We start from the raw sequence: 53,930 nt of genomic DNA on the forward strand, positions 1-53,930 counted from the left end.
CACTCGGCATCCGACAGTTCATGGCGACGTATCACAGCACCATGATCCACCAGCGGTAATCATTTGAAGACACTGCCTAGGCCCTTCGTTGGCCGAAAGGGCGGACCCGCCGGACCGGGGGAGGCGTGTGCGGGAACCTGAGGAGGGTAGTCCAAGAGGGCGGCGGTGGGGGAGCCACCGCGCCTGGAACCACGAGGGGGAACCGTGGCGGCGGAAGAGGCGAACGGCGGGCGTCCCGAGGACGCGGCGCCGGGACCGAGCCTGGAGAAGAGAGAACGGCCGGACGCCGGACCGGGGCCCGGCCCCGACGCGACGCTGATGATGCGCCCGGCCGGCGCGGACCGGAACGGCGGCGCGGACCGGAACGGCGGCGCGGGACGGCACGGGGACGCCCCGGCGGAGCCCGCTGGGGACACCTCCCGGGACGCACCCCCCGAGGACCGGATCCCGGAGGGGTACCCGGCCGGGACGGGCGCGGTTCCGCCGCCCCCGACCGCGCCGCCGTCCTTCGGCGGCGCTTCCGGCGTCTCCGGAGGGTACGGCGGGTACGGAGACCAGGGAGGCGGCGGCGGGTACGGAGGCGGTGGCGGGTACGGCGGGGGCGGTGGCGCTCCCGGTGACGGCGGGGCCGCCGGGCGCGGGGAGGCGAGGCCCGCGCAGGCCGTGCTGACCGGGCTGCTGAACCTGTCCTGCCTCGGCCTCGGCTACGTCCTCCTGCGCCACTGGCTCGGCGCCGCCGTGTGCTGGGCCGCCACCGCCGCCCTGCTCGTGGCGGCGCTCCCGGCCGACGTGGACGGCGTGCCCGCCGGGCTCCTGATCGGGTACGGGGTCTTCCTGCTCGCCGCCGCGGCCGACGGCGCCCGCCGGGGGCTGCGGGCCCGGCTCCGCGTCGGCGAGGGCGCGCGCCGCCTGGCGCTGCCGCTGGCCGTGGTCCTGCTGGCCGTGCCCGCGGGCGGCTCGCTCGCCTACGGGGCGGCCCGCGACGAGGCGATCGAGCGCTCGCTCCTCGACCGGCTGGCCGCCGCCGACGCGCTGGTCGCCGCGCACCAGGGCCAGGCGTTCGAACCCTCGCTGGCGGACTACCGCTCGGCGCTGGCCACCTACCAGGACCTGGGCACGAAGCGCGCCGGTTCGCGGGCCGGGAAGCTGGTGCCGGACCGGCTCGACGCGTACTACCGGACGGTCTCGGCGCCGTACGCGCGCAAGAGCTACTGCGAGGCCCTCGCCCCGCTGCGGCACCTGCGCACCCTCCCCGGCACCGTCGACAAGGCCCTCCTGGCCGGGCGGCCCGGCAGCGTCGAGGAGCCGCTGGCCCAGTCGCTGTACGAGTGCGGGGCGGCGGGCCTCGGCCGGAGCGGGGGCGCCCCCGACGTCTACTTCAAGGAGCTGTCCTCGACCTTCCCCGGCTCCGCCTACACCGCGAAGATCGAACCGGCCGTCGCGGCGGCGGTCAGGACCCGGGTGGACACGCTGGGCACCGGCGGGCGCGACCACTGCGCCACCACCGAGGAACTGCGCGCGCTGCGCGAGACGGCTGCCCCCGACGCGCTGGCGCTCGACGCCGTGCGCGGCGAGGCGGACCGGGGCGTGCAGCGGGGCGTCTTCGCCTGCGGCACCCACCAGTTCGGGAACGAGCAGTTCACGAAGGCCGCCGAGACCATGGACGGGTACGTGAAGGACTACCCGGGCAGCGGGCGGGCCGACCACGCCCGCGCCATCTCGATCGCCGCGCAGATCGCCGCCCTGGACCCGGCGGCGGGCAAGAAGCTGCCGCCGGCGACCGAGCCGGGCGGCGCCCGCATGGTCATGGTGGTCAGCAACGACGCCCCGGACGCGGTCGACCTCCTCTACACCGGCCCGGTCACCGGCAGGATCACCCTCAAGGCGTGCGCCGGGTGCTCCTACTACAAGCGGTCCGACACCCTCCGGCCGGGCTTCAAGCCCTGCTCGGGCGCGTCGTCGAAGTACCCGAAGGCGACGATCGAGCTGCCGCCGGGCCAGTACCACCTGCTCCAGAAGCGGGCCGGGACCGGCTTCACGACCTCGGGCGACACCAAGTCCAGCAAGGCGACGATCCAGTCCGGCTACGACTACACCAACTGCCTCTATGTCACGTCGAGTTCACTGCTCGACCCGCTGATCCCGCTCAAGCCCCGCACCGGCGGGAACTCCTAGGCGGCGCCTTCGGAGATCACGGTCGGTGGATCACGGCGTGGTGGCGCGCCGTCATGAACCGCACCCGTGAACCTTCCCGCCCCGGACGCGATCGAGCGGTGGCCGACACATCGTCGATGTACGGCTGAGGCCTTCGGTGGCGAGTCTTGCCCGGCAGCGGCGCAGGGGGAACCGCCTCCTGCCGGCCGGCTGTCCCGGATCGCTTCCAGGACAGCCGGAGCCGCCGTCTCCCATCGAAGAGGTGCAGATCATCTTGCGGTATGTGACCGTCCCGTCGATCGCCGTCGGAATCAGCGTCGCCGCCTCGCTGACTTCCCTGACCGCCGCTCCCGCCGACGCGGCTTCGAGATCCGCTCCGGAGCGCGTGGAGTGGCAGCTCTGCCGGGATGCCGCGGCGGACTGGAATCGTGAGGACGGCCGCAGCGAATGCGCGCTCGTCCCCGTGCCGGTGGATTACGCCGAGCCCGAAGGCAGAAAGATCGACATCGCCGTGAGCAGGGTCAGGGCCACCGGAAAGCGCACGGGGGCCCTGTTCGGCAACCCCGGGGGGCCCGGTCTGGCCGGCACGCCGTCCCCGTACGGCCTGCTCGACAGCCGACTGGCGCCGATGAACGAGGAGTGGGACTTCATCGGCATCGACACCCGGGGGACGGGCTACAGCGCCCAGATCTCCTGCGACACGCCCGAATTCCGGGAGGGCGAGAGCGAGCGGGAGTCCTTCGAGCGCCAGGCGGAGGCGAAGCGCGCCTGCATCGCCAAGGACCCGGAACTGGCGCTCTCCATCAGCATGGAGAACGCCTCCCGGGACATGGACCGCGTCCGGGAGGTGCTGGGCTACCGCACGATCAACTTCTACGGAAATTCCGGCGGAACGGCGCTGGGCGCGGTCTACCGCTCCATGTTCGACAGCCGTGTCGACCGGATGTGGCTGGACTCGATCATGTCCCCGGTCGGCCAGGACGCGGCGATCACCGCGGAAGTCGCGCAGTACCACGCCGGGTACCGGCGGTTCTTCGCATGGCTGGCCGGAAAGGACGCGACGTACCACTTCGGGAACTCGCCGAAGAAGGTCGAATCCGCGATGAGGGTATTGCAGGCGAAGGTGGGACGGGACGAGTTCGCCACCTTCCTCGATCCCAACCTGGAGGCGCTGCCGGACCGGTGGGAGCGCTCCGCCGCCAAGCTGCTGGAAATACGGAACGAGGGGACGGGCAAGGCCGTTTCCCAGCGGAAGGAAAGGGAGCGGAAGTCCTTCGGTTTCGGAGAGATGGGGCGCAATTACGGTTTCACCCATGACGCCTTCATGTGCAATGCGAGCGCCGACGGCCGCACCTATGACGATCTCGTCAGGATGAGGAAGAAGCGGCAGGCGGCGTACCCGTTCGCCGCGGACTCCAGCGACCAGCCCATCGCGTACTGCGCCGGCTGGCCGGCGGGCAAGCCGTGGGACCTGAAGCCCGGCAAGAGCCGTCTACAGCTGTCCGGCCACGAGTTCGAACTCGTCACGCCGTACGCGTGGGCGAAGGCGATGCACAAGAAGATCGGCGGCTCGCTGCTGACCGTCACGGACGCGACGCACTCCACCATGAAGTCCACCGAGCTCGCCTGCGGCTCCAAGGTGGTGGACTTCTTCCGGGACGGCACGCCGGCGAAGGGCAGCTGTCCCGGCTTCCCCGCCGACGAGACCGGTCCCGCGGGCCCCGCCGGCAATCTGGCGGGGACCGTGCGGCTGATGAACTGCTCCGCTTCGCTGGTCCGCCCCCGCACCGCCCGCGACGAGGACAAGGCGCTGCTGCTCACGAACGGGCACTGCCACCCCGAGGGACGGCCGGAGCCGGGTGAAGTGATCACCGGAGAGGGCGCCCCGATCGAAGGCACCGTGCTGAGCCCGGCGGGCCGCGAACTCGGCCCGGTGACGGGACGGGTCCGCTACGCGACGATGACCGGGACCGACATCACGCTGGCCCAGCTGGATGCCACGTACGCGGACATCCGGCGGAAGTACGGCATCGAGGCGTTCCCGCTGGCTCCGGCCGGTCCTGTCGCCGGGCAGCGGATCGAGGTGGTGTCGAGTTTCCTGGAGAGCGTCTGGTCGTGCCGGGCCGAGGCCGTGGTGCCGACGCTCAAGGAGGGCGACTACACGTCGACCCGTGCGATCCGGTACGCGAAGGAATGCGACACCCAGCCCGGAAGCTCGGGTTCGGCCGTCATCGACGCCGAGACCCGGGAGCTCGTCGCGGTGAACAGCACCAGCAACCGTGACGGCGGGACGTGCGGGCCGGACAATCCCTGCGAGATCGACGAGACGGGCACCACGGTCCACCGGGGACGCGGATACGCCACCCAGACCGCGGCGATCGCCGGGTGCGTCGGCGCCGGCAACACCGTCGACCTCGAACGCCAGGAGTGCACCCTGCCCAAGCCCTGAGGGCCGCCCAGGGCCTAGAACCCGGCCACGATCCGCTCCACGGCGGCGGTCACCAGCGCGTCGCGCTCCTCCTCGGAGAAGACGTCGGGGAGCGTGAGCTGCTCCACGATCAGCCAGTTCAGGGTGAGGATGAGCAGCTTCACGGAGGTGGCGTCGCCGGGGAGGCCGGAGGACTCGTGGAAGGCGACGTTGGCTTCGACGTCGGCCCGGACCCGCTCGGTGAGGATCGCGCGGAGCGCGGGCCGGCGGGTCGCCTCCAGGCGGAGTTCGAGCAGGGCCAGGTAGCCGGTGCGGAAGGCGGAGATCCGGCCGACCAGCTCGCGCATGATCCGGACGTACGTCTCCGTGTCGCGGGGGGCGGTCCGGGTCTCCTCCATGGTCGCCTCGTCGGGCCGGAGCCGTTCGTAGACCCGTGCGCCGGCCTGGGTGAGGAGCTCGTCGCGGTTGGCGAAGTAGTTGGAGGCGGTGCCGGTGGGCACGGCGGCCTCGGCGTCCACCGCCCGGAAGGTCAGCCCCCGGGCCCCCTCGCGCGCGAGGACCTCGATCGCCGCGTCCACGAGCGCGGTCCGCCGCTCCTCGTTCCGCCGTACCATGGGAACCACTCCGTTCGTAGTACTACAACTGAACCCCTTGGGTCAGCGTACTCCGGCACGCCCCGGCGATGAGTTCCGCCCGCGCGGGAAGTCATCCCCCTGTACGCGTTCCACGGGCGCCCCCGCGCGGTGCGCCCGACCGAGGAGGAAGCCATGACCACCGGCCGCCGCACCGGGCCCCAGCTGCTCAAGGTGCAGAACTTCAACGTCTCCGCCGACGGCGTCGCCGCCGGGGAGGACCAGACCCTGGAGCGGCCCTTCGGGCACGTCGACCCCGGGGCCCTCTTCGCCTGGGCCGGGGCCACGGCCAGCTGGCCCAACCGCACCGACCCGGGCGGCAGCCGGGGCCTGGACGACTACCTCGTCCGCGACTTCTCGCACCACATCGGCGCCGAGATCATGGGCCGCAACAAGTTCGCCCCGCTGCGCGGCCCCTGGCGGGACGAGGAGTGGAAGGGCTGGTGGGGCGAGGAGCCGCCGTTCCACACCCCCGTCTTCGTCCTCACCCACCACGAGCGCCCGTCCTTCACGCTCTCCGACACGACCTTCCACTTCCTCGACGCCGACCCGGCGACCGCCCTGGCCCGCGCCAAGGAGGCCGCCGACGGCAAGGACGTCCGGCTCGGCGGCGGCGTGACGACGATCCGCGAGTTCCTCGACGCCGACCTGGTCGACAGCCTCCACGTCGCCGTCTCGCCCGTCGAACTCGGCTCCGGTCTGCGGCTCTGGGACTCGCCCGAGGAGCTGACCGACCGCTTCCACCTCGACGTGGTGCCCAGCCCCAGCGGGGTCGTCCACCACCTCTTCTGGCGCAGGTGACCGCCGGGACCGGTCAGGCGGTGCGGCGCAACACCCGCAGCGAGTCCGTCACCGAGACCTCCTCGAAGGCGCCGGACTCCAGCGCGCGCAGGTAGATCCGGTACGGCGCCTGGCCGCCGTCCGCCGGGTCGGGGAAGACGTCGTGGATGACCAGCAGGCCCCCGGGGGCGACCTTGGGGGCCCAGCCCTCGTAGTCGTTGACCGCGTGCTCGTCGGTGTGCCCGCCGTCGACGAAGACGAGCCCCAGCGCCCCGGCCCACACCCGCGCGACCTGCGGGCTGCGCCCGACGACCGCGATCACGTGCTCCTCCAGACCGGCCTTCCGCAGCGTCCGCCGGAAGGTCGGCAGCGTGTCCATGACGCCGACCTCCGGGTCCACCACCGTCGGGTCGTGGTACTCCCAGCCCGGCTGCTGCTCCTCGCTGCCCCGGTGGTGGTCCACGGTCACCGCGACCGTCCCGGCCCGCCGGGCCGCGTCCGCCAGGAGGATCGTCGAGCGCCCGCAGTACGTGCCCACCTCCAGGAGCGGCAGCCCCAGCTTCCCGGCCTCGACGGCCGCCGCGTACAGCGCCAGGCCCTCCCCGGCGGGCATGAACCCCTTCGCGGCCTCGAACGCGGCGAGGATCTCGGGGCTGGGCTCGGACATGACGATCTCCTACTGACGGGTAGTGCGCGGACCAGGCCGCCCATCGTGCCCTATGCGCCGCACCCGGACCACACCCGTGGCGGGTCTCCCGGGGCGACGGGACGCCGCCCGCCGGACGCGCCCGGCCGCCCCCGTGTCACCGCAGGTCGTGGCGGCCCAGCCAGGAGGGGCGGACCGGTATCCCGTCCTCGTCCCGCTCGGCCGGGCCCTCGGGTTCGGGCTCGGGCTCCGGTGCGGGCCCGGGGGCCGGGTCGGACGCGGCCGGCTCCTCCGGGGGCGCGGGAGGCGCGGCGGAGTCCTCCAGGAGTTCCGCGACCGTGAACCGGGTGACGTACGACTGCCAGGCGCCGTCGACGACCAGCAGGAAGCCGTCGCGCTGCCGCAGCAGCCGGCGGCGCCGGGGGCTCAGGGGGTGCGCGGGCGCGTAGTTCCGCGCCCGCTGCTCCAACTCCGCGAGCGCGGCCTCCCGGGGCCCGGTGACGTGGGCCACCACGGTGGCCTCCACGTGCTTGCGCTCCCCGGTCCCCACGGTCGTCTCGACGACCAGTCCCCACGTCGGTGCGGTCACGGAACCTCCCCCTCAGCCCTCGTCCTCGTGTCCGCCCACCGTAGTCGGCGCCCCCGGCCGGCCGGTCAGGCCCCGGTCAGCACCTCCCGCAGCCGCAGCACCCCGGCCTTCCACTCGTCGGCGCCCGACTCCTCCCAGAGTTCGAGGAGTTCGGAGTCGGCCGCGAGGATCCGGTCGAGGGCGGCCACGGCCGGCGGGCGCAGCTCCCCGGGCAGGACGCCCAGCGGCTTCTTCGGGCCGTACGAGGTGGTGACCGGCTCCCCGCCCGGGCACTGCGCGGCCAGCAGGGCCGCGGAGGCGATGGCCTCCATCGCCAGGTCCGCGTCGAGGTACTCGTCCCCGGTGCCGGTCACCTCCCGGAAGGCGGCGAGCAGGACGTCCGCCCGCTCGCCGTCGGGGGCCTCGTCCACCCGGTAGGAGAAGTCCGCGGCGGTGTCGTTGTCGAAGGGGCCGATGTCCCAGGTGCCCATGGCGGTCGTGCCTTTCACGGTCGGTGGCGCTCGGTCTTCGCCATCGTGACAGCGCCCACTGACAGCGCCCACTGACAGCGCCCACTGGCGACGTCCACCGGCGACGTCCACCGGCCACGCCCCCGGGCGGCGGGCCCGGGGGCGTGGCCGGTGCGTCGCGGGGACGGTCGTCCGGCCCGCGCGCGCGGTCAGTTGGCGTGCGCGGTGATGTCGCCGTACGCGGTGGTCGCCCGGATGCTGAGGCCGGCGCCGGTCCCCTCCGCGTTCCGCAGGGTGTTGCTGATCCGGCCGGCGGTGGTGCCGGCGTCGAGGGTCGCGGCGACCCCGCGCGCCGCGCCCACCGTGATGGAGCCGGCCTGGGTGGTCAGGACGACGAGCCCCTCGGCGGCCTCGGCGACGCGCAGGTCGCCCCGCGCGGTGGTGAGTTCGGCGGCGCCGCCCAGCCGGCCGACGGTGATGTCGCCGTCCTGGAGGGAGAGCCGGGCGCTCGCGGCCTCGTCGAGCTTGACCGGTCCCCGGGCGCTCTCGAAGGCGACGTCGCCGAGCCGTCCCACGCCCCGCAGTTCGGCGGCGGCGGCCTTCGCCTCGACGCGCGAACCGGCGGGCAGCCGGACCGTCACCTCGACGGCGCCGGCCGGGCCGAAGGCCCGCTTCCCGTTCTCGGGGGCCGCGATCCGCAGCACGCCGTCGGCGTAGGTGACGGTGGTGTCCTGCGCGGCCCGCACGTCGCGGCTCTCGGCGACGTCGGCCGGGCGGACCTCGACGGTGGTGTCGGCCCGGTCGGCGGCGATGAGGCGGAGGTGGCCGGCGGGGAGGGTGACGACGGCGGCGATCGGGGCGGCGGTGGCGAAGGTGCGCATGGTCTCTGCTCCTGTGTCGGTGTGTTCCTCGTTGTTTCTGATGATGGAAAAGCTACGTTGCTTTCCAATCTTCAGCAACACTCTTGTTGCTCAACTCCCAAGTATTAGCAGGTCAATAGAGGTAAATCGTTGCAACAAGCTCTCCTTTGATGCAACGGCATATGCCGGAACGTTGCAATGAATTGAAGGGAAAGCTATGCTCGCGGCGGTCGCGGTGACGCGAAGGGGACGAGCGAGGGGGCGGTGCGATGCCGGGAGGCAGGCTCACGCAGCAGGAACGCCAGCGGATCGCGCTGGGGCTGGCCGACGGGCTCGCGTACGCGGAGATCGCCCGGCGCCTCGAACGCCCCACCTCCACCGTCACGCGCGAGGTGACGCGCAACGGCGGCCCGGCCGCCTACCGGCCCGACCAGGCCCACCGCGCCACCGAGCACCGCGCCCGGCGCCGCCGCCCGGCCCCGGCCGGGGTGCCCGCGCGCTCCGACGGGCGCGACGCCGCGGCCGTGCGCGACTACGAGGAGTCGTTCGCCGAGGTCTTCATGCAGTCCGGGCTGCCCCGGATGACGGCCCGCGTCCTCGCCGCCCTCTACGCCACCGACACCGGCAGCCTCACCGCCGCCGAACTCGGCGAACGCCTCCAGGTCAGCGCCGGCTCCGTCTCCAAGGCCGTCGCCTTCCTGGAGGGCCAGAGCCTCATCCGCCGCGAGCGCGACGACAGCCGCCGCGAGCGCTACCTCGTCGACGACGAGCTCTGGTACCAGTCCATGATCGCCAGCGCCCGCGCCAACGAGCGGATGGTCGGCATCGCCCGCCAGGGCGTCGCCGTCCTCGGCCCCGGCACCCCGGCCGCCGAACGCCTGGAGAACGTCGCCCGCTTCATGGACTTCGTCAGCGAAGGCATCGTCCGCGCCGCCGAACAGGCCCGCGAGATCCTCCTCGCCAAACCGGCCGCGAAGGAGACCCCGGACGGCCCGTGACGGCGTACCCGAACACGCTTGTCCGGGGCGGAAGTTGACTGTGCATCAGGAACCTCTTCCCTTGAAATGGAACGTGTTCTAATCTGCCCGCCATGGGTATCGCCATCACGCACGAACAGCGGGATCTCGCCCGGTCCGTCCGCGCCTGGCTCGCCCGCGCCGCGCCGCCCGAGGAGATCCGCCGGTGGCTCGACGCGCCCGAGGTGCCCACCGGGCGGCCCGGCCACTGGGACGGGGCCGCGGCGCAGGGGCTGCTCGGGATCCACGTGCCCGAGGAGTGCGGCGGCGGGGGCGGCGGCATCGGCGACCTCGCCGTGGTCGTGGAGGAGGCCGCCCGCGCCCTCCTGCCCGGCCCCTACCTCCCCGCCGTCCTCGCCGCCGCCCTCCTGCACCGGGCCGGCGGACAGGACGCGCTCCTCGCCGACCTCGCCGGGGGCCGCCGGATCGGCGCCGTCGCACTCGGCGGAGCCCGTACCCTCACCGCCGTACGGACCGACGGCGGATACCTCCTCGACGGCACCGCGCCCCCCGTCCTCGGCGCCGCCCAGGCCGACCTGCTGCTCCTCCAGGCCGCCACCGCCGACGGCACCGCCTGGCTCGCCGTCGACGCGGCCGGGCTCGCCGTGCGGGCGCACGCCTCCGCCGACCCCACCCGGCCCACCGCCGAGGTCACCGCCGCCGCCCTGCACGTGCCGGCCGGCCGGCGCCTCGACCTCGACACCGGCCTCGTCCACGACCTCGCCGCCGTCCTCTTCGCCGCCGACGCCTGCGGCACCGCCGCCCGCGCCGTCGAGACCGCCGCCGAACACGCCCGCACCCGCGAACAGTTCGGCCGCCCCATCGGACAGTTCCAGGGCGTCAAGCACCTCTGCGCCGACATGCTCGTCCGCCTCGAACAGGCCCGCGCCCTCACCTGGGACGCCGCCCGCGCCGCCGACGCCCCCCACGAACCCGCCCGGCCCCTCGTCGCCGCCCTCGCCGCCGCCACCGCCCTCGACGCCGCCCACGGCTGCGCCAAGGACTGCGTCCAGATCCTCGGCGGCATCGGCTTCACCTGGGAGCACGACGCCCACCTGCTGCTCCGCCGCGCCCTCGTCGCCCGCCAGCTCCTCGGCACCGGCGACCGGCTCCGCCTCGACGCGCTCCGGCACGCCGCCGCAGGCGCCCGCCGCGCGCTCCGCCTCGACCTGCCGCCCGAGGCCGAGCCGTACCGCACCGCAGCCCGCGCCGCCGTCGCCCCCGCCGCCGGACTCGACCCGGCCGCCGCCCGCCGGGCCCTCGCCCCCACCGGCCACGCCGCCCCGCACCTCCCGGAGCCGTACGGCCTCGGCGCCGGCCCGCTCCACCAACTCGCCGTCCAGCGCGAACTCGACGACGCCGGCATCACCCTCTCCGGACTCGGCATCGCCACCTGGGTCGTCCCCTCCCTCCTCGCCCACGGCAGCCCCGCCCAGCAGGAGCGCCACCTCGGACCCACCCTGCGCGGCGAACAGCGCTGGTGCCAGCTCTTCTCCGAGCCGGAGGCCGGCTCCGACCTCGCCTCCCTGCGCACCCGCGCCGAACGCACCGAGGACGGCCGCTGGCGGATCACCGGCCAGAAGGTGTGGACCAGCGCCGCCCAGTGGGCCGACCACGGCATCCTCCTCGCCCGCACCGACCCCGACGCCCCCAAGCACCAGGGCCTCACCTACTTCCTCGTCGACATGAAGAACACCCCCGGCATCGACATCCGGCCGCTGAAGGAGATCACCGGGGACTCCCTCTTCAACGAGGTCTGGTTCGACGGCGCCCTCCTCCCCGCCGACGCCGTCGTCGGCGCCGTGCACGACGGCTGGCGGGTCGCCCGCAACACCCTCGGCAACGAACGCGTCCACATGGCCGACCAGGTCGTCTTCGACACCGGCCTCGAAGCGCTCATCAAGGCGTCCGCCGAGGCCGACGGCTCCGTCCGGGCCCGCACCGGCGCCCTCCTCGCCGAGGCCCACGCGCTGGCCTGCATCGGCCTGCGCACCACCCTCCTCCAGGTGTCCGGACTCGAACCCGGCGCGGGCGCCAGCGTCCGCAAACTCGTCCAGACCCTCCACCAGCAGAAGACCGCCGAACTCGTCCTCGAACTCCTCGGCCCCGACGGCGCCGTGTGCGAGGGGCCCGGCGCGGCGGCCGTCCACGGGATGCTCATGTCCCGCTGCCTGACCATCGCGGGCGGCACCACCCAGGTGCAGCTCAACGTCGTCGCCGAGCGGCTGCTCGGCCTCCCCAGGGACTGAGAGGCCACCATGAAGGCGTACATCGTCGGTGCCGGCATGACGAAGTTCGAGAAGCCCGAGACCCGCGACTGGCAGTACTGGGACATGGCCCGCGAGGCCGGCACCGCCGCCCTCGCCGACGCAGGCGTGCCGTACGAGAAGGTCGAGCAGGCCGCCGTCGGTTACTGCTTCCAGGCGTCCACCGCCGGCCAGCGCGCCGTCTACGAACTCGGCCTCACCGGCATCCCCGTCTACAACCTCAACAACAACTGCGCCACCGGCTCCACCGCCCTCATGACCGCCCGCCAGTTCGTCGAGGGCGGCATCGCCGACTGCGTCCTCGCCCTCGGCTTCGAGAAGATGAGCCGCGGCTCCCTCGGCGGCGGCGCGGGCGCCGGCGACTTCTCCACCTCACCCGTCGCCCGCCACTACGGCATCATGGCCGCCGCCCACGGCTTCGAGGCGTCCCCGCCCACCGCCCAGATCTTCGGCAACGCCGCCCGCGAGCACATGGAGCGGTACGGCACCACCGAGGCGCAGCTCGCCGCTGTCGCCGCCAAGAACCACCTGCACTCCTCCCGCAACCCCCTGGCCCAGTTCCAGGACGTGTACACCGTCGACGAGGTCCTCGCCGCCAAGCCCGTCCACCGGCCCCTCACCCGGCTCCAGTGCTCGCCCACCTCCGACGGCGCCGCCGCCGTCCTCGTCGTCTCCGAGCGCTTCGCCGCCGAGCACGGCCTGGAGGACCGGGCCGTCGAGATCGCCGGCCAGGCCATGACCACCGACACCGGCGCCTCCTTCGCCTCCGGCTCCTGCATCGACGCCGTCGGCCGCCCCATGTCCCGCGAGGCCGCCCGGCAGGCGTACGAGCGCGCCGGACTCGGCATCGAGGACGTCGACGTCATCGAGCTCCACGACTGCTTCTCCATCAACGAGCTCCTCACCTACGAGGCCCTCGGCATGTGCGAGGAGGGCGCCTCCGGCAAACTCGTCGAGTCCGGCGCCACCACCTACGGCGGCCGCTGGGTCGTCAACCCCTCCGGCGGTCTCATCTCCAAGGGCCACCCCCTCGGCGCCACCGGCCTCGCCCAGGCCGCCGAACTCGTCCGGCAGCTCCGCGGCGAGGCGGACGCCCGGCAGGTCCCCGGCGCCCGCGTCGGCCTCGCCCACAACATCGGCCTCGGCGGCGCGGCGGTCGTCACCCTCCTCCGCAGGTCGTAGGCCCACCGCCCGGGGCGGGACGGGACGAACCGCGCATGTACGGGGCGGAGACGGTCTGCGACCATGACATTCATGCCGCAGACCGACTCCGACTCCGCCGGTGTGGCGGAGCAGACCCCGTCCCCCCGCTCCATACGCGCCCCCCGCCCCTGGCTCGTCGTCCTCATCGCCTGCGCCGGGCAGTTCCTCGTCGTCCTCGACGTCTCGGTCATGAACGTGGCCCTCCCGTCCATGAAGGCCGACCTGGACCTCACCGACGCCGGCCTCCAGTGGGTCCTCAACGCCTACTCGATCGCCTTCGCCGGCTTCATGCTCCTCGGCGGGCGCGCCGCCGACCTGTACGGGCGCAAGACCATGTTCCTCGCCGGGCTCGGACTCTTCACCGCCGCCTCGGTCGTCGGCGGCATCGCCCCCGAGGGCTCCTGGCTCATCGGCGCCCGCGCCGTGCAGGGCCTCGGCGCGGCCGCGCTCTCCCCGGCCACCCTCACCCTCGTCACCTCCGCCGTCCCCACGGGCGCCGCCCGCACCCGGGCCATCGGCACCTGGACCGCCGTCGGCGCGGCCGGAGGCGCCGCCGGAGGCTTCGTCGGCGGCCTCCTCGTCGACCTCCTGAACTGGCGCTGGGTCCTCCTCGTCAACGTCCCCGTCGGCGTCCTCGTCCTCACCGCCGCCGTCCTCGGCCTGCGCGAGAGCCGCACCGCCGCCGGCCGCCGCCTCGACCTGCCCGGCGCCGTCCTCGTCACCGCCGGCCTCGCCACCCTCGCGTACGGCATCGTGCAGACCGAGGCGGCCGGCTGGGCCTCCGCCGCCACCCTGCTGCCGCTCGGCGGCGGCCTCGCCCTGCTCGCCCTCTTCGCCGCCGTCGAGACCCGCACGAAGGAACCCCTGGTCCCGCTCGGCATCTTCCGCAACCGGGCGGTCTCCGCCGCCAACGCCGGGATCATGCTCTGCGGCTTCAGCTCCTTCGGCATGTGGTTCTTCATGACCGTCTACGCCCAGAACGTCCTCGGCTACACCCCGCTCCAGGCCGGCCTCGCCCTGGTGCCCAGCTCGCTCGCCGTCCTCGTCGGCTCCAAGACCGCGCCCCGCCTGATGGCCCGCACCGGCGCCCGCGGCCTCGCCGTCACCGGCGTCCTGATCGCCGCCGCCGGCTTCGCCTGGCAGTCCACCCTGACCGCCGACGGCACCTTCCTCACCACCATCCTCGGCCCCGGCGTCCTCATGATGGGCGGCATCGGCCTGGCCACCACCCCGCTCGCCGCCCTCGCCACCTCCGCCGCCGGGCCCGGCGACGCGGGCCTCGTCTCCGGCCTGGTCAACACCTCCCGCACGATGGGCGGCGCCCTCGGCCTGGCCACCCTGACGACGGTTGCCGCGGCCGCCACCCCCGACCTGCTGTACCTCGGCCCCGAGGACGGCGTCGCCGCCTTCCTGGTGCCGGGCTACGCCATGGCCTTCCGGGTCTCCGCCGGGGTCCTGCTCACCGCCGCCGTCCTGCTGCTCGCCTGGCTGCCCCGCCCGGCCCGCCGCTGACCCGGGGCGGGCGGCGCGGCTACAGCCAGCCCTGCTGCCGGGCGGACCGCGCCGCCTCCATCCGGTTGCGGGTGCCGGTCTTCCCGATCGCGGACGACAGGTAGTTCCGCACGGTCGACTCCGACAGGTGCAGCCGGCCCGCGATGTCGGCGATGGTCGCCCCGTCCACCGCTGCCGCCAGGGCCTCCCGCTCGCGGGCCGTCAGCGGGTTCGGACCCGCGCCGAGCGCCGCCGCCGCGAGCGCCGGATCGATCACCGTCTCGCCCCGCAGCACCGCCCGGATCGCCTCGGCCAGCTCCTCCACCGGCCCGTCCTTCACCAGGAACCCGGCCGCCCCCGCCTCCATCGCCCGCCGCAGGTACCCCGGCCGCCCGAAGGTCGTCAGGATCAGCACCCGGCAGTCCGGCACCTCGTCCCGCAGCTCCGCCGCCGCGTCGAGCCCGGACCGCCCCGGCAGCTCGATGTCCAGGAGCGCCACGTCGGGCCGCGCCAGCAGCGCCCGGTCCACGATCTCGTCGCCCCGCCCCACCTGGGCGACGACCTCGATGTCCGGCTCCATCCCCAGCAACAGCGCGAGCGCCCCGCGCATCATCCCCTGGTCCTCGGCGAGGAGGACTCTCGTACATTTCGCGGGCCGGTGGTCCTGCGGCATCTCGTCCACGGGGAACAGCGTAGTTCCAGGGCCCTGTTGGAGCATGCCCGGCGAAGGCGCGCCCATGAGAAACCCCCGCCCGGTGCGAATCGGACGGGGGTTTCCCCGGTCCACGCTACGCGCCCGGCCCGGCACCCCGCAGCGCGGCACCTGCGGGAACTCGGGTACGTGTACACCGTGCCGCAGCGAGGACGCGCGGTGGCCCCGCCCGCACGCGAACGGAGCCGGTACGACTGTGCGGTCGGTCAGTGCGGCGCGGAAGTGGACGCGCGCAGATCGGCCAGGCGCCGCTGGTACATCGGTCCGGCGGCGTGAGCGCCTCTGGCCTCGCTCGGAGTGGCCTGTTCGATCAGGTGGTGGGAGACGGCCTTGAGGTGAGCGGCCCAAGCGAGCACGTGCTGCTGAGCCGGCCGCCCGCATTCCCGCGGTTCACCGGGGAGACACAGCGGGAGTTCCGGCCCGAGCTTGTTGGCCGCGTGCCGGACGTACCGAGCGATGGTGAGCCATTCGTCCTCGGTCCGCCGAACCGCGTTGCCCTCGTCCTCCCGCCCCCACGGGCCGAAGTCGTCCCCGTGATCGTCCATCTGTGCGCTCCCTCGTATGCAGCGGGCTAGGCCCTGTCCGGCGGATCTTCGCGGGCCCGCGACGCCTGGCACGCCCTCTCGCCGCACGCCCGGATCACCCGAGTACGTCCAGTACGAGGGCGACCCGGGCGCACGCCGAGAGAACGCACCAGACGCCGCGGGCTGATCCACGAAGATCCGCCGGACAGGGCCTAGGCCGGTGCGGCGATCGTAGCGGCGCCGTCCGCTTCCCTGGGGTCACAGTGCCCGACCGAGGACGCACGGCCACACGTCGCCGGTCGGACCGATGGCACATTTCTCGTGGGTGCAGTGCCCGCACAGATCGGCGACGGTCGGCGCGGCCCCGTTGCTCGCACGGCCGAACGCCCACGTCCAGTCACCACCAACCGTTCCGACGCCGAGCGCCGCAAGGTCCCGTGCGGCTTCCTGCACCCGTTGACCGGCCTGTACGGCGACGACTCCGCCGCGCAGTGGGATGCCGAGTTCCAGCGCCTTCTGGACATGGGCGCGCGTCTTCCTGTGGGATCCGCGCAGTTGCGGCACCCGGTCGTGTTCCTCGAAGGTGTCCGAGTAGTACGACGTGGCCGGCTTCACGCCGTACTCCGTGAACGTGTCCCACAATTCCGGACGAATGTGGGTCATGTTCGAGAACACCTCGATCCCGAGGATCCGCCCGTGGGCGTGCTTGATCAGCGCGGGCAGGCTCGGGTAGAGCGTCGGCTCGCCCCCGATGAACCGAACGTCCAGGGTGCCCACGTCGGCAAGCTGGTCGATGACGTTCGACCAGTCCCGCACGGTCATGGTGCCGTGCGTGCCTTTGGGCCCGCTGTCCGCGTAACAGTGATCACAGAACTCGTTGCAGAGTCCGGTGATCTCAAGCCATGCGAATAACTGATCGTTTCAGAATGAGTTGAGTCGTGGGTCTTGTGCTCGACTCGGCAACCGAGCCCAGCCCCGTGCCGGAGTCTGCCGGTCGGGGTGCCGTTCACCTGATTGGTGGTCATCCGCGTGCCGCAGACCGCAGGGATGTCGTGCAGCCGGGCACGTAGCGTCGTATCCGTTGACCGACTTCTGCCGGAAGGAAGCTGGCATGGTGCGTCGAATGGGAGCAGCCGTGGCCGCAGTGGGCATGGGACTTCTCGTGATCGCCCCCGCGCAGGCCGACAGCACGGCAACTGAGGCCACGACGTTTCGGTTCTCCGCAGGCGGGGCGGTGTGTCTCGCGACCCCGGAGAGCCCTCACTGGTCCTCGGGCGCCGCCGACCGGAGGATCCTGTTCAAGACTCGCGTGACCTGCGACAGCACATACCCGTCTGTCACTGTCAGGATCAAGGGGCGGCTCGAGCGAGGACCACTCATCGGACCGAAGCACATCGCCGCCACCTCCGACCAGACCCAGGTCATCAAGAAGGGCGCGAGCGCAACCTTCTACACCCCGCAGATCGGCGGTGCGCAGGTTTCTGAGCCGGGTTGGTACACCGGCACGGTGACCGGCCAGATCACCGCCCCGGTCCCGGGCAACATCGACGACGGTCATAGCAGGACCGTAGAAGTCCGGTAGGGCCCGCCGCCTCTACGCTCAGATCATGAAGATCCGCCGAGTCGATCCCCGTGACACGGTCTGGGAACAGGACCATGCCCGCTACCGCGTTTACTTCTGGGATGTACCCCGGCTTACGGCCCATGAGTTCGAAGTCGCCGAGGAGTCCGACGCGGACGCGGTTCTCGCCTGGACCCGCGAGCACGCGGCCCAGCACGGCTGGAACTACACCGTCTACATCGTGATCCAGGACAACGACGGTCCCGGACTCATCCGCCTCGCCGGCGTCCTCGGCGACCCCTTCACCAGCGGCGTATGACCGATTGCTTCAGGATGCGGTTCGCAGACGGCGGAGGCATACGAGACCGCAGGCCAGTTCGAGCAGACCCCGCTGGAGGTCGGCGCGTCGTTCGTAGCGGGTGCGGAGCCGTTTGAACCGGTGCAGCCAGGCGAAGGCGCGCTCGACGGCCCAGCGAACTTTGCCCAGTCCGGAGCCGTGGGCGACGCCGCGTCGGGCGATCAGGGGTTTGATGCCGCGCTTGCGCAGCAGGCGGCGGTACTTGGCGAAGTCGTAGCCCCGGTCGGCGTACAGGCGCCGGGGTTTGCGGCGGGGACGTCCCCGCAGTCCCCGGATCGGCGGGACGGCGTCCGGCAGGGGCGGGATTTCAGAGGCGGCCAGTGGCGGCCGGCGTGGGAATCGGCGGGGGCCCTTGTGGGGGGCGGGGCTCGTCATCCCCGGACTCCCAGGCGTGGCCGCCGTCGTGTTCTGCGGGAAGGGTGCAGGCGCGTCGCTGGACGGGGTCCGTGTGCGGGCTCGGCTCTTCGCACGGAAGACGCCGGACGAACCGGATCTCGTCGTCCTCTCCACCCCACTGCGCCCACAGCTCCGGGTCGGTTCCCCGGGAGTACAGGTGCGCGATGTGCGGGCCGTCGTGCTCCCCGCCCAGTTCGCACCGGCTCACGGCCTCACGGCGCGACGGGTACTCGTCCTCCGTCGCCCCGGCGGCGTGCAGGGTGCACAGCAGAGCCGGGTAGGAGAGTCGGCGTGCGACGCGGCATGTCTTCATGGTCGGTTCTCCGTAGGTGACGGGGCGGGACCCGGTGCGCGTGCGCGTGGGTCGTCTTTCGGCGGGGGAACGGTGGCGGGGGCCGCCCGGCCGGGCGGGCCTCGTACGGTCCTGTCCGGGGCCCTTGCGGCGGGGGCGGGAGTCAGTGGTCGGCGAGGGACCGGCGCCGTGGCGGGATGTGGCGTGGCGGGGGCGGGGGCTCCAGTTCGGCGGAGTGCCACAGTGGCCAGACGCTCAGGCAGTAGACGCAGTCCAGGTCGGGCACGACGAGGGACAGCGGCTCGCCGGAACGGACCAGCACCCATGCCGTGTGCCGCTCCTCCGGGTACGTCGCCCACACGCGCAGTTCGGCGGGGGCGTCGGGGGCGGGTACGGCTTCCCGGAGCGTGGTCGGCGGCGCCCACGGCGAACGTGCCGGGTCCGGGTCGAGCCGGGACGCGAGCCGTACGGCCTCGTCCTGCAGCCACCGCAGAGCGAGTACCGGCGAGAGCGTCTGGTAGCGGCCGAGCAGCCACGACGCGCTCCGGCCGGTACCCGCCACCAGTCCTTCCGCCCTGATCTCCGCCCGGTAGGCGAGGGGGCGCGCTCCTCCGCTCATGCCCGTACCTCTCCTTCCGCGCGGGGTTCAGCGGGTGACGAGCGGCGGACCGGAGACGCCCCATGCGGTGGGGCGGAGCCGGCCCGCACTTCTCACACGGGGTCCAGTCGGATCACGGCCGCGACGTCCGCGAACGCGCGGCCGAACCTGTCGTGCCGTGGGTTCAGACCGGTGTGCTGTATGCACTCGGCGTCGACGGGACCGACGTCCGCGTGCGTGCCGGACGTCCACTCGCACCCCTCGGTCAGGCAGCGCGCCGTGGCGGACGGGGAGGTCGCGGGGTCCGGCTGAATCCTGTGCAGGACGTACCCGTATGCCCAGGTCCCCGCCCCCTTCACGGGGCTACCCACGGCACGGGCCGGGTGAGGGTGCGGACCAAGACGCACTCCTCCTTGGTGAGCGGGCGCAGCATGTCCGGCGCCGCCGTCCACCCCGTGCCCCCGCCGGGGGGACGCAGGTGGCACAGCCTGCCGTCCCACGCGGTCACTCTTCCGAGACGGGATGCCCCCTCGACGGAGTCATCCGCCATGAACGTGCCGATACCAGGCACCCGCGCCGGCGTCGGGCTCGGACGAGCGTTCTGCTCGCACACGACAGCTCCTCTCCGTAGTGATTCCACTACCAGGAGCCACCAGCGTGGCCTACAGTTGACCTCCCTTCAACTGGCCCGTTCGGAAGGAAGAGTTGTGGTCAACCGTAAAGATCTGGACCCTGCGTCCAGCCCGAGGGCCGCGTACGGAGCACTTTTACGCAGGTTGCGCGAGCATAAAGGCTGGACGCAGGAAGTTCTGGCCTCGCACTCGTCATACTCCAGCCAACATATTTCCGCGGTTGAAACTACCCGCAAGCCACCTTCCCTTCCGTTCTCGGTGCAGATGGACGAGATCCTCGGCACCAAGGGGAGCGTCGACTCTCTAGAGCGCGAGTGGTACAAGACGCGGCCCGGCCCACTTCTTGAGGGGTTCCCGGAGTACGTCGCCAACGAGGGAAAGGCCGTAGAGATCCGCCTGTACGAGATCGGCATCGTGCCCGGCTTGCTGCAGACCCCCGCGTACGCCCGATGCCTGGCGGACAGCAACGTCCGGCGCGGCACCATCACACCCGGGCGAGCGGATCGCCGGGTTCGCTTCCTCGCGGAACGGCAGGCAGCCCTTGTGCGGGAGCGTCCGCCGATGATGCTGATGGTCCTGGACGAAAGTTGCGTTCGGCGCAGGGTCGGCGGTCCTGCGATCATGGCCGAACAACTCGATCGGTTGTTGGAGGTCGCCGCCTCGCCCAACACGATGGTGCAGATCGCGCCGTACGAAATGGGCGAGCACAGGGCACTTGACCTGCCGCTCAACCTGTTGACCATGCCCGACATGACCGTTCTCGCGTATGCCGAGTCTCAGATTCGAGGGCACATGGAGCGCAACACGGACTCGGTGTTGGCCCTGCTCAAGAACTACCATCAGGTGCAAGCCGAAGCCCTGTCGCAAGCGGCGACGGTGGCCATGATCCGCGAGGTACGAAAGGCTTTCTCGTGACGCTTCATCCGCAGTGGTTCAAGTCCTCCTACAGCAACAACGACGGCAACTGCGTGGAGGTCGCCACCAACGTCGCCCCGCAGGGCATCGTCCCCGTCCGTGACTCGAAGGTTCCCGCCGGTCCGGTCGTGGCCGTCGGTGCCGCCGCCTTCGCCGCGTTCATCGCGAACGTCAAGGAGCAGTAGCCCGGTCTCCGCGTACGCGGAAAGCCCCGTCCCAGCCCGGATGTTCGGGAGGGGGCGGGGCTTTTCCCGGGGAGCGCGCGGGTCATGGCGAGAGCGGTGGTCGCCGCTTCGCTTCCGGCGCCCTCACGCGAGGGACGTGTCCGCCGTCGCCGGGAGTTCGGCGGTCAGGCGGAAGCCGCCGCCGGGGGCGGGGCCCGTGGCGAGGGTGCCGCCGGCCGCCGCGAGGCGTTCGCGCAGGCCGAGGAGGCCGCTGCCGGAGGGGCCGGGCAGGGGGCCGCGGCCGTCGTCGGTGACGGTGAGCCGGACCCGGTCCGGGCCGCCGGTGACCACGATCTCGCAGCGGGCGGCGCCCGCGTGCCGGACCACGTTGGTCGCCGCCTCGCGGACCACCCAGCCGAGCAGCGCCTCGGCCGTCGGCTCCAGCGGCGGTCCCGAGCGCCGTACCACCGGCTCCACACCGGCCGAGGTCAGCGCGGAGCGGGCCCGGTCCAGCTCGGTGCCCAGGCTGCCCTCCCGGTATCCCGTCACGGCCTCCCGGATCTCGGTGAGCGCCTGCCGGCCGACGGACTCGATGTCCGTGATCTGTCCGAGCGCCGCGTCCAGGTCGCGCGGCGCGAGGCGGCGGGCCGCCTCCGACTTCACCACGATCACGGACAGGGTGTGGCCGAGGAGGTCGTGCAGGTCGCGGGAGAAGCGCAGCCGCTCCTTCTCCACCGCGGAGCGGGCCAGCTCCTCGCGGGTGGCCCGCAGTTCGCGGACCGTCTCGTTCAGCGCGAGGATCGCCGCCGTCACCATGGTCGAGATGAAGGTCCCGTACACGATCCCGATGGAGTCCCAGCCGTCCCGCCAGAAGGTGATCGCCGCGACCGCCACGACCAGCGGGAGGGTCAGGAACCGCAGTTGCCGGCCGCCCCGGGCGACCGCGCCGAGCGCCAGGCCGAGCAGCGGGAACAGCAGCAGCCATTCGCGGCCGTAGCCGCCCGCGAGGGCGAAGGTGACGGCGGCGAGCGAGGCCAGCAGCGTCCAGGTGGTCCGGGTGTCGCGGCGGGTCTTGTCGAAGGCGCGGAAGACGATCGCGATGTAGAGGGTGTTGAAGGTCAGCAGTCCGGCCATGCCCAGCCAGGGGTTGGCGGCCTCGCCGCTGATGAGGTGGGAGAGCGAGCCCATCCCCATCAGCAGCCAGGGCAGGAGGCTGAGCCCGCTGGGGCCCCGCTCCTCCCGGGTCTCGCACCGCTTGCGCCACCGCTTTCCCATGTCCCGCGCCCCCTGTCAGACCGTGCGTGCGGAACGACGGTACGAGATCGCGGCGTAGGCGCCGAAGACCGCGGCCCAGGCGGCGAGCACGGCCAGCGCCGTCGCGCTCGGCGCGCGGCCCTCGGACAGGGCGGCCCCCAGCTCGGCGAAGCGGTGGGTGGGCGTCCAGGAGGAGAGGGTGGCCAGCCAGCCGGGGAAGAGGGAGACGGGGAACCACAGGCCGCCGACGACCGCCAGGCCCAGGTTGCAGGCCACGTTGACCACGCCGGCGGTCTGGGCGGAGAGCCGGTAGCCGTTGCCGAGGCCGAGCAGGGTGAAGGGGAAGGAGCCGAGCCAGAGGGCGAGGGCGACCGCCGCCCAGTGCGCGGGCGCCATCCGTACGCCGTTGACCAGGGCGCCCGCCAGCAGGATGGAGGCGATGGCGGGCAGCACCACGACGGTGCCGGTGAGGGCCCGCCCGGTGACGACCCGGCGCGGGGTCATCGGGGTGATCCGCAACTGCCGCAGCCAGCCGGTGGACTTGTCCTCGGCGACGCCGGTGCCCAGCGAGAGGGCCGCGCCCATCGCGCCGTACGCGGCCATGCCGACCATGGCGACGGCCTTGTAGGCGGGGTCGTTCTGCCCGCCGAGGTTGGTGAAGAGGAGGTACATCATGACCGGGACGCCGATGGTGGAGATGACGAACCCGGGGTCGCGCAGGGCGCGGCGGGTCTCCAGGCCGATGTAGGCGGCGGTGGTGGAGAGGATCGGGGTGCTCATCGGACGGGCTCCGTTTCCGGGGTGGCCGCGCGGCCGCGGGTGAGGGAGAGGAAGACGTCGTTGAGGGCGAGCGGGGCCACTTCCAGGCCCCGGATCGCGTCCCGGGCGGCGAGGGCCCGGACGGTGCCGTCGGAGTCGTCGGTGCGGAGCCGGGCGCGGTCGCCGCGGATCTCGACCTCGGTCACGCCGGGCAGGTCGGAGAGGTACGCGGACGGGGCGCCGGCCAGGTCGAAGGAGACGACGGCGCCGCCGGCCGCCCGCTTGAGCTCCTCGGAGGTGCCGTCGGCGACGATCCGCCCGGCGTCGAGGACGACGATCCGGTCGGCGGCGGTGTCGGCCTCCTCCAGGTAGTGGGTGGAGAAGAGGACGGTGTTGCCGCGCCGGGCGTAGCCGTGCATGGCCTCCCAGAACTCGGCGCGGGCCTCGACGTCGAGGGCGGAGGTCGGCTCGTCCAGGACGATCAGCTCCGGGTCGCCGGCCAGCGCGACGGCGAACCGGACCCGCTGGGCCTGGCCGCCGGAGAGCCGGTCCACCCGGCGGTCGGCGAGGGCGGTGAGCCCGGCGAGGGCGAGGGCGTCGGAGACGGGCAGCGGCGCCGGGTAGGTCCGGGCGACGAAGCCGACGAGCTCGCGGACGGTGACGCGGGAGACCGCGCGCCCCTCCTGGAGCATCGCCCCGATCCGGCCCGCGAGGACGGCCTGCTCGGGGGTGCCGCCGAGGAGGGAGATCCGGCCGCTGTCGGGGGTGTCGAGGCCGAGGAGCATGCTGATGGCGGTGGACTTGCCGGCGCCGTTGCGGCCGAGCAGGGCGAGGGTCTCGCCACGCCGGACGGTCAGGTCCAGGCCGTCGGCGGCGCGGACGGAGCCGTAGGACTTGGTGACCGCCTCGAAGACGGCCGCGGGTTCGTTCGTCATGTCTTCGAAGGTACGGAGCGGGGGGCACCCCGCGGCAGGAGCGCGCGTACGGTCCCGGCGGTGACAAATGTCCCGGGTGCCGGCCCCGCCACCATGTCTGACGCATCGTCAGGAGTCTTGCCGTGCAAGGGTTCCCAACCTCCGGCCCCTCCGCTATACATGGGGGACACCGAACTGGAACGCGTTCTAATCGGCGCGTCCGGGACGGTCCCCGCACGGCCTCGGCGCGACCGACGGTGCGGACGGTCGCGCCGAGGTCTTCCACTCCAGGGAAAACCGAGGAGCAGCAAGTCGATGCCCATTGACGCCGCCAAGGCCCTCGCCGCCGAACCCCGCAGCGCCGAGATCGCCTGGGACCACAAGGACGTGCAGCTCTACCACCTCGGGCTCGGCGCCGGCACCCCCGCCACCGACCCCGCCGAACTGCGCTACACCCTCGAATCCCGGCTCCACGTGCTGCCCAGCTTCGCCACCGTCGCCGGCGCCGGCATGGGAGTCGTCGGCGGCCTCTCCGCCCCCGGCATCGACATCGACCTCGCCGCCGTCCTGCACGGCGGCCAGTCGATCACCCTGCACCGCCCGCTGCCCACCGGCGGCCGGGCCGTCTCCACCTCCCGCGTCGCCGCCGTCTACGACAAGGGCAAGGCCGCCATCCTCGTCCTGCGCTCCGAGGCGGCCGACGACGACGGCCCGCTGTGGACCTCCGACGCCCAGATCTTCGTCCGCGGCGAGGGCGGCTGGGGCGGCGACCGCGGCCCCTCCGACCGCCTCCCGTTCCCCGAGCGCGCCCCCGACCGGACCGTCGAGCGGCCCGTCCGCGAGGAGCAGGCCCTGCTCTACCGGCTCTCCGGCGACTGGAACCCGCTCCACGCCGACCCCGACTTCGCGAAGCTCGCCGGTTTCGACCGGCCCATCCTGCACGGCCTGTGCACCTACGGCATGACCCTCAAGGCCGTCGTCGACACCCTCCTCGACGGCGACGTCACCCGGGTCCGCGCCTACCGCACCCGCTTCGCCGGGATCGTCTTCCCCGGCGAGACCCTCCGCCTCCGGATGTGGGCCGACGCGGGGCGCGTCCAGGTCGCGGTCACCGCCGCCGACCGCGACGACGCCCCCGTCCTCGCCGACACGGTCGTCGAACACTCCTGATCCGCACGCTGATTGGAGCCGCACCATGCGCGCAGCCGTACTGCACGAGATCGGCCAGGACAAACTGGAGGTCCTCGACGACGTCGAGGCGGTGGGCTTCGGCCCCGGCAAGGTGCGGATCCGGGTCCGGGCCACCGGCCTGTGCCACTCGGACGTCTCCGCCATGAGCGGCGTCCTGCCGCAGCCCGCGCCCTTCGTCCCCGGCCACGAGGGCGCGGGCGAGATCCTCGACGTCGGCGACGGCGTCACCCACCTCGCCCCCGGTCAGCGGGTGCTGCTCTGCTGGCTGCCCGCCTGCGGCGCCTGCCCCGCCTGCCGGCGCGGCCAGTCCCAGCTCTGCCTGGCCGGCTTCATGAACGCCGGCACCCCCAACTTCAAGCGCCCCGGCGGCGACGTCTTCGGCTTCGCCGGCACCGGCACCTTCACCGAGGAGGTCGTCGTCGACGCGGGCTGCGCCGTCCCGATCCCCGACGACGTGCCCTTCGACATCGCCGCTCTCATCGGCTGCGGCGTCACCACCGGCCTCGGCGCCGCCGTCAACACCGCCAAGGTGGAGGCCGGTTCGTCGGTCGCCGTCATCGGCTGCGGCGGCGTCGGCATCTCCGCGATCCAGGGCGCGAAGCTCCAGGGTGCCGCCCAGATCGTCGCCGTCGACCCGGTCGAGTCCCGCCGCGAGGCCGCGCTCCGCTTCGGCGCCACCGAGGCCGTCGCCCCCGAGGCGCTCGCCGACGCCAAGCAGCGGATCACCGGCGGCGAGGGCTTCGACTACGTCTTCGAGGTCGTCGGCAGGTCCGCCACCGCCCGCACCGCCTACGAGACCACCCGGCGCGGCGGCACCCTCTGCGTGGTCGGCGCCGGAGCCCTCGACGACTTCCTCCAGTTCAACATGTTCGAGCTGTTCTTCGACGAGAAGCGGATCCTGCCCTCCATGTACGGCGGCGGCGACGTGCTGCGCTCGTACGAGCGGACCATCGCGCTCTGGCGGGCGGGCCGCGTCGACCTGGAGTCGCTCATCACCCACCGGGTCCCGCTGGCGGGCGTCAACGAGGCCCTGGAGCAGATGCGGACCGGCGTCGCCCTGCGCACCTGCATCGAGATCTGAGGAGACCCGACATGTCACGTCCGCTCGACGGACTGAGCGCGATCGTCACCGGCGCCGGGCGCGGCCTCGGCCGCGCCGAGGCCCTCGAACTGGCCCGGCTCGGCGCCGCCGTCGTCGTCAACGACTACGGGCAGCCCGGCCGGGACGGCTCCGGGGAGGCGTCGGCCGCCCCCGCGGAGGAGGTCGCCGCCGAGATCACCGCGGCCGGCGGCCGGGCCGTCGCCCACCTCGGCGACGTCTCCGACTTCGAGACCGCGCGGGGCATGGTCGACCTCGCGGTCGCCGAGTTCGGCAAGCTCGACGTCCTGGTCAACAACGCGGGCATCCTGCGCGACCGGATGGTCTTCTCGATGAGCGAGGACGAGTGGGACTCGGTGATCCGCGTCCACCTCAAGGGCCACTTCAACACCACCCATTTCGCCGCCGTGCACTGGCGGGGCCGCGCCAAGGCGGGGGAGACCGGCGTCTACGGCCGGATCGTCAACACCTCCTCCGAGGCGTTCCTCGCCGGTTCCGCCGGACAGCCCAACTACGCGGCGGCCAAGGGCGGCATCGTCGGCCTCACCACCTCCACCGCGCTCGCGCTCGCCCGCTACGGGGTGACCGCCAACGCCATCTGCCCGCGCGCCCGCACCCGGATGACCGAGGACGTCTTCGCCGGCTTCGCCGAGCCCGCGGGAGAGAACGACCTCGATCCGCTGTCGCCCGAGCACGTGGCGCCGCTCGTCGGCTACCTCGCCTCGCCGGCCGCGGCCCGGGTCAACGGGCAGCTGCTCGTCGTCCACGGCGGGATGGTCGCGGTCGTCGAGCGGCCCCGGGTGGCGGCCAAGTTCGACACCGCCAAGGAGGTCTTCGGCCACGAGGAACTGGACGGACTGCTCACGCCGTACTTCGCGGAGCGCCCGGCCACAGAGACCTTCGCGGCCTCCGAGGTCCTCGGCCTGAAGAAGGGCTGAGCCGCCGGGGACGGCAGGGGAGAAGAGAAGGAAGAGACAGGGGACGGCGCGGGGCCCCGGGGAGCGATCCCCGGGGCCCCGCGTTCCGTGGCGGCGCGGTCACGCCCCCGCGGAAACCGTCCGGCGCTCCTCCTCGCGGCGGTGCCGGCCGTGCGGCGCGGAGGAGGCGGGCTCCTCCACGGGGGCCGCCTGGCCCCGGTGCCGTCCGGCACCCGTGTCCCGCGACTCCTCCGCCGTCTCCGTGCTGTTCTCCGTCATGGTCGTACTCACCCCGTTGACTTGCTCGTGCCGTGCATGGTGCGGGCGCGAGTCTAGCCAGCGGGCCGACCGTCCGTCAGCGGCGCCTGCTGGAGCGGGACGGGCCGCAGCGGGAGCGCCGGGGCGGCGCCGGCCCCGGCGGCGGACTCCGCCCCCGGCTCCCGGCCGGGCTCCGGCTCCGGCTCCGGAGGCACCGTCAGACCGGCCAGCGCGCAGGGCAGTTCGGGCGTCGAGCACGGCAGCCTCAGGACGCCCTCCGGCGACCAGGTCCCGGCCCCCGCCAGCCACCCGGGCGGCGCCGCCACCTGGTGCATCCGCCGCCCCGACGGCCGCCACAGCCCCACCCAGGAACCGGCCGCCGCGTCGATCCGCAGCGCCACCCCGCAGCTCTCCGGCATCAGCACCTGCCCCGGCTGCACCGCGAAGGGCGTCACCGCCGCGTCGTCCAGCCGCAGGCACTCGGGGAACCGCACCGGCAGCAGGCTCCCCAGCACCCCCCAGCCGAGCCGCTCGTGCCCCGGCGAGGGGGCGTCCGACCGGATCAGCAGGAGTCCGCTGTCCGGGTCGGCGAGCAGCAGCCGGTCGTCACTCGTCTCGGTGATCTGGAGCAGCGGCGACATCTCGCCGCCCCGCTCCAGGTCCACCGCGACCGCCTTCACCGGCCCGTCGCCGAGCCGCCGGTCCAGGGCCAGCATCCGGCCCGTGCGGTCCAGCCAGACCCCGCCCGTGCAGCGGCCCGGCAGCTCCGCGATCCGCTCGGGCCCGAAGGCGCCGCCCGCCACCAGCCACAGGGTGGTGGTCTCGGGACCGGCGTACAGGGCGTAGGCGCAGATGCCGTCCGGGGAGGGCGGCAGCAGCTCCAGCCGGCCGGGACCGGGCACCTCGACCGCGCCGAGCCGCAGCTCGCCGGTGCCGGGCCCGGTCGGGTACAGCAGCGAGAGGGTGTGGCGCCGGCCGTCCACCCGGCGGCAGACCAGGACCCGGCCGTCGGCGAGCGGCGCCAGCTGCGCGTCCGCGTCCTCCGGCTGGTCGAGGGGGAGCGGCACGGCGTACGGCTCCGGGCCGTCGAGGGTCCAGCGCTCCGCGTACAGGGCGTCCCCGGTGCCCGCCAGCCGGGCGGCGTAGGCGCCGTTCGCGGTGGTCGCGAAGCCCGCCGGGCGGGGGACGGCCGTCCCCGCACGGGCGCCCTCCTCGTCGCCGTCCTCGGCCGCGGTCTCGATGGCACACGCTGTCATCGACTCGTCACCTCCGGCCACGAAGCTAGTTTTCGCACTTCCTGCCGAACAACACGAGCCCCCGCACTTCACACATAAGGGTGGTGGTCGCGTCGTTCCGTCGAGCGGAGGGGGCCGGTTGTGCTGATGGGGTCAGGGGTACGTAAGGTAAGGCGAACCTAAGCGGACCTTCCGGCTCCGCTCCGGTCCGCCCGTCCGCCGTCCCACCTCGACGTACGCCATCGAAGAGGAGCCTTCCGATGTCCCTCCGCCGCCGCGGCACCGCCGCCGCCGTCGCCCTCGCCGCCGCGCTCTCCCTCGCGGCCTGCGGAGGGGGCGACGGCTCGTCCAGCGCCTCCGAGAAGGAGGACACGGCGAAGAAGAAGGACGTCGCCACCGGCGGCAAGGACTTCGGCGACGCGGCCGCCAAGACCGCCGCCCTGGGCACCGACGCCAAGCCGGGCCAGTTCCCCCGCACCCTCACCCACGCCATGGGCAAGAGCGAGATCAAGGCCGCCCCCAAGCGGGTCGTCGTCCTCGACGTCGGCGAGCTCGACAACGTCGTCTCCCTCGGCGTCCAGCCCGTCGGCTACGCCCCCTCCGAGGGCGACGACGGCATCCCCGGCTACCTCGCCAAGGACGCCGGCAGCCCCAAGTCGGTCGGCACCATCAACAACCTCAACCTGGAGGCGATCGCCAACCTCCAGCCCGACCTCATCCTCGGCAGCCAGCTCCGCGCCGCCGACAAGTACGACGAGCTGTCGAAGATCGCCCCCACCGTCTTCTCCATCCGCCCGGGCTTCACCTGGAAGGAGAACTACCTCCTCAACGCCGCCGCGCTCGACAAGACCGCCGAGGCGAAGGAGAAGCTCGCCGCGTACGAGACCAAGGCGAAGCAGCTCGGCACGGACGTCGGCCCGAACAAGCCGACCATCTCGATGGTCCGCTACCTCCCCGGCAAGATCCGCCTCTACGCGAAGGCGTCCTTCATCGGCACCATCCTGGAGGACACCGGCCTGCCCCGGCCGAAGAACCAGCAGGTGAACGAACTCGCCGTCGAGGTCAGCCCGGAGAAGATCGACCAGGCCGACGGCGACTGGATCTTCACCGGCGTCTACGGCGAGGCGAAGGCCACCAAGAAGGACGCCGCCCAGGGCAACCCGCTCTGGAAGAACCTCAAGGCCGTCAAGGCCGGCCAGGCCAAGGACGTCCCGGACGAGACCTGGTACCTCGGCCTCGGCGTGACCGCCGCGAACAGCGTCCTCGACGACCTGCGCGCGGACCTGGTGAAGTAACCGGCCCCTCCCTGGTCGCCCCGGCCGCCTTGGCTACCCAGGGCTCCCCGGCTTCCCCGGCCTTCCTGGCCACCCCGGTCACCCGGCCGGGACAGGCCGGGAAGGACCTTCCGCCGTACGGCCCTGCCGGGGCCGTACGGCGGAGCCGTTTCCGGTGCCGTCCCCGGGGTGCTCGGGGTGTCCTCGGGAGTCGTCGTGGGGCCGTCGGGAGTCGTCCACAGGCCCGGACGGGGGAACGGCGGAGGCCGTCCACAGGGGAGGACGGGCGGGAACGGGGGATCGCCGGGAGTCGTCCACAGGCCGGGACGGGCGGGAACGGGGGCGCGGCCGGGGTTGTCCACAGGCCAGGACGGCCGGGCGCGCGGGACAGGTAGCCTTTCCTCCGTGCCCCGTCTGTCTGAAGTCATCGCCGAGCTCGACGCCCTCTGGCCGCCCCAGCGGGCCGAGTCGTGGGACGCCGTCGGCACCGTCTGCGGCGACCCCGACGCCGAGGTCACCCGGGTCCTCTTCGCGGTCGACCCCGTCCAGGAGATCGCCGACGAGGCCGTCGCGCTCGGCGCCGACCTCCTCGTCACCCACCACCCGCTCTACCTGCGGGGGACGACGACCGTCGCCGCCGGCCACTTCAAGGGCCGCGTCGTGCACACCCTGATCAAGAACGACGTCGCCCTGCACGTCGCCCACACCAACGCCGACACCGCCGACCCCGGCGTCTCCGACGCCCTCGCCGGTGCCCTCGGCCTGCGGGTCACCGGGCCGCTCGTCCCCGAGAACAACCTCGGCCGGATCTGCGAGCTCGACCGCCCCGAGACCCTCGCCGACTTCGCCGCCCGCGCCGCGGCGCGGCTGCCCGCCACCGCGCAGGGCGTCCGCGTCGCCGGCGACCCCGGCGCGACCGTCCGCCGGGTCGCCGTCAGCGGCGGCTCCGGCGACAGCCTCTTCGACGCGGTGCGCGCCGCCGGTGTGGACGCCTTCCTCACCGCCGACCTGCGCCACCACCCCGTCTCCGAGGCCACCCAGCGCTCCCCGCTGGGCCTCGTCGACGCCGCCCACTGGGCCACCGAATGGCCCTGGTGCGAGCTGGCCGCCGCCCAGCTCGACGAGATCTCCGACCGCCGCGGCTGGGACCTCCGCGTCCACGTCTCGAAGACGGTCACCGACCCCTGGTCCGCCCACTTCGTCCCCGCCGCCACCCCTCCGGAGGGCGCCTCGCACGCTCCCTCCGGCCACACCTCTCCTGGAGCCCCCAACTGAACGCCGCGCCCGCCGACCAGATCCGCCTCCTCGACGTCCAGGCCCTGGACGTCCGCCTCCAGCAGCTCGCCCACAAGCGCAGGGCGCTGCCCGAGCACGCGGAGATCGAGGCGCTGAGCAAGGACCTCAACCAGCTGCGCGACCTGCTCGTCGCCGCGCAGACCGAGGAGAGCGACTGCGCCCGCGAGCAGACCAAGGCCGAGCAGGACGTCGACCAGGTCCGCCAGCGCGCCGCCCGCGACCAGCAGCGGCTCGACTCCGGTGCCGTCTCCTCCCCGAAGGACCTGGAGAACCTCCAGCGCGAGATCACCTCGCTCGCCAAGCGCCAGGGCGACCTGGAGGAGATCGTCCTGGAGGTCATGGAGCGCCGGGAGTCCGCGCAGGAGCGGGTCGGCGAGCTGACCGGCCGGGTCGACGCCGTCCAGGCCAAGACCGACGACGCCACCGGCCGCCGGGACGCCGCGCAGACCGTCCTCGACGAGGAGGCCGCCACCGTCGCCAAGGAGCGCGAGGTCGTCGCCGGAGCCGTCCCCGCCGATCTGCTCAAGCTGTACGAGAAGCTGCGCGAGCAGCAGGGCGGCATCGGCGCGGCCCGCCTCTACCAGCGCAAGTGCGAGGGCTGCCACATCGAGCTCAACATCACCGAGCTCAACGAGGTGCGGGCCGCCGCCAAGGACACGGTCGTGCGCTGCGAGAACTGCCGCCGGATCCTCGTCCGCACGGCCGAGTCCGGCCTGTAATGCGCGAGCTCGTGGTCGAGGCGGACGGCGGCTCCCGGGGCAATCCCGGGCCCGCCGGTTACGGGGCCGTCGTCCTGGACCCGGCCACGGGCGAGACGCTCGCGGAGGCCGCCGAGTACATCGGCGTCGCCACCAACAACGTCGCCGAGTACAAGGGCCTCATCGCGGGCCTCCGCGCCGTCGCGGCCCTGGAGCCCGACGCCGCCGTCCGGGTCAGGATGGACTCCAAGCTCGTCGTCGAGCAGATGTCGGGCCGCTGGAAGATCAAGCACCCGGACATGAAGCCCCTGGCGGCGGAGGCGGCCCGGGTCCTCCCGGCCGGCCGGGTCCGGTACGAGTGGATCCCCCGCGAGCGCAACAAGCACGCGGACCGGCTGGCCAACGAGGCGATGGACGCGGGCAAGCGCGGCGAGCGGTGGACCCCGTCCGCCCGCGACGCCTCGGCGGCCCGCCGCGCGGCCGCCCCGCCCCCGTCGGGCCCGCCCGGCGACGCGGCGGCGGGCGCGGCCCGCGCCCGCGTGGCCCTCACGAACACCCCGACGGGGGGCCTCCCCGCGACCGGCCTTCCGGCGGCGGACCTTTCCCCTGCCGCAGCACCGGCCCCTTCTTCGGTGCCGGTCCCGGACACCTTGTGGCCGGTCGAGGCGGACACGGCCCCGGACCCGGGCGTGGCCCCGGATCCGGCGGAGTCCGCCGACCCGGTGCCGGACCCGGCTCCGGCGGGGCCCGCGCCCGATCTGTCCGCGCCCGCGACCTTCGTGCTGCTGCGGCACGGGGAGACCGCGCTCACGCCCGAGAAGCGGTTCTCGGGGAGCGGGGGGAGCGACCCCGGGCTGTCCGAGGCCGGCCGCCGCCAGGCCGCCGCCGTCGCCGACGCGCTCGCCGCGCGCGGCACGATCCGGTACGTCGTCAGCTCGCCGCTGCTCCGCTGCCGCCAGACCGCCGAGACCGTCGCCGCCCGCCTCGGGCTCGACGTCGCCGTCGAGCCCGGACTCCGCGAGACCGACTTCGGCGCCTGGGAGGGCCTCACCTTCGCGGAGGTCCGCGAGCGCCACCCCGAGGACCTCGACGCCTGGCTCGCCTCCCCGAAGGCCGCGCCCACCGGCGGCGGCGAGAGCTTCGCGGCCGTCACCCGCCGGGTCGCCGCCGCCCGCGACCGGCTGGCCGCCGCCCACGCGGGCCGGACGGTGCTGCTCGTCAGCCACGTCACCCCCATCAAGACCCTGGTCCGGCTGGCGCTCGGCGCCCCGCCGGAGTCGCTGTTCAAGATGGACCTGTCGGCCGCGTCGCTGTCGGCCGTCGCCTACTACTCCGACGGCAACGCCTCCGTACGCCTCCTCAACGACACCTCGCACCTGCGCAGATAGCCGCCCCGGGGAAAACGGTGGTGGCCCCGAGGGACCAGCCCCGCGTACGCCCGGAGGGGCCTTCCGGACAGGCCCTAGCCCCGGAGCGCCGCCGCCTGCCGGGCCAGGGACTCGATGCGGGGCCAGTCGCGGGTGGCGAGGGCGTCCGGGGGGAGCATCCAGGTGCCGCCGACGCAGGCCACGTTCGGCAGGGCGAGGTAGGCGGGGGCCGAGGCCGCCGAGACGCCGCCGGTCGGGCAGAAGCGGGCCTGCGGCAGCGGGCCCGCCAGGGACTTCAGGTAGGGGACCCCGCCCGCCGCCTCCGCCGGGAAGAACTTCATCTCCGTGACGCCCTCCTCCAGCAGGCCCAGCACCTCGGAAGCGGTCGAGACGCCCGGCAGGAACGGCACGCCCGTCTCCCGCAGCGCCCCGAGCAGCCGCGCCGAGCAGCCGGGGCTCACCAGGAACCGGGCCCCGGCCCGTACCGCGTCCACGGCACCGGCCGCCGACACGACGGTGCCCGCGCCGACCACCGCCTCCGGGACCTCGGCGGCGACCGCCCGCACGGCGTCGAGCGCGGCCGGGGTGCGCAGGGTGATCTCGATCAGCGGCAGTCCGCCCGCGACCAGGGCGCGGGCCAGCGGCACCGCGTCGGCGGCGTCCTCGACCACGACCACGGGGACGACGGGGGAGTGCGGGGCGAGCGCGAAGGGACCGGGGATGCTGGGCATGACCTCATCCTGCCCAGCACCCGCAATCTCCGCAACGACCGTTGCGCACCGCGCAACGCGAGGTCAGTGGATCTCGTCCACCAGCACGTCCAGCGCCCCCGCCTTCGCGCCCGTCTCCACCACGTACCCCAGGTCCCGCAGCGCCGTCACCAGCTCCTCCGGGGTGCCCGGCGCCGCGCCCGCCTCCAGCAGGCTCCGTACGATCCGGCCCTTCGTCGCCTTGTTGAAGTGGCTGACCACCTTCCGGGTCGGCGCGTGCAGCACCCGCACCGTCGCGGTCCGCGCCGCCACCTCGCCCTTCGGCTTCCACGCGCTCGCGTACGCCGACGAGCGCAGGTCCAGCACCAGCCCGTCCCCGGCCGCCTCCGGCAGCACCGGGGCCATCGCGCCCCGCCAGTGCGCCCCCAGCGCGCCGAGCCCCGGCAGCTTCACCCCCATCGAGCAGCGGTACGACGGGATGCGGTCGGTCACCCGCACCGCGCCCCACAGCCCCGAGAAGACCAGCAGCCAGGACCCGGCCCGCTCCCGCGCCGCCGCGTCCAGCGTGGCCAGCCCCAGCGCGTCGTACAGCACCCCGGTGTAGATCTCCCCGGCCGGCCGCGCCCCGGCCGTCCGCAGCTCCGCGTTCTTCGCGACCTCGCCGCGCAGCCCCTCGCTCAGCCCGAGGACCTCGCGCGCCCGCTCCTCGTCGGCGACGCACAGCTCGACCAACTCGTCGAGGACCGCCGCCCGCGCCGCCGCGAGCCCCGGCAGCACCAGCGACTCGGGCTTGAGCGGGGCCCCGTGCCCCGAGGCGGCCTTTCCTTCGGAGGGCGGCAGCAGGACGAGCACGGTGGTTCTCCTTCGTACGTACGGGAACGGGGATGCGGCCCCGACAGGCCAGCGTACGAGGTCCCCCACCCGAGCCGTACGCCCCACGACCCCACCGGCCCCGTCCCGCACCCGCACACCCCCACCCCACCCGTACGCCCCACACTCCCCACCGGCCTCCTCCCCACCGGCCTCCTGCCCCCCACCAACCTCCTCCCCCCACCCCACGACATGCCGCCCCCGCCCCCCGGCCCTACGCTCGGTCCATGCCCCGCCGCCACATCCACGTGACCGGCGCAGCCGAGGCTCCGCTGCGGGCCGCCCTGCGCGCACTGCGTACCGAACTCGCGGTCCCCGAGGGCTTCCCGCCCGCCGTGCTCGCCGAGGCCGAGGCCGCCGCGAAGAACCCGCGCCTGCCCGCGTACGACGCCACCGACCTGCCGTTCCTCACCATCGACCCGCCCGCCTCCACCGACCTCGACCAGGCCATGCACCTGGCCCGGCGGGCCGACGGCGGCTACCGCGTCCACTACGCCATCGCCGACACCGCCGCCTTCGTGGCGCCCGGCGGGGCGATCGACGCCGAGGCCCACCGGCGGGTCCTCACCCTCTACTTCCCCGACGGCAGGGTCCCCCTCCACCCGCCGGTCCTCTCCGAGGGCGCCGCCAGCCTGCTGCCCGGCGAGCCCCGGCCCGCGCTGCTGTGGCGGATCGACCTCGACGCCGAGGGCCGCCGGGTCGCCACCGACCTGCGCCGCGCCCTGGTCCGCAGCCGCGCCAGACTCGACTACGCGGGCGTCCAGCGGCTCATCGACTCCGGCACCGCCGAGGAACCCCTCGCCCTCCTCCGCGACATCGGCCGGCTCCGCGAGGAGCGCGAGGTCGAACGCGGCGGGATCTCCCTCGACGTCCCCGAACAGGAGATCGTCGAGGTCCCCGGCGACCACGGCTACTCCCTCGCCTACCGGGCGCCCGTCCCCGCCGAGAGCTGGAACGCGCAGATCTCCCTCCTCACCGGCATGGCCGCCGCCGACCTCATGACCGCCGCCGGCACCGGCATCCTGCGCACCCTGCCGACCGCCCCCGACGGGGCCGTCGCCCGGCTGCGCCGCTCCGCCGAGGCGCTCGGCGTCGACTGGCCGCACCACGTGCCGTACGCGGAGGTGGTCAGGAACGCCGACCCCGCCGACCCGCGCCAGGCCGCCTTCCTCCAGGAGTGCACCACCCTGCTGCGCGGCGCCGGATACACCGTCTTCACCGACGGGCGGCTGCCCGACCCGGCGGTGCACGCGGCCGTCGCCGACGAGTACACCCACTGCACGGCCCCGCTGCGCCGCCTCGTCGACCGGTACGCGGGCGAACTGTGCGTGGCGGCCGTCGCCGGGAACGAGCCGCCCGCATGGGTCCGGGCCGCCCTGCCCGCCCTCCCCGACGAGATGGCCGCCGGCTCGCGCCGCGCCAACGCCGTCGAGCGCGAGTCCGTCGACATCGTCGAGGCGGCCCTGCTCGCCGACCGGGTCGGCGAACTCTTCGACGCGTACGTCATCGACGTCAAGGAACGCGAACCGTCCACCGGCACCGTCCACCTCGACGACCCGGCGGTCGTCGCCCGCGTCCAGGGCGGTACGGCCCCGCTGCCGCTGGGCTCCTGGCTGCGGGTCAGGCTCGCGGAAGCCGATCCGGGCAGGGCGAAGGTGCTGTTCGCGCCCGCGTGACGGCGTCCCGCACGGCCCGGTGCAGCGCGTCGGGATCGTCGGCGTGCAGCCGCACGACCCCCACCCGCCGCACCTTCCCCAGCAGCCCCGCCACCCCCACCGGCTCCGTCAGCTCCAGCGTCACCGAGGTCTGCGAACCGACCGCCAGATCCAGCTCCCCGTCCCGCCGCTCGTGCGTGAACCGGTTCTCGCGCCGCACCGCCCCGACCCGGTCCAGCGGGATCCGCACGTCCACATGGGCGGCCTGCCGCACCCGCAGCACCCCGCCGGCCAGCACGTGCGGCCGGGTCGCGGAGGCGGCGTGCAGCCCGAGGACGAAGAGGACGGTGTAGACGTCGAGGACGAGCACCACGGCGTGCACCGCCGGCCACCGCGCGAGCAGCCACGCCATCCCGGCGGTCTCCACCAGGCACACGAACGCGAAGCCGTACATCAGGGCGGCCTGGTCCCGGGCGTGCGGGAAGACCCCGTCGGCCCCCGCGACCCCGTGCGGCCGCCGCCCCGCCCACCGCGCCAGGCTCACCAGCAACCGCACCTCGTGCCCCACCAGCCGCAGCACCTTCTCCGGTACGAGCTCCGCCAGCGCCTCCCGCCGGGAGAGCCCGCGCCGCCGCAGCCGGAGCCACACGACCGCCTCGGCGGCGAGCAGCGCCGCCACCACCAGCTCCCCGCCCGCCAGGACGGGCCCCGGTATCCGCACCCCGCAGAGCAGCAGCACCAGGACCACGACCTCCACGGGCAGCAGCGCGTACGCGACCCCGCGCAGCGCCCGCTCACTCCTCCGCATCCCCCACTCCCTCCCGTGTCCGCTCCATCGCCCGCCGCACGGCCGCCTCCTGGGCGGGCGCGAGCTCGCCGAAGAGCACGTCGGCGAGGCCGCCCGAACCCGCCTCCGGCAGCGCGAACCCGCCGATCCCCGGCGGCAGCAGCCGCGCGAGGGCCCGCGCGGCGGCCTTCACCCGGGGATCGTCCGGCGCCGCGTCCACGAGCGCGTCCAGCAGCCCGTACACGTGCCCGGCGTCCCCGGCGACCTCGTGCATCAGCCCCATCAGCCGGGCCCGCTCCCCGTCCGGCACGACCGCGTCGAGCAGGGTGAGGATCTCCCGGTCCTTCGCCGCCGTCGGGGACTTCGCCAGCCCCTCCGTCCCGTCCAGCCCGGCGAGCAGCCCGGCCAGCTCCGGCGAGACCGGCCCCCCGTCGGCGAGCCGCCCGGCCCGCGCCTCCCCGAGCAGCCCCGCGAGCCGCTCCCGCCGCCCCCGCAGCACGGCCTCCTGCCGGGCGAGGTCGGCGTCCAGCTCCTCCAGCACCTCCACCAGCTCCCGGCCCGCCTCCTCCGCGAGCACGTCCCGCACCTCGTCGAGGCCGAGCCCCAGCTCGGTCAGCCGCCGGATCCGGGCCAGCAGCACGGCGTCCCGGACCCCGTAGACCCGGTACCCGTTCGCCCGCCGCGCGGGCTCGGGCAGCAGCCCGAGGTGGTGGTAGTGCCGCACGGCCCGCGGAGTGACCCCCACGAGCGCCGCGATCTCGCCGATGCGCATGCCCCCAGTAGAAACCCTGACGTCGCGGCAAGGTCAAGGACGGCCGGCGGCGGCGGGTACCATGGCTCCCACGGCAGACGAGCCGGGCGGGCGGCCGCGTGGAGATCCCCGGATCTCCCCGAGGAACGTCCGGGCTCCACAGAGCAGGGTGGTGGCTAACGGCCACCCGGGGTGACCCGCGGGACAGTGCCACAGAGAACAGACCGCCGGGGGCCTCGGCCCACGGTAAGGGTGAAACGGTGGTGTAAGAGACCACCAGCGCCTGAGGTGACTCAGGCGGCTAGGTAAACCCCACCCGGAGCAAGGTCAAGAGGGGACACCCCGGTGTCCCTGCGCGGACGATCGAGGGCTGCTCGCCCGAGTCCGCGGGTAGACCGCACGAGACCGGTGGCAACGCCGGTCCTAGATGGATGGCCGTCACCCCGACGACCGCGAGGTCCCGGGGCACAGAACCCGGCGTACAGCCCGACTCGTCTGCCCCTCAGGCCACTGCCTGCGATATCGCAGGGCAGTGGCCTTTTCTCGGAGAATCGTGGGCGTCGCCCCATCCCGTTTCGTACCGGCCCAAACTGGACCTCGCGGCTACGAAAGTAGCCATGAAGGTAGCCACGCTGGGTGGCTTGGTGCGGGTGTTGGCTGAGTCGGGGCCTCCGCGTTACGCGTCTACGCCTCGGTGTCCTCTGTTGCGGTCCCGGGACCGGTGGAATCCTGCTCGTCAAGCCAGGCTTTAATGCCGCCAGGATTCTGCGCCGGTGCGTCGAACGGGATGATCGGAAACGGGGGCAAGGTGGACAGCAATGCCGCCATGTCAGCGGGGAGTGCGGCCACCGAGGGCTCAAGCTCCTCGATCTTGGTCAGGAGTCGCTGAAGTTCTTCAGCCATGCAACGCAGGTCCAGGCCCGCGCCGGCGACTTGGATCGTTCCCGTCTCTACGTTGATGAGGCGCATGGGGGGAGCTGGGAAGGTGGGTTCGCTACCCGCCTGCCGCTCCTCGACGGTGGGGCGAGGCAGGCTGACGATCCACTCGTCAAGGCGCTCGTCGAAGTGCTCGCTTCCGTTACGAACTTCGCGGGCTTTCAGCGGGACGAGTCCTCCACCTCGAGAATCCTTCGTAGAAACGGACCTCGCTTCGCCCGCCACTCCAAGCCCTCGTCGGACCCTTTCGGGCTTTTTCTTGTGGCAGGCCACAGAGTCCGGGAGACCTTTCCGAGGAAGGAAAGGAAGTCCTCGAAGCAGACCCAGGCGGCTGGTGGGGCCGGCGTGGTCTGCGCAAAGCCGATCAGGGCGTCCAGGGCTGCCAGAGCGTAGCGAGTGTCGCGGGCCAGCCACGTGAGGTACACCCGCTGGGCCCACGGGTCATCGGATATGTGGTTGCTCACGGGCGTCATTGTGCCGTCGGTGATCTACCGGTTGGGAGTAGATTTCAGAGGTATGGCATGGTTCGCTACCCTTCCGCCGGGTTATCAGAGCGTCGAAGGCTTTCGATGCCTGCCAGTTCCGGAGCCGAGCTTCTGCGAAGCCTCAGGTGTGGTGGCAGCCTCGGCGTGGGGGAATAGAGCGCGCCGTGCTTCCGCGAGGTTCGCCGCGAAGCCGTGCGGCTCTCAAAGGTGGCCGTTCCACCGCTGGATCGCACGGGGCGCATCGGGGTTCAGATGCGATGCTCTCGGGTTGTCACCAGTGACGAGGGGTACGGCGCGGAGCTGCCCGATCCTCGCGTCGCGGCGCTCGGCCCACTGGGAGAGCGGTTCGGCATCCATGTCGGAAGGGCGGTGGGTCAGGTAATCCGGTGCTCCCAGCACAGGGACGGGGCCTGGTCGATCCAGTACCGGTGGGACGCTGGTGTCACGTGGAGCCGTACGGAGTCGATTTCCGGCGCCCCGGCGTCCTGCCAGGCGACGAGGGAACGCTCCACTTCCTCCCACAGGGCTACCGGCCCGCCCTGGCGTACGGTCCAGCCCTCGTCACCGACGAGGAACTCGGCGAACGACTCCCGTTCCGGATCGAACAGGTACCGCAAGGGCGAGCCGTCCCCGCCCGTCCCACGGACGAACTGAGCGCCGGGCGCCGCCAACTGGGCAAGGAAGGCGGGCATCCACTCCTCCAGGACAAGAGGAGACACCTGAGTGCGCCGCTCACTGTCCGCGTACGCGGTCCGGGCGGAGAGATCGCCAGCCACGGGGGCCACTGCCTGGGCCCGCGCCTGCATGAAGGAGGAGCGCCGGACGATCGAGCCCTCGGCGGTGCCGTCATCGCCGACGGCGAGTTTCGCGAGGCCGGTTCCCCACGGCCACGAGCCGACCGTACCGAGGACAACGCCTCCGGGCCTCGTCTGCCTGATCCACGCGTACGGGATGCGGCGGACCGCGCAGGTGGCGATGACCCGGTCGTACGGTGCCCGGTACGGGTGGCCGAGGAGCCCGTCGCCCGTCACCGTCCACGTCGAGAAGCCGGCGGCTTCGAGAGCAGCATCCGCCCGGGTGGCCACCTGTGTGTCCACCTCGACCGTGGTGACGTTGTCCTCGCCGAGGTAGTGGCACATCAGGGCTGTGGAGTAGCCGGTGCCTGTGCCGATCTCCAGGACTCGGTGGCCCGTAGCGAGGTCCAGGGTCTCGATCATGCCGACGACGGTGGCCGGGTCGGTCGAGGAGGACGTGGGCACGCCCACGACGGGTCCGCCGGCCTGGTCGGCGGTGAGGTGGCCGTCGAGCTGGGTGGTGAGGGTGTCGACGCTGTATGCGATCTTCAGCCACTCGTCAGGGTCCGTGTCGGCGGCGGTGACGGGCCGCCAGGTCCGCCCCTCGTCCAGGAAGACTCCCGGGCGGAGGAACCGCTCGCGGGTGACAGCCTTGACGGCCTCACGCAGCCAAGGAGATTTCAGGACGCCTTCTTTCACGAGCACGGTCGCCATACGGCGTCGCTCGGATGCCGGGTTGGTCATCGGCGGTCTCCTTGTACGAGTAGGTCGGCGAAGGCGGCGGACATCGGGAGGCCGGTCTCGGTCTCCAGCCACCCCCACTGTCCATTGGGATTCAGCTCCAGCCACCAGTAGGCCCCCGCCCGGTCGACCGCGAGGTCGAAGCTTCCCGATACCAAATCCAGTCGGTCCAGGTAGGCGTGCAGACCCTTGGCCACCCGGTCGGGAAGGTGCTCCACGGTGTAGGTCAGGGCGCTGTAGTCCTTGCGCCAGTCCAGGAGGCCGGAGTCGATGCGTACGGCGAACGTGTGCCGGCCTACGAGCAGCACGCGAACATCGGCGACCTTGTCCACACGGGCCTGGAACAGGTGGGGCGCGACCCGAACGCTGTCGTCGATCTCTTCGGGCGTGACGGGGGCAGCCCACCCCGTCACCGGTACGCCATCACGCGTGTAGGGGGTCCATCGCAGTGTCTTGAAGATCGCCTGTCCCTGAGCCCGGACGAACGCGCGGGCCTCGTCCGGGTCGTTGGTGACAAGGGTGGGAGGGATGGTGAAGCCGAGTTGCTGGGCCAGAACGAGCTGCGCGGGTTTGTAGTCGGCCGCGGCAACGCGCAGGGGGTGGTTGACCCAGAGCGGGCCGCCCAGGGCGTAGAGGGTGCCACCGAGTCCGTAGCGGACCTGCGCTGCCGCGAACCGGGAGTCATCAGCGGACAGGTGGGGAAACGTGGGCCATTCCGGGCGGCGCCAGTACACCGACCGGACCTGGGTCACATCAGCGGTTCTCGACGGGGTGCGCACCTGTCCGACCACCGGGGCCGGGCAGGTGCCGAACCGAACCGAGACCGTGAGGTTCTCGCCGATGTCGGCGGGGTTGAACCGGACCACCGGCACATCGCGCCGGTTGAGTTCGGTGATCACCATGTCGGCGGTGATGTCGTCCGCCTCGGTGGCCACCAGAACCGGCCTCTCCTCGACCATGGCCATCAATCCTGATTGCTGTCCTGGTCGTGACCCTGGTCGTTCCGGGAGTCCGAGTTCGTCGTCGTGGAGGTCTCGGTACCGGAGCTGGTGCCGTGCTTGCCCATCTCGACCATCTGCCCGGCGCGGTCGCGGAACACCCCGAGCTGCGTCGTGGGGTCGATGGTGACCGTGGCGTGGGGTCGGCGGATGACCGTCGGGTAGGGCGCGAGCCGGCCCGCACCCCACGGCCGCGTGGGGAGGGGGAGTGCGACAGAGGTGGTCATGGGACTCCTTGGGTTGAAGGGTGTGGTGCGGGAATCCGTCTGCGCCAGGGGCGCGGACGGCGATCTGCGGGCCGCGGATCAGGGGCGAGCGGCCTGGATGTTGTCGGCCGCGGTCGTCCACTCGACTCCGGACGCGGGCCGGATGTGCGCGATGCGGACCGTGCCGTGGCTGTGGAGCTCGTGTGTGACGGCGACGAGTACGCCCTCCCCACGCGAGGCGATGTCACGGACACGCATGTCCAGAAGCGGGTGATGCTCGTAGCCGTCGGAACCGACCGGGTTCACTCCTCTGGCTCCTGCCGGGCCTCGACGCGACGCATGAACCTCTCCCAGCCGCCGGCCGCCCGTACCCGCAGAGCCCGGCTCGGCGCACCCGGCCGGGACTCCGACGGCGTGTATGTACGGCCACTGGCGCCAGGGTTCCTGCGGGGCAGTCCGGAGGTCGTCACGTGGTCGCTCCTTTCCATGGGAGCCGCCCGGAGGGTTCTTCGGCCTCCGAGCGGCATGTGACCAGTGAACGACGATCCGTTACCTTCTCCCAGAGCGGACCTCGCGCAATATCCGGGCGTTTTCCAGGCGTTGGCCCGTGGCGGGTACGAGTGCGTGAAAGGGTTCTCGTGAGGGGAGACCTATGACGTCCAGGCGTAGGCACTTTGCGGTACGGCGCGCGGCCCGGGGTTACTCGCAGGAGGAATTCGCAGAAGCGCTCTCGGTGGCCGCGTCCACCGTGGTCCGTTGGGAAAGGGGTCGCGCCACCCCGCGTCCCCACCAACGGCCGAAGATCGCAGAGCTTTTGGGTGTGACCCTCCCCGCGCTGGAAGCCCTTCTCTTCGACGAACAGCCGGCCGAGACAGCCGAGCTCTCTGCTGCTCCGTCCCTCCTCCATGGTGATGATGACGACATGAAGCGCCGCGAAGTCCTGGGTCTGCTCGCCGTTACGGGTGCGCTGGTCGCTCTTCCCGATCCCGATGAGGCCGCCCGAGGGCGGACAGTATCGACGCTCTTGGAGACAGGGGACGCCCTACACCGCAGCCTCTGGCAGGTCTACGCGCTATCGGACTCCAAGCAGGTCGTCTTCCCCGCGGTGCGCGCACAGCTCGATGTGATGGCGAAGGGGCTGACCGAGACCCGTACTGCTGTGGATCGGTCCCGATTGTGTCGGATGACGGCCGACCTCTACCAGCTTGTCGGCGAGCTGTTCTTCGACGCCAACCGGTACACCGACGCCGCGCAGTGCTACACACTGGCCGCCAACGCGGCCTACGCCGGTGGCGACCACGACCTGTGGGCGTGTGCCATGACCCGCCACGCGTACGTCGAGCTGTACGCGCGCCGCGCGCCTGCTGCCCAACCCCTGCTTGCGGCAGCTTTTCGCATCGCCCGAAGGGGCGACGGCGCTCTCTCCACCCGTCACTGGGTCGCGGCCGTCCAGGCGCAGGCGTACGCGGCCATGGGCGACCTCGACGCGTGCAACCGGGCTCTTGACGAAGCTGAGAAGGTGCATGCACTCAACGGCGCTCACTCCCACAACGGCGGCTGGCTCCGCTTCGACGGCTCCCGCCTGGCAGAGGAGAGAGGGGCCTGCTACCTCCAACTGGGCCGCCCTGATCTCGCCGAGGAAGCGCTCACCACGGCCCTTGCCCAGCCTCTGTCCCTGCGTCGCCGCGCTGCTGTCCTGAGTGACCTCGCCGTGCTCGGGGCGCACAGACGGGACATCGACCAGATCGTGCACTACGCGGAGCAAGCGCTCGGACTGGCCGACCGGTCGAATTCGGGATTCATCGGCAAGAAGCTGGACGGGGTTCGGGGGCGTCTTGCCCCGTTCCTGTCCGATGACCGAGTCTCGACTCTTGATCACCGAATCGCGGCGCTTCCGCGCACCGCATGATGAGAGGGACACGCGCATGAATGACGGCCGGATCTTCCGCGAGGCGTGGATCGACGGTGTGAACAAGCACTATCCCGGCGAGCCCAAGCCTGGCTACGTCACGCCGTGGGACGAGACGCCCGAGTGGGAGCGCGAAGCCGCCACCGCCGTGTATGGGCAGGTACGCGACTTCATCGAGGTCAGCGGCAGGCATGCGGCCCGGCTCACCCGCGAGCAGAAGGGCCGATTCGTCGCGATCTGCTGGACCGCCCAGATGTTCAGGCACTTCGAAGACCCGAAGCCCGGATATGTTGCCGACTGGTCCGACCTGCCGCTCTGGCAGCGGGAGACGGACGCGGACATCTTCGAACGCATTGAGGGGACTGTCTGATCTCAAGAGCGACGACGTCCCCGTCCGGGCCGATCCGTGCGGGGACATCTTGTTACGTAGTCATCAAAGTAGCCACGGAAGCACTATCCCTGCACGTTTGTACAGGTCATAGCGTTTCGCCGACAGGCCCCGGCGTACAGCCCGACTCGTCTGCCTCACCCCTTATCTTTTCTTCTCCTCGCTCTCCCCCTGCGCCGGTCTCCGGTGTCTGCCCGTGCCCGGGCCGAGGCGGGGTGGTGTCTGTGGGGGTGGTTGGGGGGTGGGGGTGGGGGGTGGGGAAGAGGAGGCGGCGGGTTTCGGCGAGGTTCGGGGCGAAGCCGTGGGGTTCCCACAGGTGGCCGTTCCAGCGCTGGATGGCGCGGGGGGCGTCCGGGTTCAGGTGGGAGGCCCTCGGGCCGGGGCCGGTGACCAGGGGGACGGCGCGGAGCTGTCCGATCCTCGCGTCGCGGCGCTCGGCCCACGCGGCGAGCGGTTCGTCGTCCATGGCCGGAGGGTAGGCGGCGGCCGGGGCCGGCCGGGGGGTCACAGCAGGATTTCCACCGTCCAGTGGGGGGTTCGGTCGTCCGTGCGGATGACGATGGGGTGCGGGGCGGCGGCCGGGGATTCGAAGAGGTCGCGGCCGAGGGGCAGGGCGTTCTGGGTGAGGACGTACGTGCCGGTGCGCAGGGCGGCCGGGTCGGTGACCGTGCCGAGGCCGGCCGGGGTGACGTGCTGGAGGCGCCAGACCGAGGCGGGGCCGGTGTCGGGGCGGACCAGGACCGGGGCGCGGTCGGTGCCGGGGGCGGTGAGCGTGTCCTCGGTGCCCTTGACGGTGAGGCGGAAGCCGCCGTCCGCCGGGGACAGGGCCCATTCGGCGGCCCGGCGGCCGTCGCCGGAGAGGCAGACCGCCCTTCCGTCCAGGACCCCGACCGGGGCCCCCTTCGCGTACAGCTTGACGATCCGGTCGTTCTCCGGCATGGCTCCTCCAGGGGTCCGGGGCGGGTCGGGCAGGAGGAGGGTGCCCGTTTTCGGTGCCGGTCCGTCGGACGGAGCGCCCGGCTCGCCCGACCGGGGGAGCGCGCGGGGCGGGATGCGGGGGCGTACGGGGGAGGGATGTTACGGGTGGGGGATGACGATCTCCGAGAGCCAGCTGTCCGATCCCGCCGTCCGCGCCTTCGTCACCGCCCTCAACGCGAACGACCGGGACGCCTTCGCCGCCGCCCTCGCGCCCGGCGCCACCATGTCCGACGACGGCACCGAGCGGGACCTCGCGGCCTGGACCGAGCGGGAGGTGTTCTCCTCGCGCGGGCGGATGGCGGTGGAGAGCCAGGACGAGGGCGGGCGCGTCCTCGTCGCCACTTACACGAACGACACCTGGGGCTCCATGCGGACCGCCTGGCGGTTCACCGTCGAGGACGGACGTGTGGCCCGCTTCGAGACCGGACAGGCGCCCGCCGCCTGAGCGGATCGGGTACGGCCCTGAGCCGGGCGCCGACGGGCCGGGGTGGGGGCCGTCGGCGCGGGGGCGGGGGCCGGTCAGGGCGTCCGGTCCCGTCGGCGGCCCGGCTCCGCCGCCCGCGCCCCGGCGCCGACCGGCGGCCTCGCACCGGCCCGCCCCGGCGGCCCCGCCTCAGCCCCGTCCGATGTACGGCATCGTCGTCGCCATGACCGTCGCGAACTGGACGTTCGCCTCCAGGGGCAGGGCCGCCATGTGGACGACGGTCGCCGCCACGTCCGCCGCGTCCATGACGGGTTCGGCCGCGAGGGTGCCGTCGGCCTGGAGGATGCCGGTCCGCATGCGGGCCGTCATCTCGGTGGCCGCGTTGCCGATGTCGATCTGGCCGCAGGCGATGCGGTAGGGGCGGCCCTCCAGGGAGAGGGACTTGGTGAGGCCGGTCATCGCATGCTTGGTCGCCGTGTACGCGATCGAGTGCGGGCGCGGCACGTGGGCGGAGATGGAGCCGTTGTTGATGATCCGGCCGCCCCGCGGGTCCTGTTCCCGCATCGCGCGGAAGGCCGCCTGCGCGCACAGGAACGCGCCGGTCAGGTTGGTGTCGACGGCCGTGCGCCAGGTGTCGTAGGACAGCTCCTCGACGGGGGTGCCGCCGCCCGCGAACGTACCGGCGTTGTTGAAGAGCAGGTCGACGCGGCCGAAGCGGTCGAGGACCGTCGAGAAGAGGGCCGCGACCCGCTCGGGGGAGGTGACGTCGGTCGGGACGGGCAGGGCGCGGCCGGCGGGCAGTCCGGCCGCCGTCTCCTCCAGCGCCTCCCGGCGGCGCCCCGCGAGCGCGACGGTCCAGCCCGCCTCCGCGAGGGCGCGGGCCACGCTCCGGCCGATGCCCGAGCCGGCCCCCGTCACGACCGCGACGCCCCGGCCCGCGCCCCGCGCGGCCTCTGCCCCCGCCGCCGTGTCGTCCATGGCCGTGCCCTCCGTCGTCACCGCTGCGTTGTCCATGGCCGGGGAGCGTACGCGAACCACGTGTCCCATGAACTCATCCGTCCGACACGTGGATGACATGTACTCGGCGGCGCGATGTCGTTCCGGCCCCCTCGAATACCCGCGGACACCAATCGCCAGGGGAGGGGACCATGACACCCGCATCGCAGCACAGCCAGGAACTCCGGGCCGCCGCACGCCACTTCGGCCGCCGCCGCTTCCTCACCGTCACCGGGGCCGCCGCCGCGCTCGCCTTCGCCACCCAGCTGCCCGCCGCCGGCGCGGCCGCCGCCGCCGAACTCGACGCCCGCCGCGTCACCGAGGACCCGTTCACCCTCGGCGTCGCCTCCGGCGACCCGCTGCCGGGCTCCGTCCTGCTGTGGACCCGGCTCGCCCCGCGCCCCTTCGAGCCCGGCGGCGGCCTCCCCGCCGAACGGGCCTCCGTGCACTGGGAACTCGCCCGAGACGAGCGCTTCACCCGCACCGTCCGGCGCGGACGCGCCACCGCGCACCCCGAGTTCGGCCACAGCGTGCACGTCGAGGTCGAACACCTGGAGCCGGGACGGGAGTTCTTCTACCGCTTCCGCACCGGCCGGTGGGTCAGCCCGGTCGGCCGCACCCGCACCGCGCCCGCCCCGTGGGCCCGGCCCGCCGCGCTCCGCATCGGCGCCGTCTCCTGCCAGGCGTACCACGACGGCTACTTCACCGCCTACCGCCACCTCGCCGACGAGGACCTCGACGTCGTCTTCCACCTCGGCGACTACCTGTACGAGTACGCGGTGAACGCCACCGGCGGCGCCCGCGCCTACACCGACCGCGTCCTTCCGGCCGTCTTCAACCGGGAGACGATCACCCTGGAGGACTACCGGCTGCGCTACGGGCTCTACAAGAACGACCCCGACCTGCGCGCCGCGCACGCCGCCCACCCCTTCGTCGTCACCTGGGACGACCACGAGACCGAGAACAACTACGCCGGCGACACCCCGGAGAACGGCGTCCCGCCGGAGGAGTTCCTGCTCCGCCGCGCCGCCGCCTACCGCGCCTACTGGGAGCACCAGCCGCTGCGCCGCCCCCAGCTCCCCGAGGGCCCCGACATGCGGCTCCACCGGCGGCTGCGGTTCGGCCGGCTCGCCCAGTTCGACGTCCTCGACACCCGCCAGTACCGCTCCGACCAGGCGTACGGCGACGGCTGGCAGGTCCCGGGACCGCTCTCCGAGGACCCGGCCCGCACCATGACCGGCGCCGCCCAGGAGCGCTGGCTCCTCGACGGCTGGCGCGCCTCCGACGCCCGCTGGAACGTCCTGCCCCAGCAGGTCGTCCTCGCCGAGCGCCGCGACCGCGAGACCCCCGACTTCAAGCTTTCCATGGACTCCTGGGACGGCTACCCCGCCTCCCGGCGGCGGATCCTCGCGGGCGCCGAGTCCGCCGGGGTGGAGAACCTGATGGTCCTCACCGGCGACGTGCACGTCGGCTACGGCTTCGACCTCAAGGCCGACTTCCGCGACCCCGGCTCCCGCACCCTCGGCACCGAACTCGTCGCCACCTCGATCACCAGCGGCAAGGACGGCTCCGACCGCCCGTCCACCTACGACAAGCTCATGCGGGCCAACCCGCACCTGAGGTTCTTCAACGGACGGCGCGGCTACCTCACGGTCGAACTCGGCGAGCGGGCCGCCCGCGCCGACTTCCGCACGGTGCCGTACGTGACCCGGCCGGGCGCGCCCGTCACCACCGCCGCCTCCTTCGTCACCGAGGCGGGACGGCCGGGCCTCACTCCGGCGTGACCTCGGTCACCTCCCGCCGGGCGGAGGCGGACACCGGCGCGGTACGGGGCCGCGCCGGCGTCCGCCGCCGCCCCCGAGGGGTCCGTGCGGGTATCGACCGGTCCGGTCGAGCTGCGAGCATGGGTGAGGTTTCAACGAAAGGGAGCTGTTCGATGCCGGAGAGCGGCCAGACCTCGACCACGGGACACATACCCGCCCCCACCCCCGCCCCCGGACCCGCCCCGGCGGCCGACCCCGCGCGGCCGCACCGCGAGGACGCCCCCGGAGCCGCGGCCGGCGGACCCGCCACCGCCGCCCGCCGGGCCGGACTGCTGGTGACGCTGGTGCTCGGCGGGCTCACCGCCCTCCCCCCGCTCTCCATGGACATGTACCTGCCGGCCCTGCCGGAGGTCACCCGCTCCCTCCACGCCCCCGCCGCCACCGTCCAGCTCACCCTCACCGCCTGCCTCGCGGGCATGGCGCTGGGCCAGCTCGTCGTCGGCCCCATGAGCGACAAGTGGGGCCGCCGCACCCCCCTCCTCACCGGCATGGTCGTGTACGTCCTCGCCACCGCCGTCTGCGCCTTCGCGCCCACCGCCGAACTGCTCATCGCCTTCCGGCTGCTCCAGGGCCTGGCCGGCGCCGCCGGCATCGTCATCGCCCGCGCCGTCGTCCGCGACCTCTACGACGGCGTCGAGATGGCCCGCTTCTTCTCCACCCTCATGCTGATCTCCGGCGTCGCCCCGATCGTCGCCCCCCTCATCGGCGGCCAGATCCTGCGCCTCACCGACTGGCGCGGCGTCTTCCACGTCCTCGCCGTCATCGGCGTCGCCCTCACCCTCGTCGTGTGGCGCTTCCTCCACGAGACGCTGCCGCCCGAGCGGCGCCAGCAGGGCGGCGTGGGCCAGGCCCTGCGGACCATGCGCGGCCTGCTCGCCGACCGCGTCTTCACCGGCTACATGCTGGCCGGCGGCCTCGCCTTCGCCGTCCTCTTCGCCTACATCTCGGCCTCGCCCTTCGTCGTCCAGGAGATCTACGGCGCCTCCCCGCAGACCTTCAGCCTCCTCTTCGGCCTCAACTCGATCGGCCTCGTCGCCGTCGGCCAGGTCAACGGCAAGCTGCTCGTCGGCCGGGTCCGCCTCGACAAGGTCCTCGGCTGGGGCCTGACCGTCATCCTCCTCGCCGCCACCGCCCTGCTCCTCATGACCACCGGCGTCTTCGGCGAGGTCGGCCTCGTCCCGATCGCGGCCGGACTCTTCGTCCTCATGTCGGCGATGGGCCTCGCCATGCCGAACACCAACGCCCAGGCCCTCATGCGCACCCCGCACGCGGCCGGTTCCGCCTCCGCGCTGCTCGGCACCTCCTCCTTCCTCATCGGCGCGGTCGCCTCCCCGCTGGTCGGCATCGCGGGGGAGCGGACCGCCGTCCCCATGGCCGTCGTCCAGCTCTGCTGCGCGGTCGCCGCGCTCGCCTGCTTCCTGCTGATGTGCCGCCCCTGGCGCGCCGCCGGGGAGAAGCCCGCCCTCTGATGTGACGATCCCGGCATGTGCCACTACTGCGGTTGCCGGGACATTCCCCTCATCAAGGAGTTCATCGCCGAGCACGAGGCCGTCACCGACCTCGGCGGCGACGCGGTCCGCGCCCTCGACGCGGGCGACCGGGCGCGGGCGGCGGAGCTCGCCGCCGAGATGGCGGTCCTGCTCCGCGCCCACTGGGCGGGGGAGGAGCGGGGCCTGTTCGCGGTGATGGCGGAGAACGAGGAGTACGCGGCGTACGTCGACGCGCTGGTACGGGAGCACCGCGAGCTGGCGGCCTTCCTCGCCGCCCTCGACCTCGACGACGCCGGGCAGCGCACCGCCTTCACCGAGGCCGTCGGCGAACTCCACGCGCACATCGCCAAGGAGGAGGACGGCCTCTTCCCCGCCTCCCTCACCGAACTCACCGGCGACCAGTGGAACACGGCGATGACCGCCTGGCACGAGGTCCACGCGAACTGAACCCGGGGGACCAGGGCCCCGGCCACCGGCCTTCCGGCCCCGGTCCGGTCGCCTCCGCGGCGCTCCCGCGGCGGTCCCGGGGTGGTTCCGGTGACGCCTAGACTGGGTCGGTGAACGCCTCCTCCGCCTCCGCCGACTCCCTGCGTGCCGCCCTCGCCGGGCTTCTCGACGGGCTGCCGCCCTCGCAGGCCGCCAAGTCCGTGGAGCGGCTGATCGCGCACTACCGGGGGACGACGCCGACCGACGCGCCGGTGCTCCGCGACCGGGCCGACGTCGCCGCGTACGCCGCCTACCGGATGCCCGCCACCTTCGAGGCGGCCCGGGGCGCCCTGGAGGCGCTGCGGGACGCCGCGCCGGAGTGGGTGCCCGCCGGCCACGTCGACGTCGGCGGCGGGACCGGCGCCGCGAGCTGGGCCGTCGCCGGGGCGTGGGGGGAGGCCCCGCCGCGCAGCACCGTCCTCGACTGGGCCGAGCCCGCGCTCGCCCTCGGGCGCGAGCTGGCCGCCGGGGTGCTGGACGCCGAGTGGCGGCGCGAGCGGATCGGCACCGCCCTGCGCCTGCCCGAGACCGACCTCGTCACCGTCTCGTACGTCCTCAAGGAGCTGACGGAGGCCGACCGGGCCGCGCTCGTCGCCGAGGCGGCCCGCGCCGCGCGCGGCGCCGTCGTGGTCGTCGAGCCCGGCACCCCCGACGGCTACGAGCGGATCATCGCCGCCCGCACCCTCCTGGTGGAGGCCGGTCTGACCGTCGCCGCGCCCTGCCCGCACAGCGGCGCCTGCCCGATCGCGCCCGGCACCGACTGGTGCCACTTCGCGGCCCGGGTCAGCCGCTCGTCGCTGCACCGGCGGGTGAAGGGCGGCTCGCTGCCGTACGAGGACGAGAAGTACGCGTACGTGGCGGCGGTGCGGGTCCCCGCGGTGCCCGCCCCGGCGCGCGTCACCCGCCGCCCGCAGATCCGCAAGGGCCAGGTGCTGCTGGAGCTGTGCGGCCCCGACGGGCTGGGCCGCGAGACCGTCACCAAGCGGCACGGGCCCCTGTACAAGCGGGCCCGGGACGCGGAGTGGGGCGACGCGTGGCCGCCGGAGCCGGCCGCCGAGTAGGCGGGGCGGCCGTCAGGGGCGCAGCTCCTGGGTGCAGCACTTCACGCTGCCGCCGCCCTTGAGGAGCTCGCCCAGGTCCATCCCGACCGGTTCGAAGCCGCGGGCCCGCAGCGGGTCGAAGAGGCCGGTTGCGGTCTGCGGCAGCAGGACGTGCAGGCCGTCGCTGACCGCGTTGAGACCGAGCGCCGCCGCGTCCTCGGCGGTGGCGCGCAGGGCGTCGGGGAAGAGCCGTTCGAGGACGGACCGGCTGCCGGGCGAGAAGGCGTCGGGGAAGTACATGACCTCGTCGCGCTCCTCGTCGAGGACGCACAGGGCCGTGTCCAGGTGGTAGTAGCGCGGGTCGACCAGCTCCAGGCCGATCACCGGCCGGCCGAAGAACTCCTGCGCCTCGGCCCGGCACAGCGGGCTGGACCGGAAGCCGCTGCCCGCCAGGATCCAGGAGGCGGTCACGGCGAAGTCGCCCTCGCCCTCGTTGACGTGCTCCGGGGCCCACAGGTCCGCCTCCGCCCAGCCGTTGCGGCGGAACCACGCGAGGTGCGCGCCGGCCTCGGCGGCCCGCTCGGGGTGCGCGAAGCGGGCGCCGAGGACCCGGCCGCCGACGACGGTCGCGCCGTTCGCCGCGAAGACCATGTCGGGCAGCTCCGGGACGGGGTCGAGGAGTTCGACGGTGTGTCCGAGGGTCAGGTAGCGGTCCCGCAGGTCCTCCCACTGGGCGAGGGCGAGCGGCAGGTCGACGGGCTTGGCCGGGTCCATCCACGGGTTGATGGAGTACGTCACCGTGAAGTGCGCGGGTGGACACATCAGGTAGCGGCGGGGCGAGGACTCGCGCGGAGTGGGGCGCAACAGGGGCTCCTCACGGACGGGCGGCCCGCCGGGGCGGGTCGCGCTTCGGTGGAGCCATGGTCCGCCCTTCCCCCGCCCCCGCGCAGTGGACCGTTCGGGTGGTTCGCGTCCCGAACGCGCGTGCGTCCCGGCCGCCCCCGAGGAGGCGAGACGCGCCGTCTCGCCAGGTGGTAGGCTGGCGCCATGTCCGACGCCAAGGCCCCCGACCCCTCCCGCCGCAGCGAGCGCTCCCGCCGCGCCGTCTTCGACGCCGCCCTCGCCCTCGTCACCGAGACCGGCTACGCGCGGACCACCGTCGAGGGGATCGCCGCCCGCGCCGGGGTCGGCAAGCAGACCATCTACCGCTGGTGGCCCTCCAAGGCGGCCGTCCTCCTCGACGCCTTCCTCGACCTCTCCGCCCGCGCCGCCGCCGAGGCCGGGGCCGCCCCCGGCGAGACCGAGCTGCCCGACAGCGGGGACCTCGCCGCCGACCTCCGCCACGTCCTGCGCGCCACCGTCGACGAGCTGAACGACCCCCGCTACGACGCCCCCACCCGCGCGCTCGCCGCCGAGGGCGCCACCGACCCCGAGCTCGGCGCCCGCTTCACCGCCGCCCTCCTCGAACCCCAGCTCCAGGTCTTCGCCCGCCGCATCGAGGCCGCCCGCGCCGCCGGGCGCGTGGACCCCGCCACCGACCCCCGGATCGCCACCGAACTCCTCGTCGGCCCCCTCCACCACCGCTGGCTGCACCGCACCGGCCCCCTCACCCACGCCTACGCCGACGCCCTCGTCGACCACGCCCTGCGCGGCCTCGCGCCCCGCTGACCCCGGCCCCGGCGGGCCCCGCCGCCGGTCCGGCGTGAGCGCCGTCACCGGCCCCCGGTTCTCCACTCCGGTCACCCGGGGCGCAGGATGGTGGGACCATGGGCGGAGCCGAACAGGCGAGCATGAGGTGTGAGGGGATAGATGGGCGACGGCATCGGCCGCTACCGCGGCACGGAGAGCAAACTCGCACAATGGCTGCGCAGGCGCCCCGGAAGGGCCGCGGCCGACGACGGGAACACCCGCGAGACACTCCTCCTGGCCGTCGCCGCCGCAGGGCTGCCGCTCGCCCCCGCCGCCCACCCCGTGGGCTACAGCTGCTCCTGCGAGCGGATCGGCTGTCCCACCCCCGCCCGCCACCCGGTCTCCTTCGCCTGGCAGACCCAGTCGACCACCGACCGCGCCCAGATCGAGCGCTGGGCGCGCAACGAGCCCCGGGCCAACTTCGTCACCGCCACCGGCATGGTCCACGACGTCCTCGACGTGCCGCTGGCCGCGGGCCGCGCCGCCCTGGAGCGGCTGCTCGCCGACGGCGTCGAGGTCGGCCCGGTCGCCGAGTCCCCCGACGGCACCGGCGACGACGGCCGGATGCTGTTCTTCACCGCCACCCGGGGCACCCCCGAGGACGAGGACGAGTGGTGGCCCTGCGAGCTGGACTGCCACCCCGAGACCATGGACGAGCACCCCGGCCTGCGCTGGCACTGCCGCGGCAGCTACGTCCTCGTCCCGCCCGCCCGGCTCCCCGGTGACGAGGACGACCAGCCGGCCGTCTCCTGGGTCCGCGGCCCCGAGCATCCGCTGCCCGACCCGCTCAACCTCCTGGAGCGCCTCACCGACGCCTGCGCCCGGCACGCCGCCGCGCGGGAGGC

At 73.4% G+C, this 53,930-nt stretch carries 57 protein-coding genes, 1 other RNA gene and 2 pseudogenes (1 of these 60 running past the window's edge); 29 read left to right on the plus strand and 31 right to left on the minus strand.

What is annotated here, in order from left to right; translation table 11 throughout:
- Nucleotides 1–663: 663 nt before the first annotated feature.
- Together IE219_RS26570 and IE219_RS26575 are read left to right on the plus strand one after the other, a co-directional pair.
- On the plus strand, nt 664–2,175 hold the full coding sequence (locus IE219_RS26570) for a hypothetical protein (protein WP_229850022.1): 1,512 nt from the start codon (nt 664–666) through the stop codon (nt 2,173–2,175).
- Nucleotides 2,176–2,416: 241 nt separating this feature from the next.
- Complete coding sequence (locus IE219_RS26575) at nt 2,417–4,603, plus strand: alpha/beta fold hydrolase (protein WP_189981977.1); 2,187 nt, start codon at nt 2,417–2,419, stop codon at nt 4,601–4,603.
- A gap of 14 nt (nt 4,604–4,617) precedes the next feature.
- Here IE219_RS26575 and IE219_RS26580 read toward each other — a convergent pair whose 3' ends face one another.
- Nucleotides 4,618–5,196, minus strand: coding sequence for a TetR/AcrR family transcriptional regulator (locus IE219_RS26580; protein WP_189981979.1), 579 nt, complete (start codon nt 5,194–5,196; stop codon nt 4,618–4,620).
- A gap of 153 nt (nt 5,197–5,349) precedes the next feature.
- On the opposite strand from IE219_RS26580, the gene IE219_RS26585 reads away from it, so the two are divergent.
- Complete coding sequence (locus IE219_RS26585; protein WP_189981981.1) at nt 5,350–6,015, plus strand: dihydrofolate reductase family protein; 666 nt, start codon at nt 5,350–5,352, stop codon at nt 6,013–6,015.
- A 13-nt stretch (nt 6,016–6,028) separates the two neighbouring features.
- Here the strand turns inward: IE219_RS26585 and IE219_RS26590 are convergent, their stop codons facing one another.
- The 4 genes from IE219_RS26590 to IE219_RS26605 all read right to left on the minus strand — a co-directional run bounded on the left by IE219_RS26590 (nt 6,029) and on the right by IE219_RS26605 (nt 8,559).
- On the minus strand, nt 6,029–6,661 hold the full coding sequence (locus IE219_RS26590) for a class I SAM-dependent methyltransferase (protein WP_189981983.1): 633 nt from the start codon (nt 6,659–6,661) through the stop codon (nt 6,029–6,031).
- Nucleotides 6,662–6,797: 136 nt separating this feature from the next.
- On the minus strand, nt 6,798–7,229 hold the full coding sequence (locus tag IE219_RS26595) for a hypothetical protein (RefSeq protein ID WP_189981985.1): 432 nt from the start codon (nt 7,227–7,229) through the stop codon (nt 6,798–6,800).
- A gap of 65 nt (nt 7,230–7,294) precedes the next feature.
- On the minus strand, nt 7,295–7,699 hold the full coding sequence (locus IE219_RS26600) for a DUF4259 domain-containing protein (RefSeq protein WP_189982192.1): 405 nt from the start codon (nt 7,697–7,699) through the stop codon (nt 7,295–7,297).
- A 188-nt stretch (nt 7,700–7,887) separates the two neighbouring features.
- On the minus strand, nt 7,888–8,559 hold the full coding sequence (locus IE219_RS26605; RefSeq protein ID WP_189981987.1) for a DUF4097 family beta strand repeat-containing protein: 672 nt from the start codon (nt 8,557–8,559) through the stop codon (nt 7,888–7,890).
- A 248-nt stretch (nt 8,560–8,807) separates the two neighbouring features.
- Between IE219_RS26605 and IE219_RS26610 the strand changes: the two genes are divergently transcribed.
- The 4 genes from IE219_RS26610 (at nt 8,808) to IE219_RS26625 (ending at nt 14,536) form a co-directional block, all read left to right on the plus strand.
- A complete protein-coding gene (locus IE219_RS26610; RefSeq protein ID WP_189981989.1) occupies nt 8,808–9,536 on the plus strand; it encodes a GbsR/MarR family transcriptional regulator in 729 nt (242 codons plus the stop codon).
- Between the two features lie 92 nt (nt 9,537–9,628).
- Entirely contained in the window at nt 9,629–11,803 is a 2,175-nt protein-coding gene (locus tag IE219_RS26615) for an acyl-CoA dehydrogenase family protein (RefSeq protein WP_189981991.1), read from the plus strand.
- A gap of 9 nt (nt 11,804–11,812) precedes the next feature.
- Entirely contained in the window at nt 11,813–13,003 is a 1,191-nt protein-coding gene (locus IE219_RS26620) for a lipid-transfer protein (RefSeq protein WP_189981993.1), read from the plus strand.
- Between the two features lie 63 nt (nt 13,004–13,066).
- Nucleotides 13,067–14,536 (plus strand): MFS transporter, encoded by a 1,470-nt coding sequence (locus tag IE219_RS26625; RefSeq protein WP_189981995.1) that lies wholly within the window; start codon nt 13,067–13,069, stop codon nt 14,534–14,536.
- A 19-nt stretch (nt 14,537–14,555) separates the two neighbouring features.
- Here the strand turns inward: IE219_RS26625 and IE219_RS26630 are convergent, their stop codons facing one another.
- From IE219_RS26630 to IE219_RS26640, 3 genes are all read right to left on the minus strand, one after another.
- Nucleotides 14,556–15,188: a response regulator transcription factor gene (locus IE219_RS26630; RefSeq protein WP_189982194.1), complete on the minus strand. Its 633-nt coding sequence runs from the start codon at nt 15,186–15,188 to the stop codon at nt 14,556–14,558.
- 245 nt (nt 15,189–15,433) lie between these two features.
- A complete protein-coding gene (locus IE219_RS26635) occupies nt 15,434–15,772 on the minus strand; it encodes a hypothetical protein (RefSeq protein ID WP_189981997.1) in 339 nt (112 codons plus the stop codon).
- A 237-nt stretch (nt 15,773–16,009) separates the two neighbouring features.
- Complete coding sequence (locus tag IE219_RS26640; protein ID WP_189982196.1) at nt 16,010–16,645, minus strand: radical SAM protein; 636 nt, start codon at nt 16,643–16,645, stop codon at nt 16,010–16,012.
- Between the two features lie 217 nt (nt 16,646–16,862).
- On the opposite strand from IE219_RS26640, the gene IE219_RS26645 reads away from it, so the two are divergent.
- Together IE219_RS26645 and IE219_RS26650 are read left to right on the plus strand one after the other, a co-directional pair.
- Nucleotides 16,863–17,333: a hypothetical protein gene (locus IE219_RS26645; protein WP_189981999.1), complete on the plus strand. Its 471-nt coding sequence runs from the start codon at nt 16,863–16,865 to the stop codon at nt 17,331–17,333.
- Nucleotides 17,334–17,358: 25 nt separating this feature from the next.
- Entirely contained in the window at nt 17,359–17,631 is a 273-nt protein-coding gene (locus IE219_RS26650; RefSeq protein WP_189982001.1) for a hypothetical protein, read from the plus strand.
- 9 nt (nt 17,632–17,640) lie between these two features.
- On the opposite strand, the pseudogene IE219_RS26655 reads toward IE219_RS26650, so the two are convergent.
- The 3 genes and pseudogenes from IE219_RS26655 to IE219_RS32650 all read right to left on the minus strand — a co-directional run.
- Nucleotides 17,641–17,970: pseudogene (locus tag IE219_RS26655) on the minus strand (transposase); the annotation flags it as partial.
- Between the two features lie 551 nt (nt 17,971–18,521).
- Nucleotides 18,522–18,977 (minus strand): hypothetical protein, encoded by a 456-nt coding sequence (locus IE219_RS26660; protein ID WP_189982002.1) that lies wholly within the window; start codon nt 18,975–18,977, stop codon nt 18,522–18,524.
- Between the two features lie 92 nt (nt 18,978–19,069).
- On the minus strand, nt 19,070–19,456 hold the full coding sequence (locus tag IE219_RS32650; RefSeq protein WP_444545651.1) for a DUF7848 domain-containing protein: 387 nt from the start codon (nt 19,454–19,456) through the stop codon (nt 19,070–19,072).
- A gap of 48 nt (nt 19,457–19,504) precedes the next feature.
- Between IE219_RS32650 and IE219_RS26665 the strand changes: the two genes are divergently transcribed.
- Both IE219_RS26665 and IE219_RS26670 read left to right on the plus strand, forming a co-directional pair.
- Nucleotides 19,505–20,503, plus strand: coding sequence for a helix-turn-helix domain-containing protein (locus IE219_RS26665; protein WP_189982004.1), 999 nt, complete (start codon nt 19,505–19,507; stop codon nt 20,501–20,503).
- Nucleotides 20,500–20,688 carry a DUF397 domain-containing protein gene (locus IE219_RS26670; RefSeq protein ID WP_189982006.1) on the plus strand — a complete coding sequence of 63 codons (189 nt, stop codon included), beginning with the start codon at nt 20,500–20,502 and terminating at the stop codon, nt 20,686–20,688. The genes IE219_RS26665 and IE219_RS26670 overlap by 4 nt, the downstream gene beginning before the upstream one ends.
- A 123-nt stretch (nt 20,689–20,811) precedes the next feature.
- Here the strand turns inward: IE219_RS26670 and IE219_RS26675 are convergent, their stop codons facing one another.
- From IE219_RS26675 to IE219_RS26685, 3 genes are read right to left on the minus strand one after another with little or no spacing between them, the layout of a single operon-like run.
- The gene (locus tag IE219_RS26675; protein WP_189982008.1) at nt 20,812–21,942 is read right to left on the minus strand and encodes a sensor histidine kinase; all 1,131 of its coding nucleotides are present in this window, start codon (nt 21,940–21,942) and stop codon (nt 20,812–20,814) included.
- A gap of 15 nt (nt 21,943–21,957) precedes the next feature.
- On the minus strand, nt 21,958–22,701 hold the full coding sequence (locus IE219_RS26680; protein ID WP_189982010.1) for an ABC transporter permease: 744 nt from the start codon (nt 22,699–22,701) through the stop codon (nt 21,958–21,960).
- Entirely contained in the window at nt 22,698–23,615 is a 918-nt protein-coding gene (locus IE219_RS26685; RefSeq protein ID WP_189982012.1) for an ABC transporter ATP-binding protein, read from the minus strand. The genes IE219_RS26680 and IE219_RS26685 overlap by 4 nt, the downstream gene beginning before the upstream one ends.
- Nucleotides 23,616–23,909: 294 nt before the next feature.
- Between IE219_RS26685 and chsH3 the strand changes: the two genes are divergently transcribed.
- Genes chsH3 through IE219_RS26700 form a run of 3 tightly spaced genes read left to right on the plus strand, consistent with a single transcriptional unit; the run spans nt 23,910 to nt 26,822 of the window.
- The gene (chsH3, locus tag IE219_RS26690; RefSeq protein WP_189982014.1) at nt 23,910–24,764 is read left to right on the plus strand and encodes an enoyl-CoA hydratase ChsH3; all 855 of its coding nucleotides are present in this window, start codon (nt 23,910–23,912) and stop codon (nt 24,762–24,764) included.
- Between the two features lie 25 nt (nt 24,765–24,789).
- A complete protein-coding gene (locus IE219_RS26695; RefSeq protein WP_189982016.1) occupies nt 24,790–25,866 on the plus strand; it encodes a Zn-dependent alcohol dehydrogenase in 1,077 nt (358 codons plus the stop codon).
- An 11-nt stretch (nt 25,867–25,877) separates the two neighbouring features.
- On the plus strand, nt 25,878–26,822 hold the full coding sequence (locus tag IE219_RS26700; protein ID WP_189982017.1) for a 3-oxoacyl-ACP reductase: 945 nt from the start codon (nt 25,878–25,880) through the stop codon (nt 26,820–26,822).
- Between the two features lie 99 nt (nt 26,823–26,921).
- Here IE219_RS26700 and IE219_RS26705 read toward each other — a convergent pair whose 3' ends face one another.
- Nucleotides 26,922–27,080, minus strand: coding sequence for a hypothetical protein (locus IE219_RS26705; protein ID WP_189982020.1), 159 nt, complete (start codon nt 27,078–27,080; stop codon nt 26,922–26,924).
- Between the two features lie 53 nt (nt 27,081–27,133).
- Entirely contained in the window at nt 27,134–28,315 is a 1,182-nt protein-coding gene (locus IE219_RS26710) for a hypothetical protein (RefSeq protein WP_189982022.1), read from the minus strand.
- 239 nt (nt 28,316–28,554) lie between these two features.
- Here IE219_RS26710 and IE219_RS26715 point away from each other — a divergent pair, with 239 nt between their 5' ends.
- The 4 genes from IE219_RS26715 to IE219_RS26730 all read left to right on the plus strand — a co-directional run bounded on the left by IE219_RS26715 (nt 28,555) and on the right by IE219_RS26730 (nt 32,950).
- Nucleotides 28,555–29,589 (plus strand): ABC transporter substrate-binding protein, encoded by a 1,035-nt coding sequence (locus IE219_RS26715; protein WP_189982024.1) that lies wholly within the window; start codon nt 28,555–28,557, stop codon nt 29,587–29,589.
- A gap of 384 nt (nt 29,590–29,973) precedes the next feature.
- Nucleotides 29,974–30,843: a Nif3-like dinuclear metal center hexameric protein gene (locus IE219_RS26720; RefSeq protein WP_189982026.1), complete on the plus strand. Its 870-nt coding sequence runs from the start codon at nt 29,974–29,976 to the stop codon at nt 30,841–30,843.
- The gene (locus IE219_RS26725) at nt 30,840–31,583 is read left to right on the plus strand and encodes a zinc ribbon domain-containing protein (RefSeq protein ID WP_189982198.1); all 744 of its coding nucleotides are present in this window, start codon (nt 30,840–30,842) and stop codon (nt 31,581–31,583) included. Before IE219_RS26720 ends, IE219_RS26725 begins: the two co-directional genes overlap by 4 nt.
- Nucleotides 31,583–32,950, plus strand: a complete 1,368-nt coding sequence (locus IE219_RS26730) for a bifunctional RNase H/acid phosphatase (protein WP_189982028.1) — start codon at nt 31,583–31,585, stop codon at nt 32,948–32,950. Before IE219_RS26725 ends, IE219_RS26730 begins: the two co-directional genes overlap by 1 nt.
- 74 nt (nt 32,951–33,024) lie before the next feature.
- On the opposite strand, the gene eda is transcribed toward IE219_RS26730, so the two are convergent.
- Entirely contained in the window at nt 33,025–33,660 is a 636-nt protein-coding gene (gene eda, locus IE219_RS26735; protein WP_189982030.1) for a bifunctional 4-hydroxy-2-oxoglutarate aldolase/2-dehydro-3-deoxy-phosphogluconate aldolase, read from the minus strand.
- Nucleotides 33,661–33,723: 63 nt separating this feature from the next.
- Entirely contained in the window at nt 33,724–34,491 is a 768-nt protein-coding gene (gene yaaA / locus IE219_RS26740; RefSeq protein WP_189982033.1) for a peroxide stress protein YaaA, read from the minus strand.
- Nucleotides 34,492–34,736: 245 nt separating this feature from the next.
- Between yaaA and IE219_RS26745 the strand changes: the two genes are divergently transcribed.
- A complete protein-coding gene (locus IE219_RS26745; protein WP_189982034.1) occupies nt 34,737–36,185 on the plus strand; it encodes an RNB domain-containing ribonuclease in 1,449 nt (482 codons plus the stop codon).
- Here the strand turns inward: IE219_RS26745 and IE219_RS26750 are convergent.
- Both IE219_RS26750 and IE219_RS26755 read right to left on the minus strand, forming a co-directional pair.
- A complete protein-coding gene (locus IE219_RS26750; RefSeq protein WP_189982036.1) occupies nt 36,130–36,972 on the minus strand; it encodes a hypothetical protein in 843 nt (280 codons plus the stop codon). The genes IE219_RS26745 and IE219_RS26750 overlap by 56 nt on opposite strands.
- A complete protein-coding gene (locus tag IE219_RS26755) occupies nt 36,959–37,723 on the minus strand; it encodes a MerR family transcriptional regulator (RefSeq protein ID WP_189982038.1) in 765 nt (254 codons plus the stop codon). Before IE219_RS26755 ends, IE219_RS26750 begins: the two co-directional genes overlap by 14 nt.
- A gap of 78 nt (nt 37,724–37,801) precedes the next feature.
- Between IE219_RS26755 and rnpB the strand changes: the two genes are divergently transcribed.
- Nucleotides 37,802–38,200: RNase P RNA component class A (rnpB, locus tag IE219_RS26760), an RNA gene on the plus strand.
- A 186-nt stretch (nt 38,201–38,386) separates the two neighbouring features.
- On the opposite strand, the gene IE219_RS26765 is transcribed toward rnpB, so the two are convergent.
- From IE219_RS26765 to IE219_RS26790, 7 genes and pseudogenes are all read right to left on the minus strand, one after another.
- Entirely contained in the window at nt 38,387–38,671 is a 285-nt protein-coding gene (locus IE219_RS26765) for a hypothetical protein (RefSeq protein WP_189982039.1), read from the minus strand.
- Between the two features lie 128 nt (nt 38,672–38,799).
- Nucleotides 38,800–39,102, minus strand: coding sequence for a hypothetical protein (locus IE219_RS26770; RefSeq protein ID WP_189982041.1), 303 nt, complete (start codon nt 39,100–39,102; stop codon nt 38,800–38,802).
- 84 nt (nt 39,103–39,186) lie between these two features.
- Nucleotides 39,187–39,480, minus strand: a pseudogene (locus tag IE219_RS31990) (DUF6087 family protein).
- 17 nt (nt 39,481–39,497) lie between these two features.
- Complete coding sequence (gene tgmC, locus IE219_RS26775) at nt 39,498–40,661, minus strand: ATP-grasp peptide maturase system methyltransferase (RefSeq protein WP_189982043.1); 1,164 nt, start codon at nt 40,659–40,661, stop codon at nt 39,498–39,500.
- The gene (tgmB, locus tag IE219_RS26780; protein ID WP_189982200.1) at nt 40,658–41,617 is read right to left on the minus strand and encodes an ATP-grasp ribosomal peptide maturase; all 960 of its coding nucleotides are present in this window, start codon (nt 41,615–41,617) and stop codon (nt 40,658–40,660) included. The genes tgmC and tgmB overlap by 4 nt, the downstream gene beginning before the upstream one ends.
- 5 nt (nt 41,618–41,622) lie before the next feature.
- Complete coding sequence (gene tgmA, locus IE219_RS26785; RefSeq protein WP_189982045.1) at nt 41,623–41,883, minus strand: putative ATP-grasp-modified RiPP; 261 nt, start codon at nt 41,881–41,883, stop codon at nt 41,623–41,625.
- A 78-nt stretch (nt 41,884–41,961) separates the two neighbouring features.
- Nucleotides 41,962–42,120 carry a hypothetical protein gene (locus IE219_RS26790; protein WP_229850024.1) on the minus strand — a complete coding sequence of 53 codons (159 nt, stop codon included), beginning with the start codon at nt 42,118–42,120 and terminating at the stop codon, nt 41,962–41,964.
- Between the two features lie 394 nt (nt 42,121–42,514).
- Between IE219_RS26790 and IE219_RS26795 the strand changes: the two genes are divergently transcribed.
- Together IE219_RS26795 and IE219_RS26800 are read left to right on the plus strand one after the other, a co-directional pair.
- Entirely contained in the window at nt 42,515–43,771 is a 1,257-nt protein-coding gene (locus tag IE219_RS26795) for a helix-turn-helix domain-containing protein (protein ID WP_189982049.1), read from the plus strand.
- Nucleotides 43,772–43,787: 16 nt separating this feature from the next.
- Nucleotides 43,788–44,141 (plus strand): hypothetical protein, encoded by a 354-nt coding sequence (locus IE219_RS26800; RefSeq protein ID WP_189982202.1) that lies wholly within the window; start codon nt 43,788–43,790, stop codon nt 44,139–44,141.
- Nucleotides 44,142–44,247: 106 nt separating this feature from the next.
- On the opposite strand, the gene IE219_RS31995 is transcribed toward IE219_RS26800, so the two are convergent.
- Both IE219_RS31995 and IE219_RS26805 read right to left on the minus strand, forming a co-directional pair.
- A complete protein-coding gene (locus IE219_RS31995) occupies nt 44,248–44,625 on the minus strand; it encodes a DUF6087 family protein (protein WP_229850025.1) in 378 nt (125 codons plus the stop codon).
- Nucleotides 44,626–44,663: 38 nt separating this feature from the next.
- Nucleotides 44,664–45,098, minus strand: a complete 435-nt coding sequence (locus IE219_RS26805) for a hypothetical protein (RefSeq protein ID WP_189982051.1) — start codon at nt 45,096–45,098, stop codon at nt 44,664–44,666.
- A gap of 151 nt (nt 45,099–45,249) precedes the next feature.
- On the opposite strand from IE219_RS26805, the gene IE219_RS26810 reads away from it, so the two are divergent.
- Nucleotides 45,250–45,582, plus strand: a complete 333-nt coding sequence (locus tag IE219_RS26810) for a nuclear transport factor 2 family protein (protein WP_189982053.1) — start codon at nt 45,250–45,252, stop codon at nt 45,580–45,582.
- A 168-nt stretch (nt 45,583–45,750) separates the two neighbouring features.
- Here the strand turns inward: IE219_RS26810 and IE219_RS26815 are convergent, their stop codons facing one another.
- The gene (locus IE219_RS26815) at nt 45,751–46,539 is read right to left on the minus strand and encodes an SDR family oxidoreductase (protein ID WP_189982204.1); all 789 of its coding nucleotides are present in this window, start codon (nt 46,537–46,539) and stop codon (nt 45,751–45,753) included.
- A gap of 170 nt (nt 46,540–46,709) precedes the next feature.
- Between IE219_RS26815 and IE219_RS26820 the strand changes: the two genes are divergently transcribed.
- From IE219_RS26820 to IE219_RS26835, 4 genes are all read left to right on the plus strand, one after another.
- Complete coding sequence (locus IE219_RS26820) at nt 46,710–48,341, plus strand: alkaline phosphatase D family protein (protein WP_189982055.1); 1,632 nt, start codon at nt 46,710–46,712, stop codon at nt 48,339–48,341.
- Nucleotides 48,342–48,493: 152 nt separating this feature from the next.
- The gene (locus IE219_RS26825; protein WP_189982057.1) at nt 48,494–49,849 is read left to right on the plus strand and encodes a Bcr/CflA family multidrug efflux MFS transporter; all 1,356 of its coding nucleotides are present in this window, start codon (nt 48,494–48,496) and stop codon (nt 49,847–49,849) included.
- A gap of 15 nt (nt 49,850–49,864) precedes the next feature.
- Entirely contained in the window at nt 49,865–50,317 is a 453-nt protein-coding gene (locus IE219_RS26830; RefSeq protein WP_189982059.1) for a hemerythrin domain-containing protein, read from the plus strand.
- Nucleotides 50,318–50,427: 110 nt separating this feature from the next.
- Complete coding sequence (locus IE219_RS26835; RefSeq protein WP_189982061.1) at nt 50,428–51,417, plus strand: small ribosomal subunit Rsm22 family protein; 990 nt, start codon at nt 50,428–50,430, stop codon at nt 51,415–51,417.
- A gap of 12 nt (nt 51,418–51,429) precedes the next feature.
- Here the strand turns inward: IE219_RS26835 and ddaH are convergent, their stop codons facing one another.
- Nucleotides 51,430–52,260 (minus strand): dimethylargininase, encoded by an 831-nt coding sequence (gene ddaH, locus IE219_RS26840; RefSeq protein ID WP_373298891.1) that lies wholly within the window; start codon nt 52,258–52,260, stop codon nt 51,430–51,432.
- Between the two features lie 183 nt (nt 52,261–52,443).
- Here ddaH and IE219_RS26845 point away from each other — a divergent pair, with 183 nt between their 5' ends.
- Both IE219_RS26845 and IE219_RS26850 read left to right on the plus strand, forming a co-directional pair.
- Nucleotides 52,444–53,064 carry a TetR/AcrR family transcriptional regulator gene (locus IE219_RS26845; protein ID WP_189982063.1) on the plus strand — a complete coding sequence of 207 codons (621 nt, stop codon included), beginning with the start codon at nt 52,444–52,446 and terminating at the stop codon, nt 53,062–53,064.
- Between the two features lie 141 nt (nt 53,065–53,205).
- Nucleotides 53,206–53,930: the 5' portion of a bifunctional DNA primase/polymerase gene (locus IE219_RS26850; RefSeq protein WP_189982065.1), read on the plus strand. It continues 49 nt past the right edge of the window; 725 of the gene's 774 nt are visible here — the first part of the coding sequence; its start codon is at nt 53,206–53,208; the stop codon falls past the right edge of the window.

The sequence above is a fragment of the Streptomyces termitum genome, assembly GCF_014650175.1.
GTDB lineage: Bacteria > Actinomycetota > Actinomycetes > Streptomycetales > Streptomycetaceae > Streptomyces > Streptomyces termitum.

Bases quoted from the DNA above. Each gene is read 5' to 3' on its own strand.
- IE219_RS26710 (WP_189982022.1), bottom strand. From the start codon at position 28,315: ATGACAGCGTGTGCCATCGAGACCGCGGCCGAGGACGGCGACGAGGAG.
- IE219_RS26585 (WP_189981981.1), top strand. From the start codon at position 5,350: ATGACCACCGGCCGCCGCACCGGGCCCCAGCTGCTCAAGGTGCAGAAC.
- IE219_RS26675 (WP_189982008.1), bottom strand. From the start codon at position 21,942: ATGGGAAAGCGGTGGCGCAAGCGGTGCGAGACCCGGGAGGAGCGGGGC.
- IE219_RS26590 (WP_189981983.1), bottom strand. From the start codon at position 6,661: ATGTCCGAGCCCAGCCCCGAGATCCTCGCCGCGTTCGAGGCCGCGAAG.
- IE219_RS26660 (WP_189982002.1), bottom strand. From the start codon at position 18,977: ATGAGCGGAGGAGCGCGCCCCCTCGCCTACCGGGCGGAGATCAGGGCG.
- IE219_RS26665 (WP_189982004.1), top strand. From the start codon at position 19,505: ATGAACGTGCCGATACCAGGCACCCGCGCCGGCGTCGGGCTCGGACGA.
- IE219_RS26610 (WP_189981989.1), top strand. From the start codon at position 8,808: ATGCCGGGAGGCAGGCTCACGCAGCAGGAACGCCAGCGGATCGCGCTG.
- IE219_RS26750 (WP_189982036.1), bottom strand. From the start codon at position 36,972: ATGCGGAGGAGTGAGCGGGCGCTGCGCGGGGTCGCGTACGCGCTGCTG.
- tgmC (WP_189982043.1), bottom strand. From the start codon at position 40,661: ATGACCAACCCGGCATCCGAGCGACGCCGTATGGCGACCGTGCTCGTG.
- IE219_RS26645 (WP_189981999.1), top strand. From the start codon at position 16,863: ATGGTGCGTCGAATGGGAGCAGCCGTGGCCGCAGTGGGCATGGGACTT.
- IE219_RS26685 (WP_189982012.1), bottom strand. From the start codon at position 23,615: ATGACGAACGAACCCGCGGCCGTCTTCGAGGCGGTCACCAAGTCCTAC.
- IE219_RS26795 (WP_189982049.1), top strand. From the start codon at position 42,515: ATGACGTCCAGGCGTAGGCACTTTGCGGTACGGCGCGCGGCCCGGGGT.
- IE219_RS26825 (WP_189982057.1), top strand. From the start codon at position 48,494: ATGCCGGAGAGCGGCCAGACCTCGACCACGGGACACATACCCGCCCCC.
- IE219_RS26745 (WP_189982034.1), top strand. From the start codon at position 34,737: ATGCCCCGCCGCCACATCCACGTGACCGGCGCAGCCGAGGCTCCGCTG.
- IE219_RS26800 (WP_189982202.1), top strand. From the start codon at position 43,788: ATGAATGACGGCCGGATCTTCCGCGAGGCGTGGATCGACGGTGTGAAC.
- IE219_RS26650 (WP_189982001.1), top strand. From the start codon at position 17,359: ATGAAGATCCGCCGAGTCGATCCCCGTGACACGGTCTGGGAACAGGAC.
- IE219_RS26705 (WP_189982020.1), bottom strand. From the start codon at position 27,080: ATGACGGAGAACAGCACGGAGACGGCGGAGGAGTCGCGGGACACGGGT.
- IE219_RS26695 (WP_189982016.1), top strand. From the start codon at position 24,790: ATGCGCGCAGCCGTACTGCACGAGATCGGCCAGGACAAACTGGAGGTC.
- tgmA (WP_189982045.1), bottom strand. From the start codon at position 41,883: ATGACCACCTCTGTCGCACTCCCCCTCCCCACGCGGCCGTGGGGTGCG.
- IE219_RS26730 (WP_189982028.1), top strand. From the start codon at position 31,583: ATGCGCGAGCTCGTGGTCGAGGCGGACGGCGGCTCCCGGGGCAATCCC.
- eda (WP_189982030.1), bottom strand. From the start codon at position 33,660: ATGCCCAGCATCCCCGGTCCCTTCGCGCTCGCCCCGCACTCCCCCGTC.
- IE219_RS26830 (WP_189982059.1), top strand. From the start codon at position 49,865: ATGTGCCACTACTGCGGTTGCCGGGACATTCCCCTCATCAAGGAGTTC.
- IE219_RS26680 (WP_189982010.1), bottom strand. From the start codon at position 22,701: ATGAGCACCCCGATCCTCTCCACCACCGCCGCCTACATCGGCCTGGAG.
- chsH3 (WP_189982014.1), top strand. From the start codon at position 23,910: ATGCCCATTGACGCCGCCAAGGCCCTCGCCGCCGAACCCCGCAGCGCC.
- IE219_RS26820 (WP_189982055.1), top strand. From the start codon at position 46,710: ATGACACCCGCATCGCAGCACAGCCAGGAACTCCGGGCCGCCGCACGC.
- IE219_RS26620 (WP_189981993.1), top strand. From the start codon at position 11,813: ATGAAGGCGTACATCGTCGGTGCCGGCATGACGAAGTTCGAGAAGCCC.
- IE219_RS26765 (WP_189982039.1), bottom strand. From the start codon at position 38,671: ATGCGCCTCATCAACGTAGAGACGGGAACGATCCAAGTCGCCGGCGCG.
- IE219_RS26580 (WP_189981979.1), bottom strand. From the start codon at position 5,196: ATGGTACGGCGGAACGAGGAGCGGCGGACCGCGCTCGTGGACGCGGCG.
- IE219_RS26630 (WP_189982194.1), bottom strand. From the start codon at position 15,188: ATGCCGCAGGACCACCGGCCCGCGAAATGTACGAGAGTCCTCCTCGCC.
- IE219_RS31995 (WP_229850025.1), bottom strand. From the start codon at position 44,625: ATGGACGACGAACCGCTCGCCGCGTGGGCCGAGCGCCGCGACGCGAGG.
- IE219_RS26700 (WP_189982017.1), top strand. From the start codon at position 25,878: ATGTCACGTCCGCTCGACGGACTGAGCGCGATCGTCACCGGCGCCGGG.
- IE219_RS26755 (WP_189982038.1), bottom strand. From the start codon at position 37,723: ATGCGCATCGGCGAGATCGCGGCGCTCGTGGGGGTCACTCCGCGGGCC.
- IE219_RS26715 (WP_189982024.1), top strand. From the start codon at position 28,555: ATGTCCCTCCGCCGCCGCGGCACCGCCGCCGCCGTCGCCCTCGCCGCC.
- IE219_RS26790 (WP_229850024.1), bottom strand. From the start codon at position 42,120: ATGCGTGTCCGTGACATCGCCTCGCGTGGGGAGGGCGTACTCGTCGCC.
- IE219_RS26635 (WP_189981997.1), bottom strand. From the start codon at position 15,772: ATGGACGATCACGGGGACGACTTCGGCCCGTGGGGGCGGGAGGACGAG.
- IE219_RS26845 (WP_189982063.1), top strand. From the start codon at position 52,444: ATGTCCGACGCCAAGGCCCCCGACCCCTCCCGCCGCAGCGAGCGCTCC.
- IE219_RS26810 (WP_189982053.1), top strand. From the start codon at position 45,250: ATGACGATCTCCGAGAGCCAGCTGTCCGATCCCGCCGTCCGCGCCTTC.
- IE219_RS26805 (WP_189982051.1), bottom strand. From the start codon at position 45,098: ATGCCGGAGAACGACCGGATCGTCAAGCTGTACGCGAAGGGGGCCCCG.
- IE219_RS26615 (WP_189981991.1), top strand. From the start codon at position 9,629: ATGGGTATCGCCATCACGCACGAACAGCGGGATCTCGCCCGGTCCGTC.
- IE219_RS26600 (WP_189982192.1), bottom strand. From the start codon at position 7,699: ATGGGCACCTGGGACATCGGCCCCTTCGACAACGACACCGCCGCGGAC.
- IE219_RS26815 (WP_189982204.1), bottom strand. From the start codon at position 46,539: ATGGACGACACGGCGGCGGGGGCAGAGGCCGCGCGGGGCGCGGGCCGG.
- IE219_RS26625 (WP_189981995.1), top strand. From the start codon at position 13,067: ATGACATTCATGCCGCAGACCGACTCCGACTCCGCCGGTGTGGCGGAG.
- IE219_RS26605 (WP_189981987.1), bottom strand. From the start codon at position 8,559: ATGCGCACCTTCGCCACCGCCGCCCCGATCGCCGCCGTCGTCACCCTC.
- tgmB (WP_189982200.1), bottom strand. From the start codon at position 41,617: ATGGTCGAGGAGAGGCCGGTTCTGGTGGCCACCGAGGCGGACGACATC.